56 protein-coding genes and 2 pseudogenes (2 of these 58 cut by a window edge) are annotated in these 55545 nt (G+C 61.6%); 31 read left to right on the forward strand and 27 right to left on the reverse strand.

The window, feature by feature from the left end; genetic code table 11:
- Both BSP239C_RS01270 and BSP239C_RS01275 read right to left on the reverse strand, forming a co-directional pair.
- A protein-coding gene (locus tag BSP239C_RS01270; RefSeq protein WP_101569796.1) for a sensor histidine kinase crosses the window boundary here: on the reverse strand, positions 1–352 show its beginning. Its footprint begins 785 nt before the window's first position; 352 of the gene's 1137 nt are visible here — the first part of the coding sequence; the start codon lies at positions 350–352; the stop codon falls past the left edge of the window.
- Positions 353–411: 59 nt separating this feature from the next.
- Positions 412–978: a hypothetical protein gene (locus BSP239C_RS01275; protein ID WP_101569797.1), complete on the reverse strand. Its 567-nt coding sequence runs from the start codon at positions 976–978 to the stop codon at positions 412–414.
- Positions 979–1137: 159 nt separating this feature from the next.
- Between BSP239C_RS01275 and BSP239C_RS01280 the strand changes: the two genes are divergently transcribed.
- Positions 1138–2379 carry a winged helix-turn-helix domain-containing protein gene (locus BSP239C_RS01280; RefSeq protein WP_101569798.1) on the forward strand — a complete coding sequence of 414 codons (1242 nt, stop codon included), beginning with the start codon at positions 1138–1140 and terminating at the stop codon, positions 2377–2379.
- A 54-nt stretch (positions 2380–2433) separates the two neighbouring features.
- Complete coding sequence (gene secA, locus BSP239C_RS01285; RefSeq protein ID WP_101569799.1) at positions 2434–5148, forward strand: preprotein translocase subunit SecA; 2715 nt, start codon at positions 2434–2436, stop codon at positions 5146–5148.
- 23 nt (positions 5149–5171) lie between these two features.
- Here secA and BSP239C_RS01290 read toward each other — a convergent pair whose 3' ends face one another.
- Together BSP239C_RS01290 and BSP239C_RS01295 are read right to left on the reverse strand one after the other, a co-directional pair.
- Entirely contained in the window at positions 5172–5639 is a 468-nt protein-coding gene (locus tag BSP239C_RS01290) for an Rv3235 family protein (RefSeq protein WP_101569800.1), read from the reverse strand.
- A complete protein-coding gene (locus tag BSP239C_RS01295; protein ID WP_101569801.1) occupies positions 5636–6535 on the reverse strand; it encodes a LysM peptidoglycan-binding domain-containing protein in 900 nt (299 codons plus the stop codon). The genes BSP239C_RS01290 and BSP239C_RS01295 overlap by 4 nt, the downstream gene beginning before the upstream one ends.
- A gap of 148 nt (positions 6536–6683) precedes the next feature.
- On the opposite strand from BSP239C_RS01295, the gene BSP239C_RS01300 reads away from it, so the two are divergent.
- On the forward strand, positions 6684–7199 hold the full coding sequence (locus BSP239C_RS01300) for a hypothetical protein (protein WP_101569908.1): 516 nt from the start codon (positions 6684–6686) through the stop codon (positions 7197–7199).
- Between the two features lie 67 nt (positions 7200–7266).
- Here the strand turns inward: BSP239C_RS01300 and BSP239C_RS01305 are convergent, their stop codons facing one another.
- Positions 7267–7488 carry a helix-turn-helix domain-containing protein gene (locus BSP239C_RS01305; protein WP_101569802.1) on the reverse strand — a complete coding sequence of 74 codons (222 nt, stop codon included), beginning with the start codon at positions 7486–7488 and terminating at the stop codon, positions 7267–7269.
- A gap of 140 nt (positions 7489–7628) precedes the next feature.
- Between BSP239C_RS01305 and BSP239C_RS01310 the strand changes: the two genes are divergently transcribed.
- Genes BSP239C_RS01310 through BSP239C_RS01320 form a run of 3 tightly spaced genes read left to right on the forward strand, consistent with a single transcriptional unit; the run spans position 7629 to position 9958 of the window.
- Positions 7629–8279, forward strand: a complete 651-nt coding sequence (locus tag BSP239C_RS01310; RefSeq protein WP_101569803.1) for an SAF domain-containing protein — start codon at positions 7629–7631, stop codon at positions 8277–8279.
- A complete protein-coding gene (locus tag BSP239C_RS01315; protein WP_101569804.1) occupies positions 8276–9496 on the forward strand; it encodes a chromosome partitioning protein in 1221 nt (406 codons plus the stop codon). Before BSP239C_RS01310 ends, BSP239C_RS01315 begins: the two co-directional genes overlap by 4 nt.
- Positions 9497–9505: 9 nt before the next feature.
- The gene (locus BSP239C_RS01320) at positions 9506–9958 is read left to right on the forward strand and encodes a DUF6912 family protein (RefSeq protein ID WP_101569805.1); all 453 of its coding nucleotides are present in this window, start codon (positions 9506–9508) and stop codon (positions 9956–9958) included.
- Between the two features lie 6 nt (positions 9959–9964).
- Here BSP239C_RS01320 and BSP239C_RS01325 read toward each other — a convergent pair whose 3' ends face one another.
- Positions 9965–10429, reverse strand: a complete 465-nt coding sequence (locus BSP239C_RS01325) for a DUF2505 domain-containing protein (RefSeq protein WP_101569806.1) — start codon at positions 10427–10429, stop codon at positions 9965–9967.
- 139 nt (positions 10430–10568) lie between these two features.
- Here BSP239C_RS01325 and BSP239C_RS01330 point away from each other — a divergent pair, with 139 nt between their 5' ends.
- Both BSP239C_RS01330 and BSP239C_RS01335 read left to right on the forward strand, forming a co-directional pair.
- Positions 10569–15458, forward strand: a complete 4890-nt coding sequence (locus BSP239C_RS01330) for an NAD-glutamate dehydrogenase (protein ID WP_101569807.1) — start codon at positions 10569–10571, stop codon at positions 15456–15458.
- 142 nt (positions 15459–15600) lie between these two features.
- On the forward strand, positions 15601–17115 hold the full coding sequence (locus tag BSP239C_RS01335; protein WP_101569808.1) for a sensor histidine kinase: 1515 nt from the start codon (positions 15601–15603) through the stop codon (positions 17113–17115).
- Between the two features lie 323 nt (positions 17116–17438).
- Here BSP239C_RS01335 and BSP239C_RS01340 read toward each other — a convergent pair whose 3' ends face one another.
- Positions 17439–17687 (reverse strand): WhiB family transcriptional regulator, encoded by a 249-nt coding sequence (locus BSP239C_RS01340; RefSeq protein ID WP_009884680.1) that lies wholly within the window; start codon positions 17685–17687, stop codon positions 17439–17441.
- Positions 17688–18057: 370 nt separating this feature from the next.
- Here BSP239C_RS01340 and BSP239C_RS01345 point away from each other — a divergent pair, with 370 nt between their 5' ends.
- The 4 genes from BSP239C_RS01345 (at position 18058) to BSP239C_RS01360 (ending at position 21953) form a co-directional block, all read left to right on the forward strand.
- A complete protein-coding gene (locus tag BSP239C_RS01345) occupies positions 18058–18612 on the forward strand; it encodes a gamma carbonic anhydrase family protein (RefSeq protein WP_101569809.1) in 555 nt (184 codons plus the stop codon).
- Positions 18613–18757: 145 nt separating this feature from the next.
- Positions 18758–20176 carry an NAD(P)H-quinone dehydrogenase gene (locus tag BSP239C_RS01350; RefSeq protein WP_101569810.1) on the forward strand — a complete coding sequence of 473 codons (1419 nt, stop codon included), beginning with the start codon at positions 18758–18760 and terminating at the stop codon, positions 20174–20176.
- A gap of 119 nt (positions 20177–20295) precedes the next feature.
- Positions 20296–20637: a YciI family protein gene (locus BSP239C_RS01355; protein ID WP_101569811.1), complete on the forward strand. Its 342-nt coding sequence runs from the start codon at positions 20296–20298 to the stop codon at positions 20635–20637.
- The gene (locus BSP239C_RS01360) at positions 20637–21953 is read left to right on the forward strand and encodes an RNA polymerase sigma factor (RefSeq protein WP_101569812.1); all 1317 of its coding nucleotides are present in this window, start codon (positions 20637–20639) and stop codon (positions 21951–21953) included. Before BSP239C_RS01355 ends, BSP239C_RS01360 begins: the two co-directional genes overlap by 1 nt.
- Here BSP239C_RS01360 and BSP239C_RS01365 read toward each other — a convergent pair.
- The 3 genes from BSP239C_RS01365 to BSP239C_RS01375 all read right to left on the reverse strand — a co-directional run bounded on the left by BSP239C_RS01365 (position 21934) and on the right by BSP239C_RS01375 (position 25511).
- The gene (locus BSP239C_RS01365; protein WP_101569813.1) at positions 21934–23742 is read right to left on the reverse strand and encodes a biotin carboxylase N-terminal domain-containing protein; all 1809 of its coding nucleotides are present in this window, start codon (positions 23740–23742) and stop codon (positions 21934–21936) included. The two genes, BSP239C_RS01360 and BSP239C_RS01365, sit on opposite strands and share 20 nt — an antisense overlap.
- A gap of 123 nt (positions 23743–23865) precedes the next feature.
- On the reverse strand, positions 23866–24534 hold the full coding sequence (locus BSP239C_RS01370; RefSeq protein WP_101569814.1) for a nucleoside triphosphate pyrophosphatase: 669 nt from the start codon (positions 24532–24534) through the stop codon (positions 23866–23868).
- A complete protein-coding gene (locus BSP239C_RS01375; protein ID WP_257929999.1) occupies positions 24531–25511 on the reverse strand; it encodes an SGNH/GDSL hydrolase family protein in 981 nt (326 codons plus the stop codon). Before BSP239C_RS01375 ends, BSP239C_RS01370 begins: the two co-directional genes overlap by 4 nt.
- Positions 25512–25576: 65 nt before the next feature.
- On the opposite strand from BSP239C_RS01375, the gene BSP239C_RS01380 reads away from it, so the two are divergent.
- Positions 25577–26935, forward strand: a complete 1359-nt coding sequence (locus BSP239C_RS01380) for an AI-2E family transporter (RefSeq protein WP_101569815.1) — start codon at positions 25577–25579, stop codon at positions 26933–26935.
- 110 nt (positions 26936–27045) lie between these two features.
- On the opposite strand, the gene greA is transcribed toward BSP239C_RS01380, so the two are convergent.
- The gene (gene greA, locus BSP239C_RS01385) at positions 27046–27540 is read right to left on the reverse strand and encodes a transcription elongation factor GreA (RefSeq protein ID WP_101569816.1); all 495 of its coding nucleotides are present in this window, start codon (positions 27538–27540) and stop codon (positions 27046–27048) included.
- 192 nt (positions 27541–27732) lie between these two features.
- Positions 27733–28158 (reverse strand): DUF4307 domain-containing protein, encoded by a 426-nt coding sequence (locus BSP239C_RS01390; RefSeq protein ID WP_257930000.1) that lies wholly within the window; start codon positions 28156–28158, stop codon positions 27733–27735.
- A gap of 124 nt (positions 28159–28282) precedes the next feature.
- Between BSP239C_RS01390 and mca the strand changes: the two genes are divergently transcribed.
- Positions 28283–29281 (forward strand): mycothiol conjugate amidase Mca, encoded by a 999-nt coding sequence (mca, locus tag BSP239C_RS01395; protein ID WP_101569817.1) that lies wholly within the window; start codon positions 28283–28285, stop codon positions 29279–29281.
- On the forward strand, positions 29278–29646 hold the full coding sequence (locus tag BSP239C_RS01400) for a hypothetical protein (RefSeq protein ID WP_101569818.1): 369 nt from the start codon (positions 29278–29280) through the stop codon (positions 29644–29646). Before mca ends, BSP239C_RS01400 begins: the two co-directional genes overlap by 4 nt.
- Before the next feature lie 11 nt (positions 29647–29657).
- On the opposite strand, the gene BSP239C_RS01405 is transcribed toward BSP239C_RS01400, so the two are convergent.
- The gene (locus tag BSP239C_RS01405) at positions 29658–30443 is read right to left on the reverse strand and encodes a hemolysin III family protein (RefSeq protein WP_101569819.1); all 786 of its coding nucleotides are present in this window, start codon (positions 30441–30443) and stop codon (positions 29658–29660) included.
- A 136-nt stretch (positions 30444–30579) separates the two neighbouring features.
- Here BSP239C_RS01405 and BSP239C_RS01410 point away from each other — a divergent pair, with 136 nt between their 5' ends.
- Positions 30580–31341 (forward strand): isoprenyl transferase, encoded by a 762-nt coding sequence (locus tag BSP239C_RS01410; protein ID WP_101569820.1) that lies wholly within the window; start codon positions 30580–30582, stop codon positions 31339–31341.
- 177 nt (positions 31342–31518) lie between these two features.
- Entirely contained in the window at positions 31519–32826 is a 1308-nt protein-coding gene (locus tag BSP239C_RS01415) for a PhoH family protein (protein WP_101569821.1), read from the forward strand.
- A 90-nt stretch (positions 32827–32916) separates the two neighbouring features.
- On the opposite strand, the gene BSP239C_RS01420 is transcribed toward BSP239C_RS01415, so the two are convergent.
- From BSP239C_RS01420 to glpX, 3 genes are all read right to left on the reverse strand, one after another.
- Entirely contained in the window at positions 32917–34320 is a 1404-nt protein-coding gene (locus tag BSP239C_RS01420) for a class II fumarate hydratase (RefSeq protein ID WP_257930001.1), read from the reverse strand.
- Between the two features lie 71 nt (positions 34321–34391).
- Positions 34392–35018, reverse strand: a complete 627-nt coding sequence (locus BSP239C_RS01425) for a carbonic anhydrase (protein ID WP_101569823.1) — start codon at positions 35016–35018, stop codon at positions 34392–34394.
- 106 nt (positions 35019–35124) lie between these two features.
- Entirely contained in the window at positions 35125–36249 is a 1125-nt protein-coding gene (gene glpX / locus BSP239C_RS01430; protein WP_180958876.1) for a class II fructose-bisphosphatase, read from the reverse strand.
- 74 nt (positions 36250–36323) lie between these two features.
- Here glpX and BSP239C_RS01435 point away from each other — a divergent pair, with 74 nt between their 5' ends.
- The gene (locus BSP239C_RS01435) at positions 36324–37028 is read left to right on the forward strand and encodes a DUF4245 domain-containing protein (protein WP_226830638.1); all 705 of its coding nucleotides are present in this window, start codon (positions 36324–36326) and stop codon (positions 37026–37028) included.
- 3 nt (positions 37029–37031) lie between these two features.
- Here BSP239C_RS01435 and BSP239C_RS01440 read toward each other — a convergent pair whose 3' ends face one another.
- Both BSP239C_RS01440 and xseA read right to left on the reverse strand, forming a co-directional pair.
- Complete coding sequence (locus tag BSP239C_RS01440) at positions 37032–37271, reverse strand: exodeoxyribonuclease VII small subunit (protein ID WP_101569825.1); 240 nt, start codon at positions 37269–37271, stop codon at positions 37032–37034.
- Between the two features lie 66 nt (positions 37272–37337).
- On the reverse strand, positions 37338–38648 hold the full coding sequence (gene xseA / locus BSP239C_RS01445; RefSeq protein WP_101569826.1) for an exodeoxyribonuclease VII large subunit: 1311 nt from the start codon (positions 38646–38648) through the stop codon (positions 37338–37340).
- A gap of 187 nt (positions 38649–38835) precedes the next feature.
- On the opposite strand from xseA, the gene BSP239C_RS01450 reads away from it, so the two are divergent.
- Positions 38836–39894 (forward strand): 4-hydroxy-3-methylbut-2-enyl diphosphate reductase, encoded by a 1059-nt coding sequence (locus BSP239C_RS01450; RefSeq protein ID WP_101569827.1) that lies wholly within the window; start codon positions 38836–38838, stop codon positions 39892–39894.
- Positions 39895–39937: 43 nt separating this feature from the next.
- On the opposite strand, the gene BSP239C_RS01455 is transcribed toward BSP239C_RS01450, so the two are convergent.
- Positions 39938–41122, reverse strand: a complete 1185-nt coding sequence (locus tag BSP239C_RS01455) for a DNA recombination protein RmuC (protein WP_101569828.1) — start codon at positions 41120–41122, stop codon at positions 39938–39940.
- Between the two features lie 73 nt (positions 41123–41195).
- Between BSP239C_RS01455 and ychF the strand changes: the two genes are divergently transcribed.
- The 7 genes and pseudogenes from ychF to BSP239C_RS01495 all read left to right on the forward strand — a co-directional run bounded on the left by ychF (position 41196) and on the right by BSP239C_RS01495 (position 47385).
- Positions 41196–42281 (forward strand): redox-regulated ATPase YchF, encoded by a 1086-nt coding sequence (ychF, locus tag BSP239C_RS01460; RefSeq protein ID WP_101569829.1) that lies wholly within the window; start codon positions 41196–41198, stop codon positions 42279–42281.
- 236 nt (positions 42282–42517) lie between these two features.
- A pseudogene (locus BSP239C_RS01465) lies at positions 42518–42700 on the forward strand (HigA family addiction module antitoxin); the annotation flags it as partial.
- A 740-nt stretch (positions 42701–43440) separates the two neighbouring features.
- Positions 43441–44670, forward strand: a complete 1230-nt coding sequence (locus tag BSP239C_RS01475) for an alpha/beta hydrolase (protein WP_101569830.1) — start codon at positions 43441–43443, stop codon at positions 44668–44670.
- A gap of 265 nt (positions 44671–44935) precedes the next feature.
- A complete protein-coding gene (locus tag BSP239C_RS21310) occupies positions 44936–45007 on the forward strand; it encodes a hypothetical protein (protein WP_374701007.1) in 72 nt (23 codons plus the stop codon).
- 25 nt (positions 45008–45032) lie between these two features.
- Positions 45033–45593 (forward strand): annotated as a pseudogene (locus BSP239C_RS21020) (WYL domain-containing protein).
- A 21-nt stretch (positions 45594–45614) separates the two neighbouring features.
- Positions 45615–46454, forward strand: a complete 840-nt coding sequence (locus BSP239C_RS01490) for an alpha/beta fold hydrolase (RefSeq protein WP_101569831.1) — start codon at positions 45615–45617, stop codon at positions 46452–46454.
- Positions 46455–46629: 175 nt separating this feature from the next.
- A complete protein-coding gene (locus BSP239C_RS01495) occupies positions 46630–47385 on the forward strand; it encodes an alpha/beta hydrolase (RefSeq protein WP_257930002.1) in 756 nt (251 codons plus the stop codon).
- Between the two features lie 15 nt (positions 47386–47400).
- Here the strand turns inward: BSP239C_RS01495 and BSP239C_RS01500 are convergent, their stop codons facing one another.
- From BSP239C_RS01500 to BSP239C_RS01525, 6 genes are all read right to left on the reverse strand, one after another.
- A complete protein-coding gene (locus tag BSP239C_RS01500; protein ID WP_101569833.1) occupies positions 47401–48621 on the reverse strand; it encodes a N(5)-(carboxyethyl)ornithine synthase in 1221 nt (406 codons plus the stop codon).
- Positions 48622–48678: 57 nt separating this feature from the next.
- A complete protein-coding gene (locus tag BSP239C_RS01505; RefSeq protein WP_101569912.1) occupies positions 48679–49200 on the reverse strand; it encodes a mycothiol transferase in 522 nt (173 codons plus the stop codon).
- A gap of 48 nt (positions 49201–49248) precedes the next feature.
- The gene (gene arfB, locus BSP239C_RS01510; RefSeq protein ID WP_101569834.1) at positions 49249–49689 is read right to left on the reverse strand and encodes an alternative ribosome rescue aminoacyl-tRNA hydrolase ArfB; all 441 of its coding nucleotides are present in this window, start codon (positions 49687–49689) and stop codon (positions 49249–49251) included.
- 4 nt (positions 49690–49693) lie between these two features.
- A complete protein-coding gene (locus BSP239C_RS01515; protein ID WP_101569835.1) occupies positions 49694–50269 on the reverse strand; it encodes a 1-acyl-sn-glycerol-3-phosphate acyltransferase in 576 nt (191 codons plus the stop codon).
- A 99-nt stretch (positions 50270–50368) separates the two neighbouring features.
- Entirely contained in the window at positions 50369–50989 is a 621-nt protein-coding gene (locus tag BSP239C_RS01520) for a M23 family metallopeptidase (RefSeq protein ID WP_308298049.1), read from the reverse strand.
- A 2-nt stretch (positions 50990–50991) separates the two neighbouring features.
- Positions 50992–51624: a GNAT family N-acetyltransferase gene (locus tag BSP239C_RS01525; protein WP_101569837.1), complete on the reverse strand. Its 633-nt coding sequence runs from the start codon at positions 51622–51624 to the stop codon at positions 50992–50994.
- Positions 51625–51737: 113 nt separating this feature from the next.
- Here BSP239C_RS01525 and BSP239C_RS01530 point away from each other — a divergent pair, with 113 nt between their 5' ends.
- Entirely contained in the window at positions 51738–52424 is a 687-nt protein-coding gene (locus BSP239C_RS01530; RefSeq protein WP_101569913.1) for an SDR family oxidoreductase, read from the forward strand.
- A gap of 33 nt (positions 52425–52457) precedes the next feature.
- Here the strand turns inward: BSP239C_RS01530 and BSP239C_RS01535 are convergent, their stop codons facing one another.
- Positions 52458–53111, reverse strand: coding sequence for a dihydrofolate reductase family protein (locus BSP239C_RS01535; RefSeq protein ID WP_101569838.1), 654 nt, complete (start codon positions 53109–53111; stop codon positions 52458–52460).
- Between the two features lie 84 nt (positions 53112–53195).
- Between BSP239C_RS01535 and BSP239C_RS01540 the strand changes: the two genes are divergently transcribed.
- Positions 53196–53699 (forward strand): helix-turn-helix domain-containing protein, encoded by a 504-nt coding sequence (locus tag BSP239C_RS01540; RefSeq protein WP_101569839.1) that lies wholly within the window; start codon positions 53196–53198, stop codon positions 53697–53699.
- A 21-nt stretch (positions 53700–53720) separates the two neighbouring features.
- Here the strand turns inward: BSP239C_RS01540 and BSP239C_RS01545 are convergent, their stop codons facing one another.
- Positions 53721–54599, reverse strand: a complete 879-nt coding sequence (locus tag BSP239C_RS01545) for a sigma-70 family RNA polymerase sigma factor (RefSeq protein ID WP_257930008.1) — start codon at positions 54597–54599, stop codon at positions 53721–53723.
- Positions 54600–54681: 82 nt separating this feature from the next.
- On the opposite strand from BSP239C_RS01545, the gene BSP239C_RS01550 reads away from it, so the two are divergent.
- From BSP239C_RS01550 to BSP239C_RS01560, 3 genes are all read left to right on the forward strand, one after another.
- Positions 54682–55065, forward strand: a complete 384-nt coding sequence (locus tag BSP239C_RS01550) for a DoxX family protein (protein WP_101569841.1) — start codon at positions 54682–54684, stop codon at positions 55063–55065.
- 100 nt (positions 55066–55165) lie between these two features.
- Positions 55166–55498, forward strand: a complete 333-nt coding sequence (locus BSP239C_RS01555) for a VOC family protein (protein WP_101569842.1) — start codon at positions 55166–55168, stop codon at positions 55496–55498.
- A gap of 19 nt (positions 55499–55517) precedes the next feature.
- Positions 55518–55545, forward strand: partial view of an SRPBCC domain-containing protein gene (locus tag BSP239C_RS01560; protein ID WP_180958877.1) — the beginning only. Its footprint extends 458 nt past the window's final position; 28 of the gene's 486 nt are visible here — the first part of the coding sequence; it begins with the start codon at positions 55518–55520; its stop codon lies off the right edge, out of view.

Below are 55545 nucleotides of genomic sequence, written 5' to 3' on the forward strand. Positions count from 1 at the left end.
TGTTGCCCACACACAGCAGGACGAGCATCAGCATCTGAGTGCGGGTGACGAACCATCGGGAGAGCATCACCACCGTCACCAGACTCAGCCACATCACGGTCAGACTCAGAGTCGAAGCGAGACCGACCGGGACGAGTGCGAGGAGCAGGGCGAGAGCGGCCAACGGCAGCAGCCTGATGCTCGGACTGCGCCCGCCCGAGGCACGGGATTGGATTCGCACCAGAATCGGCAGTGCCGTGGCCAGAGCGAACAGGTCGGCGATGACGAGCAGCAGACTCGACCCTGTCGCCAGCTCGAGCAGGAACGTCAAGGGCAGGGGGAGGAACCACAGCCACATGATCACAGTCTTCATCGTCACTCAGTCTAGTCAGGCCCGATGCTCGCCGGGAGCGTTCACGGGGTGGACTCGGATCAGGCTGCGGCCGGGCAGTCGGGGGAGTCGTACTCAAGTTCGACGACGACTCCCGCGTTCGTGACTGCTGTGCCCTTGACCGTGACGTCCTGCTTCATCTCGATCTGTCCGGTGGCCGAACCATCGGCGAACACCTGCAGTCGGTCATCGGCGACGTCGGCTGAGAAGGTGACCTTCGAACCGTTGACTTCTGCGGAGTCGGTGAATGAACCGTCTGCCCGTTCGATCGGCTCGACTTCACCGTCCGGGTGGTCGAAGGTGACGAAGCGGGTGAGACGGTCCGCGTGAGAGTCGCTGAGGCGGTGGACGAGCAGCTGATCCTTGTTCGTTCCGGCCTGCAGTGCGAGATCGACGTAGGTGAGGTCGGCGGAGTCGCGCATGGCATAGAGGATGTAGGGCCGGCCATGGACATCGATCGAAGTCGCGTCGGTATCGCAGGCGTCGAGGAAATCTTCGACCTGGGACTCCAGCGCCAGCTTCGACTGGTGTTCCCAGACGAAGAGGGCGCCGATGGCGGCAGCAATGATGCAGAGTGTGGAGACGAGCGCGATGATTGCCTTCTTCATGGTGTTTTCTGGTTCCTTCGGTGTCGGATTCGTGTTGACGTATTCGATCTTTCCGTCTTGGTCAGAGGATGACGTCGGCCAAACGGCCGATCAGGGTCGGCCGGATGGACAGACCTGCCGCAGACGTGCCGTGTCAGTGCCGTGCTCTACTGTGGATCCATGCAGAAGATGACGCTCTCAGCAGCTCGGAGAACGGCGATCGCGGCGACAGGACTCGACAGGGCACGTCCGAAGCAGGTGACGGCGAGACACCTGAAGTCGACGTTCGCCAGACTCGGACTGACCCAGATCGACTCGGTCTCTCGCGTCGTGCGTTCCCACTACCTGCCCTACTACTCGCGACTCGGACCGTATCCGCGTGAGACCCTCGACCGGCTCTTCTACTCAGCACCTCGCATGGGCGTCGAATACTGGGCCCACGCCGCGGCGTTCATCCCTCCCGAGACCTGGAGTCACTTCGAACGCACCAGAACCGAATGGTGGCGCAACGACTACGGGCAACGGCACCCCGAGAGCGGACCTGAGTTCCGGGCACTGCAGCACTCGGTCCTCGACGTGTTGGAAACCGGGCCGAATACTGCACGGGGAGTCGCCGAACTTGTCGACCATGAAATCCCCGAACGCAACCGCGATCATTGGGGGTGGAACCCCAGCCAGGTCAAGGTGGCGCTGGAAGCACTGTTCGCCGGTGGCATCATCAGCGCCGCGGGCCGCAACGACCACTTCGAACGGGTCTATGCCCTGCCGCGCGACGTCAGCCGGTCCCTGCCGGCGTCTGCGCTCTCCTACGGCCCCGCCTGCGCCCCTGAGCTCGGCCTCGATCCCGAAGCAGAACGACCCCGAGGCGTATCCGGCACAAGCAACAATGTGCTCGAACTGACCCGAATTGCGGCGCAAGCTCTCGGCATCGCCCGGCCCGACTGTCTGGCGGACTACTTCCGGCAGAGGCGCGCGCCCACAGACGAGGCCATCACCTCCCTGCTGGCCTCCGGTGAGCTCATCGAGGTCGATGTTGAGGGGACGCGGACACTGAAATGGCATGAGGCGAGAACCCCTCGTTCTGTCTCGGCCAGAGCCCTCCTCGCCCCGTTCGACCCCCTGGTCTTCTACCGGCCGCGGATCGAATGGCTCTTCGACTTCCACTACCGGATCGAGATCTACACTCCGGCCAAAGACCGAGTGCACGGGTACTACGTGATGCCGTTCCTCCTCGGCGAACGACTGGTCGGCCGCGTCGACCTGCACCGGGACCGGGCGGCCAACACGCTTCGAGCGCTGAAGGTGACGTGGGAACCCGGCGAATCCCACGAGGAGGAACTGGCGTCGGAGTTATGTGAGATGGCGAAGTGGCTCGGATTGGGTGCGGTGGATATGAGTGGTGCTCACCTGCCATTAAGCTAGGGAATATAGAGTCGTTCGAGTTGTTGTCAGGCTTTCATGCCGATTAGGAGAAAAGTGGCTAATTTCCTCGAGAAGCTTCTGCGCACCGGTGATGGACGTACGCTGAAGAAGCTCCGCCAGTACGCGGATGCGATCAATGCGCTGTCCGAGGAGTTCAGCGAAATGTCAGACGCTGAGCTGCGGGAGGAAACTGATCGCTTCAAAAAGCGTTATCAGGATGGGGAGACCCTCGATTCGCTGCTCCCGGAGGCCTTCGCCGCCGTCCGTGAGGCATCGGGCCGCACCCTGGGCATGCGCCACTTCGACGTCCAGCTCATGGGCGGGGCCGCACTGCACCTGGGCAACATCGCTGAGATGAAGACCGGTGAAGGTAAGACGCTGGTCGCCACGGCTCCGGCTTACCTCAACGCGCTCACCGGCGGGTCCGTGCACATCATCACGGTCAATGACTACCTGGCCACCTACCAGTCCGAGCTCATGGGACGCGTGTTCCGGTTCCTCGGAATGGAGACCGGCTGCATCCAGGCGAATATGTCCTCGGAGAACCGTCGCAAGCAGTATGCCGCGGACATCACCTACGGTACGAACAACGAATTCGGCTTCGACTATCTGCGCGACAACATGGCCTGGTCGGCGGAAGAGCTCGTGCAGCGCGGACACGCCTTCGCGATTGTCGACGAGGTTGACTCGATCCTCATTGACGAGGCCCGTACCCCGCTCATCATCTCCGGCCCGGCCGAAGGCGATGGCGACCGCTGGTACGAAGAATTCGCCAAGGTCGTGAAACGACTCAAGACCGACCGTGACTACGAAGTCGACGAGAAGAAGCGCACTGTGGGTGTGCTCGAACCCGGCATCGAACGCGTGGAGGATTACCTAGGCATCGGAAATCTCTACGATGCCGAGAACACTCCGCTGATCAGCTTCCTCAACAATGCGATCCGTGCGAAGGAACTCTTCAAACGGGACAAGGACTATGTGATCCTCGACGGTGAAGTCCTCATCGTCGACGAACACACTGGCCGTGTGCTCAAGGGCCGCCGCTACAACGAGGGACTGCACCAGGCCATCGAGGCCAAGGAAGGCGTCAAGGTCCAGGCCGAGAACCAGACCCTGGCGACGATTACCCTGCAGAACTTCTTCCGTCTCTACGAGAAGCTTTCCGGCATGACCGGTACCGCAGAGACCGAGGCCGCGGAATTCATGTCGACCTACAAGCTCGGTGTGGTTGCGATCCCGACGAATAAGCCGATGCAGCGCGTCGACCAGTCGGATCTCGTGTACAAGAACGAGGTGGCGAAGTTCGATGCTGTCGTCGATGACATCGCTGAGCGCCACGAGACCGGACAGCCGGTCCTCGTCGGAACCACCAGCGTGGAGAAGAGTGAGTACCTCTCCAAGCACCTGAAGAAGCGCGGCATCCGCCACGAGGTGCTCAACGCGAAGAACCACGCAGGTGAAGCATCCATCATCGCCATGGCCGGGCGGAAGAGTGCCGTGACAGTGGCCACGAACATGGCCGGTCGCGGTACCGACATCATGCTCGGCGGCAACGCCGAATTCCTTGCGGTGAGCGAGATGGAGGAGCGGGGCCTGGACCCGCAGGACGACGAAGAGCAGTACGAAGCCGAATGGCAGGACGTCCTCAGAGCTGCAGAGACGCGAGTCAAGACAGAAGCCAAGGAGGTCGTCGAGTCCGGCGGCCTGTACGTCCTCGGCACCGAGCGTCACGAATCACGGCGCATCGACAACCAGCTGCGTGGACGTTCGGGACGCCAGGGCGACCCCGGTGAGAGCCGCTTCTACCTGTCTCTGACCGATGACCTGATGCGACTCTTCGGCTCCGGTGCCGCCGAGCGGATCATGGCCACCGCCAATGTCCCTGACGACGTTCCACTGGAATCCAAGATGGTGTCCAGGGCAATTCTCTCTGCGCAATCGCAGATCGAACAGCGCAACGCCGAACAGCGCAAAAACGTCCTCAAATACGATGACGTGCTCAACCGTCAGCGCACAGTGATCTACGACGAGCGTCGCAGCGTTCTTCATGGCGCAGACCTGGAAGAACAGGTCGCGAAGTTCCGTGAAGACATCATCGACACCTATGTTGCCGAGGCTACGGCCGGGCCGGTCGAGGACTGGAAGGTCGGCGAACTCTTCGACGCACTGGGCAAGATCTATGAGCCCTCCATCACTGAAGAAGATCTGGCCGAAGAGGTCGGCGGGCTCGGTAACCTGACGAAGAACCGCCTCAACCAGGAGATTCAGTCGGACATCGAGGTGTTCTACCAGCAGCGTGAAGAGGCTCTGGGTGAAGAAGCAACCCGTGAACTCGAACGACGAGTCGTGCTCTCGGTCATCGATAAGCGGTGGCGCGAACACCTCTACGAGATGGACTACCTGAAGAACGGCATCGGTCTGCGGGCCATGGCGCAGAAGGATCCGCTGGTGGAGTACCAGCGCGAAGGCTTCGACATGTTCAAGACTATGCAGGATGGGATCAAGGAGGACGTCGTCCGCCTCACCAATACCCTGCAGGTGACCGTGAACCGGGCTGAGGACTCATCCGATGATGATTCCGAGGTTGAGGTGGACGCGGCTGAACTGCGTCACACCACGCCCAAGATGCAGCTGTCTGCTCCGGCGGAGGCAGGTTCGACCTCAATGTCCGAATCTGAGGACGACGAGTCTGGATCCGGAGCCGGAGCCGGAGCCGATCAGCCTGCCAATCGTGCAGAGCGTCGCGCGAAGAAGAAGGCCAGAAACTGACTCGCAGTCTCTGACTGTGTCTTTCACATAGTCTGCAGTGCAGTCATCGTCCACCGGGTGGTGAGCAGTTCCAAGCGGATTGCCACCGCCCGGAATCGGTTCTGCGTACGGACGATGACGGTGACCTCAGCGATTGCGCCGGTGACTCTGCAGACTCTCGCGTTGCCTGCCTGTAGGGTGCGGGCCGCACCGAGGTCTCCGGTCGCTTTTGTCGGTGCGACCTCCGCGCGCAGCTGGGCGCGGTGATCGATCTTCTCCAGCAGTGTTCGGTCGACCCAGCGGGAGATTGAATCGCTGCGCCGTATGCCGGCGAAGATCTCCAAGCACGCCACCGCCAACGATGTCGCGGTAGCGGCTATGCGACCGTCATCGTTGTCGTCTGCGACCGTATTCGGCCTGGCTCCAGGACCGGTGGCCACCGGCTTCTGCACTCTTCTGCTCAGTGGCGTCGCTGCCACTCGGGGACGTGAAAGCACCAGTGGGGTGGTCATGGCTGAATCTCCAATCGTTGTCCGGGCATGATGAGGTTCGGGTCCGCACCGATGACTTCTCGGTTGGATGAGTAGATGTTGTCGACGATGTCCTGGACAGTGCCGCTGGAGGAGGGCTGGTTCACGGCGATCGACCACAGGCTCTCGCCGACACCCACAATATGAACGGCCGAGTCGTCGTCTTCTGCTTCGGGTTCGTCGCCGTACTGGTCGCTAGGTTCGACTGTGTCTGTCGATGGGGCGCCGGGCTCGCCCGCGTTTGCGGGATGTTCGCCAGGCCGGTCTGCGTCTGCGGCGCTGCCAGGCGAACCGGCGTCTTCGGGCGGTTGGCTTCGGGACGGGGCAGGGTCAGGCTCCGCATCAGGGGACTCGGAGCCAGCAGGCGGGGATTCGGAGTCACCAGGTGGGGACTCGGGCTGAGCATCAGGGGACACCGGTTCAGCTGTCGGTGGAGCGGTGGGCCACCCGGGATCCGGCGGAAGATCGTCTGGAACAGTGGTCGGCCAGCCAGGATCGAGCGGGGCAGTCGCCGGATGAGCGGATGTGTTCGGATCGACCAGCACGAGTGTATTCACCGGAAGAGGGGAGGCCTGTGCGGAGTGGACGGCCAGGCTTGCCGACGCTGCGGCAAGCACGCTTGAGCGCAGCATCGTGGGCACGATGCGCAGCACGGACTTGGTGACGATTGTTCTCACGCGGCCGGTGGGAAGCAGTCTGATCAGAAGCGTCAGCAGCGAGACGACTCCGAGCCGGGAGGACAGCACCGTGGTCGTGCCGACGACGATGATGACAACGAGATCGGTGGTGCTGCGCGGTGTCGGGAGGTAAATCCACGTGGTGAAGAACGCACCGATCAGACAGAGCCACGAGGCCGTGCAAGCTGTCAGCAGATACATGAGAGTTGTCCTTCATTGGAAACGTATCTCAATAATGCGTTTAGATGCCATTTGATGTCAATAGATTAATAAAACTACGGGCTTGTAGTTCTGTCGATAGGTGTGAAAGCTCTTGCTTGTGGGTCTTCGCTGCGGCAGGCTTCACATCATGGACGATCGGATCGACGCTCTCCTCTCGGATGTTGAAGCGATGCACACGTCAAGGGAGGCCCATGCCAGGAGGGGCGAGTTCAGCGATGAGGTCGCGGCTCACGCGGCACAGCGCACTCTACTCGAGCGACTGCGCGGCGCGATCGGCCAGCCTGTGCAGGTGGTTCTCTCCGCTCGTGAGGTCGCAGGGACGGCTGTCTTTTTAGGCGATGGGATCTTCGTGATCGCCGGTATCGAAACGAGCGTAGTGGCGATCGATTCGATACGGGAGATTCGCATTCGGTCAAGAAGACATAGATATGAATCCGGTCCCTTGGAGCGGTTGGGGATGGCGTCGGCACTGAGGCGATTGGCCGCCAGCCATGAGGAGATCTCCCTGGAGTTGGCGGGCGACGGCGGGACTGTTCGGGGGCGCTGCGATATGGTCGCCTCCGACTATGTTGAGATTTCGGGGCGCATCATCCCACACCGTTCGATTGCGCTGGTGCAGTCCCGAGTCAATCCATTCGCTTAGATGCAGCACTTGGTTGCAGCATCTGAGTGGTTCGATGACCGGGGGAGTGGAGGAGACTGTCCCCGAGTCAGTCCTCGAACGAACCTGTCTTGATCTCGTGCTCGGTGCGTTCGTACATTCTCTGGATGTACGCCTCGATCTCGGTCTTCTCCACGCGCCACTGTCCGCGACCGCCGACCTTGATGGCGCGCAGATCTCCGGTGCGAACCAAAGCACGGGCTTGAGCGATCGAAACATTGAGCAGATCGGCCACGTCGGTGAGCGGCAGGAAGCGATTTTCGACGACCATGAGGGCCCCTTCTCATTCCAAATGACTGATTGCTTGTTGACTATTTTTGTCAAAACCATTGCTTTGACCTCGTTTGGTGTTCAATACTATCACTCAGAAACAGTTCCTGTCATGGGAAATTTTCCAAAGGTGGAGATGCAATGGAGCTCTCGAAACGAATCCGTCGGCCGAAGTGGACCGATGCCAGGCTGCTGGTCGGAGCAGTCCTCGTCGTCGTGGCCATAGTCGCGACCTATCTGCTCATCAGTGCTGCAAACGCAACGACCCGAGTGTGGGTCAGCGCGGTTCCTCTTGTCCCAGGTCAGGTGGTCAGCGCCGAGGATCTGACCGTTGCTGAGGTGAACCTGGCGAATATCGGAGACAAGTACCTGTCTGCCGATGCCGGCTTCCCTGACCAATCGAGTGTGCGAGCCGTGATCGCGGCCGGTGAGCTTCTGCCGGCCTCGGCGCTGGCACCAGTTGCAGAGCTTGAAGGACGGGTCGTAGCGATCGATGTCGCCGGTTCTGTCCCGACGGTCGTCGACACCGGCAGTCTGGTCGATGTCTGGGCTCAACCGGAATCCAAGGGGCTCGATGACGAAGGTATTGATCCGCAGCAGATCGTCACCTCGGCTCCGGTCTCCGACATCAGTCGTGAGGTGGGCAGCTTCGGTGTCGGCGATGGTGCCAGAATCGAAGTCTTCGTCGCCAGCACGGAACTCGCCGATGTCCTCGGCGCCCTCGACGGAAACAGCGTTCTCTCGGTCGTCGGAGCCCCAGCGGAGGTCAGGGCCGAGGGCGGTCAGTCATGACGCAGGTCCTGCTGGCCGTGGACTTCGAGTTCGACCTGATCCTGTTCGAACTTCTCAGCGAGGTCGACGATGTCACCATCGTCGCCCGACCTGCCGACGACGTCGAGCTTCTGGCACTGTGCCGCACCGGCAGCGCCGACGTGGTCATCGTCGGTCAATACTTCCCAGGACTGGACGCCCAGGTCGTCGCTGCGATCCTCGCAGCAGGAACTGCGGTGTTGGGCTTCGGCAACGACGCGGCAGCCTTGGCGGCACTCGGTATCGGCAGCAGTGTCGCCTCCACCGCAGATGCGGCGGCTGTGGCCCAAGCACTTGCCGACACCCGTGATTCCACTGTCGTTCCTCCCCGACCCATCACTCCGCCCGGATCGCTGAGCGGACAGGGGCGCATCGTCACAGTCTGGGGTACCGGTTCGTCTCCGGGGCGCACTCTGACAGCGGTCAACCTGGGCGATCATGGTGCCAGGCAAGGGCACCGCAGCATCGTCGTCGACGCCGATACCGTATCTGCGATGGTGGCCACGACCCTGGGGCTGACTGAGGAATCGGCGCATCTGGCCAGCCTCTGCCGACTCGAGACAGAGAAGACTCCGCCCCTGGACGTCTCCGCCGTCCCGCATGCTGCGATACGCGATGATTTCCATGCTGTCACCGGACTGACCAGGGCAGACAGATGGCCGGAGGTCCGAGCCTCGGTGCTCTCCGCCGTGCTTGCCCGCTTGGCCAAGATGTTCGACCTCGTTGTCGTCGACGTCTCCGATCGGGTGGATCCGGACGATGACTTCGCCGATCCGTTCTACGATCGACACTGCGCAACTCGGTCCGCACTCGAGGCCGCAGACACTGTGCTGGTCCTGGCCGCAGGCGACCCGATCGGGCTGCAGAGGCTCGTCAAGCTGCTGGGAACCGAAAGGGCGGAGTCGATGGGGTCCAAGATGCGCATCGGCATCACGAAGGTGCGCTCAGGAGCTGTCGGCCATCCCGCCGAGGTGCGGATTCGCGAGGTACTCGCCAGATTCGTCCGTCGGGACCCCGATTTCATCTTCAGTGATGACCGGGTGACGGTCGACGCCGCCATGCTGTCCGGGCACACTCTCCACGAGGAGAATCCGAAATCGGTGCTCAGCCAGCAGATCGCAGCCGCGGTGACCGAACTGCTTCCGGCCCGGAAGCGCACACGGAAGTCGGGTGCGGGGCGGACGGCGAAATCCCTTTAGGATTGGACCATGTCCATTCGCTGCTATATCCCGACCACACTGACCGCACTTCACGCAGAACTCGACTCCGTACACGCGGTCACTCCCGACGCCCACACTCGAGCGGCGGGCGGGGAGGAGCTCGAGGCACGGGAGTTCGACGCGCTGTGCATCGCTGCCGCACTGGCTGCCACCCAGTCGTTCGAAGCCGACGTTGTCTCACCTCGCGCAGTCGTGTCCTACGACGCACCCGACTCAAGTGCTGGTGAAGGACTGGCCGAAGGCTTCGACCTGCTGACCCTCTCCGAGGTCGACATGACATCGGTCGCCAGCATCCACCTCGACGAGCTGGAGATCTGGGAGGAAGCCGCCGACATTGCAGCCGACACGGGCCGCGAAGCAGCGGAGGACCACCTCGGCGACTCCGATCTCCTCTGGTACGACGTCACCGAGCTGCCGGAGCTGCTGCGCGAACGCGGCTGAGCAGCGTCAGGAGCGGTCGAGCTTGACCAGACGGTCGTCCAGCCGCTTCTCCAGAATGGGCACAACTGCCTGTTCGATCATCGACCCGAAGAGGGGTATCGAGGAACTGACCTCGGCACGTACCGACAGTGAGGTTCCCGAACCCTTCTGCGTGAGCGTGATGAGTGCATCGATCTCTACAGGCACTCCCGCCGCATGCGCGGTCATGCGGATCTCCGCGCTGTCACCGATGACATCGCCGGGAATCATGTAGACCTCGACGAGCTCGGCATCCGCCGGCAGATGAGTGGCCAGAGCCGAGGGCATTTCACCCTTCGGCATCGGAGTCTTCACCGTCATCTCGGTATCGGGATCGATCCGCTTCGCATGGGCTTCGGATCCCAGCGACTGCCAGGTCGAAACATCGGCCAGCCGGAGGAGGAAATCCGACAGGGAGTCCGAGTATTCATGGTTGAGTGTCAGAGTTCGCATAGCTCCAGTTTGCCAGTACATCGACGTCGCGGCACGGCATGGATGTCGGCGTGCCTTTCTCAGCATTTGAGCATAGTGTGGGTGGTGGCGGTTCGGTGTCGAATCGCAGTAAATTTTGCGCGCTGATCATAGAGGTGACATGGTGTCTCAGGTCTCATATTCGGACATTGCAGAAGAGTGGAGGAAGCAGCGGGGACAAGGTGCCCCGGAGAATTTCCTCGAGGCGTACTATCCGCGTTTCGAGCCCGGCAATTCCGAAGCAGGAACAGAGGCACTGGCCGCGGCGGCCGCCTCGCACTACGCATTGGGACTTGAGTACGACGGAAGATCACCGGCGATCTCCATCTACAATCCCGACGTCGACTCTCCCGAGTTCCGTGATAACCATACGGTCATCGCGATGGTCTTGGCCGACATGCCCCACCTCGTCTCCTCGATCGTCAGCGATCTGGCGAACAGTCGCCGCGCCATCCGCCTTGTCCACCACCCGATCATCGCCGTCGAAGGACAGGGTTCCGACCTGTCCGTGATGTCTCGGGCTGAGGCCCCAGCGGTCTCCGCCGACACCGCCGGCATCCCCCTCATCTCCCAGCCCGCCGAGGCGAGCGGGTCCGATCTTCCACAGCAACAGTCCTGGATCCGGCTCGAGATCGACCGACTTCCCGAAGAGGACCTCGCCGAGCTCGAGGACCAGCTGCGCAGCGTCCTAGACTATGTTTCTGCCGCGGCCACCGACGCCAGCGCCATGGCGATCCGAGCCAAGGACATCGCGAAGGAACTGCAGGCACAGCCTCCGCGTCCGGAACTCGCCTCGGAAGCTGAGGCAGCCGCAGAGTTGCTCAACTGGCTTGACGGCCACTTCACCTTCCTCGGATACCGCGAGTACGACTACACTCACGATGAGAGCCAGAGCAGCCTCGAACCCATCGAACACACCTCATTGGGCATCTCCGCTCTGCGCCCGCTGGTGAAGTCCCCGCTGAGCCGGGCCGTGGCAGACAAAGCGTCGGAGCCTCATGTGCTCGTGCTGACGAAGGCGAACTCACGTTCACGCGTCATCCGCAGATCTTTTATGGACTACATCGGTGTCAAGACCTTCGATTCGGCCGGTGAGATCGTCGGCGAGCGTCGCTTCGTCGGCGTATTCAAGCCCGAGTTCTACAACGACAGCGTGCTCAACATCCCGGTCATCGACCGTAAGGTGCGCAAGATCCTCTCCGCCAGCGGATTCCCCGCCGGTTCCCATTCGGCGAATGAACTCCTGGGCGTCCTCGAGACCTACCCACGTGATGACCTCCTGCACGATGAGACTGCGACGATCTTCGAGGTCGTCATGCAGATCGTCGACATGCAGGAGCGCCGCCAATCACGTGTCTTCGTCCGCCGTGACCCCTACCAGCGTTTCGTCTCCGTCATCCTCTACCTGCCCCGCGACCTCTATGACACGGCGGCTCGCATGCGGGTCCAGGAGGTCCTGCGGAAGTTCTACCAGGCTGAGAGCGTGGACTTCGATGTGCTGCTGACCGAATCCGCTTTGGCCCGCATTCACTTCGTAGCTCGCGTCGCTCGTGACGTCGAGCTGCCGCAGATCGATCCCGAGACAGTGCAGAAGCGTATCGTCGGAGCCGTGCGCTCGTGGTCCGAAGACGTCCACGCCTTCCTCGCTCCCACGGAACGCGGCGACAACGACAGCTCGGTCGCTCGCGCCAACCGCTGGTCGAAGGCATTCCCACCCAGCTACGAAGAGCATCACTCGCCAAGTGACGCCATCGCAGACGTGGCACGGTTCGAAGCACTGGAGGCCGGACACGGTCCAGCCGTGCGCCTCTACCGCCCGGAGGACTCCTCGGACGCTCCCGTGCGCCTGGCACTCTACCGCCAAGAACGTGTGGGCCTGTCTGAAGTGCTGCCGTTCCTCACCGCCTTCGGAGCAACAGTCCTCGACGAACGTCCTCATGAGCTGGACCTCCTCGATGGGTCGCACCGCTACATCTACGACTTCGGACTCACCTTCCCCGACGGTCTCGACGATGCCGACTGCGAACGGATCTCCGATGCCTTCATCGCCGGATGGGAGGGCAAGAAGGAAGCTGGAGTCTTCGACCGTCTCGTCGTCTGCGGGATGCACTGGAAGCACGTGACGATCATCCGCGCCTTGGGCAAGTACCTGCGCCAAGCCGGTTTCACCTACTCCGACGCTTACGTCGGCGAGGTCTACAGCGACAATCCGGAGATCTCACGACTGCTGGTGGACTACTTCTTCGCGAAGTTCGATCCCTCTGCTGACTCCGCCGGACGCGAAGACAGGATGAGCAAACTCAACGAGTCGGTCGAGGCAGCTCTCAGTGATGTCGCCAGCCTCGATGCGGACCGTGTCCTACGTTCGTCCCTCGAGCTGCTGCGCGCCACCCTGAGGACCAACTACTTCCTCGACGAGTCCGGCGAGCTGCCGACGGCACTTGTGCTCAAGATCCGTGCCAATGAGCTCAGCTTCGTTCCCAAGCCCAAACCGGCACTGGAGATGTGGGTGTACTCGCCTCAGGTCGAAGGCGTGCATCTGCGTTTCGGTACTGTGGCCCGTGGTGGCCTGCGGTGGTCCGATCGTCGTGACGACTTCCGCACCGAGGTTCTGGGTCTGGTCAAGGCTCAGATGGTCAAGAACGCGCTCATCGTCCCGACCGGGGCCAAGGGCGGATTCTTCCCCAAGCAGCTGCCTCCGATGAGCGACAGAGATGCGTGGATGGCCGCTGGTCAAGCCGCCTACGAAGTCTTCATCGAAAGCCTCCTCGAGATCGCTGACAACCTGGTCTACGGTGCCGACGGCACCCAGGAGGTCGTCCACCCGGACCGTGTTGTCCGCCACGACGGCGATGACTATTATCTCGTCGTCGCTGCAGACAAGGGCACCGCACGCTTCTCGGATGTGGCCAACGCCATCGCCGAAAGGCACGACTTCTGGCTCGGTGATGCCTTCGCCTCGGGTGGTTCTGTCGGCTATGACCACAAGAAGATGGCCATCACCTCCCGCGGTGCATGGAAGTCCGTGGAGCGACACTTCCGCGAACTCGGCGTCAACACCGCAGCCGATGACTTCACCGTTGTGGGCATCGGTGACATGAGCGGCGACGTCTTCGGCAACGGCATGCTGCGCAGCGAGCACATCCGGCTCGTGGCGGCCTTCGACCACCGGGATATCTTCCTCGATCCGAACCCGGATGCCGCACGCAGCTTCGTCGAACGTCAACGCCTCTTCGACCTGCCGCGATCAAGCTGGCAGGACTACGATCGGGAGCTCATCTCCACCGGCGGCGGAGTCTTCCCTCGATCGGCGAAGTCCGTGGATCTCAGCCCCGAAGCTGCAGCGGTCCTCGGCCTGGAACCCGGCAAACGCAGCCCCGCCGAGCTGATGTCACAGATCCTCAAGGCCCCGGTCGACCTCGTCTACAACGGCGGCATCGGCACCTACATCAAGTCCTCTGACGAGAGTCACGCCGATGTCGGGGACAAAGCCAATGACAGCATCCGCATCGATGGACGTGATGTGCGCAGCCGGGTCGTCGGAGAAGGCGGAAACCTCGGTGTGACTCAGCTGGGTCGCGTCGAAGCGGCACTGGGCGGCGTGGCCATCAACACCGACGCGGTTGACAACTCGGCAGGCGTGGACAGCTCCGACCATGAGGTCAACATCAAGCTGCTCCTGCGCACTCTGCTCCACAAGGGTGCCTTCGCCGCTGAGGATCGCGAACGAGTGCTGCTGTCCTTCACCGACGATGTCGCCGATCGAGTGCTGGCCAACAACTATGCCCAGAACGTCGTCCTCGGCGAGGCACGGGCACAGACCGAATCCATGTCGGGCACCTACGGCCGGATGCTCAACTACCTGGAGAAGAACGCCGACCTCGATCGCCAAGTTGAGTTCCTGCCGGATGCGCAGGAACTGACCAAGCGTGAGTTCAGCGCCTATGTCTCCCCGGAACTGGCAGTCCTGCTGGCGTACGCCAAGATGCACGCCGCCGATGAGATCCTGGGCAGCGTGGTTCCCGATGAGGAATGGATGAAGCGGGAGCTGACCTCCTACTTCCCCGACTCTCTCGTCGAGAAATACGGAGAGCTCATCCCGGAGCACCCCCTGCATCGGGAGATCGCAACGGCCAAGCTCGTCAACCGGATGATCGACCGAGGTGGACTCACCTACGTCTACCGGATGTTGGAAGAGACACCCGCCTCGGTGCCGCAGATCGCCCGTGTCTTCGTCGTCGTCTCCGAGATCTTCGGACTCGATGATTTCTTCGAAGCGGTGTGTGCACTCGATAACAAGGTGCCTACCGCAGTGCAGGTCCAGCTGCAGCACGCCTATGTGCGTCTGCTCGACCGGTCCTCTCGCTGGTTGGTCCAGCAGGCACCCGACACGCTCGACGTCGACTCTGGCATCGAGATGTATGGCAAGGTCGTCGCGGCACTGCGGGACAGGGTCCCCGACCTCGTCGACGGCTTCGATGCCGAAAGCATGCGGGCCACGGCTCAGGGGTACATCGACGAAGGCGTGCCGAGCGAACTCGCGTGGCGTGCGGCCGCCCTGCTCGACGAGTTCGTTCTCCTCGATGTCGCTCAATTGGCCAACCGGTCGAACGAATCCGCCGAGGACGTCGCTGAGGTGTACTACGCCGTCAACGACACGTTCTCCGGTTCACAGGTGCTCACTCTCATCGGAGGCCTCGACCGCAGCGATCGCTGGTCGGCACTGGCCCGCGGCTCCTTGCGCGATGACTTCTACTCGGCCATCCTCTCGGTGGCCGGAACAGTCCTCGCCGCAACGGACTCGCCGATCTCGGGAACTCCGGATGAGCGTGCTAAGCAGCGCCTGGCCGAGTGGCTCGAACGCAACGAGACCGTGGCTGCCCGCGTGCTCGACACGACCGAAACGATCCTCGGGCTCGATACCGTGACCCAGGCTCCGCTTTCTGTGCTGCTGCGCATGATGCGCGGCGTGGTCCGGTCCTCGGCATGGGAATCGGAGCACGGCGCCTGAGCCGATGATCCCAAGAGATCAGTGATAGCGTCAGTGCAAAGCTGACGTAGGCAGACTCGCCAGGCTGAGTGCCTGGCGAGTCTGCCGAGGTCTGGGCCACCATCATCGGCCTGCGCCGTTGCCCATCCGGAAGAAGAACACAGTGCTCAACGAACTCCTGGCCGCCGAAGGCATCACCGACGAGAACGACGTCGAACACATCCACCTGCTGGTGGGGGACTGGCAGCTCATCTCCGACCTGTCCTTCGCCGACCTCGTGCTGTGGGTGCCGTCGGCCAGCGGTGCCTATACAGTGGTCGCGCACTCGCGCCCGACCACCGGCGCGACTCTGTTCAACCGTGACCTCATCGGAGCTCGGGCCACCGGACTCGAGCGCGAACTCCTGGACGCGACCGTGGACTCCCGTGAGCTGGTGACGAAGGTGGCGCAGGCGAAATCGCTGGGCGTCAATGCCGGCACCGAGGACACGGACGTCTCTGCCGAGGCTGTGCCCCTTGTCCGTGGGGGAGAGACCATCGCCATCATGGTTCGGTACTCCGAAGAGATCCGTCGGCGCGGTTCTTCACGTCTTGAGAAGTTCTACCGCCAGTCTGCGATGTCGTTGCTGACAATGATCGCGCAGGGTGCTTTCCCCGACCGCGAGGCTCCCAGCGGTGCCCGGCATGGTGAACCACGCGTTGGCGACGGAATCTTCATCCTTGACCGCGATTCCCATGTCGAGTACGCGTCCCCGAACGCAGTCTCGCTCATGCACCGTCTTGGGCACCGGGGCGAGATCGAAGGGGACTACCTCGCCGAGGTGGTCTCAAGTCTGAGCACGGAGCTGCGTCAGGTCGATGAGACTCTGCCGCTCGTACTCACCGGCCGTGCCCCGTGGCGGACCGAGCTCGAAGTCGGCCGCACGAGTGTGTCGCTGCGGGCGATTCCGCTGACCGATGACGGTACGCGGACCGGCGCGATCGTCCTGGCCAGGGATGTTTCAGAGATCAGACGACGCAAGCGTGAACTGCTCTCCCGCGATGCGATGATCAAAGAGATGCACCACCGGGTCAAGAACAACCTGCAGACCGTTTCAGCACTGCTCCGCCTGCAGACACGTCGGATCGACAGCCCCGAGGCGAAGAGCGCTCTGACGGAGGCGATGCGCCGAGTCTCCATCATCGCCGTCGTCCATGATGTGCTCAGCCAGGGCGTCGAGTCGGAGGTCGATTTCGATGAGGTCGTCGACAAGGGGCTGCGTCTGACTCCCGAACTGACGAGCCCGCTGGTGCAGATCAGCCTCAATCGCTGCGGCAGCTTCGGCACGATCTCTTCGGCTGATGCCACCTCGATGGCCTTGGCGATCACCGAACTCATCACCAATGCGATCGAACACGGGTTCCCCGTTTCGGAGCAGGAGAATCTCGCCCCGGGTGAGACCCTCACCGGTCATGTGTGGGTGACTCCGGAACGCGATGGCGATCACCTGCATGTGACGATCGCCGATGACGGCGTAGGACTGGGAGAGAACCACAGTCCGGGCAACGGGTTGGGCACGCAGATCGTGAAGACCCTGGTGTCGGCAGACTTGGCGGGTTCGATCGAATGGAAGGAACGCGAGGGCGGCGGAACTATGGCCCTTCTCGACGTGCCGCTGCGCCCCGACTCCTACGACTGATGGTGCGCCGACGCTCTGAATCGCGTATCGCCTACAGGTGCTCGTAAATCAGCTTGTTGCAGACCGCCGATTCGGCACTGATGGTGCGGGGTGAGTCGGCGACAAGCTGATTTGTCACCGCGGGGGTGAATAGGACCCTGCGGCATGAATTGCATATTGCGCTATAAGAACGTCTCGTGTTCGAAGTTCGCGGGGAATGCGCCGTGGCCTGAAGCGCTCGGATATGTGCGTACACGATTGAGTCCCTTTTTCGGAATGCGAAGATCTCGTATTCCGAAAAAGGGACTCAAATTGCGACCGACAGTCGCTAGCCGCTGAAAGACTCAGCCGGCGCGACGGGCACGTGCGGCGCGACGTTTGAGCGCACGGCGCTCATCCTCGCTGAGTCCGCCCCAGACTCCAGCATCCTGTCCGGATTCCAGAGCCCACTGCAGGCAGGTCTCGACTACTTCACAGCGGCGGCATACAGTCTTGGCCTCTTCGATCTGAAGCAGGGCGGGGCCGGTGTTTCCGATCGGGAAGAACAGTTCCGGATCCTCGTTGAGGCATGCTGCACGATGTCGCCAATCCATGGTGACCTTTCGACGAATTAAGTGAACGCGGTGTACGACACCCAATTCCAGGCGCGCAACTCTCTTACCCAAGGTTCACATAACCGTTTTGGGCACACAAGGGTAATGCAGTGTGAAATTTCTGACAAATATTTTTCTCATTGTCCTGCTATGGGGGCCTTGACGCAAATTCGTCCACTATGCGTCCCCTTGCAGCACTAGGGAACGGCGGCATCATGATGCCACCGCTTCTCTGAAGTCGTGCAATTTCACGGCTAGACTGGCGATGAAACGACTGGTCACCTCGGCGGCGGTCCGAAGTTGCCGCGGTGTCAGTCGACACCGAGAATCGAATCGCACTGTGAAGCAACCGTGAACCAATGGAGGACTCATGACAACAGACAATCTGACCCATGCCCGCATCATCTCGGTCGGTGGGCACACCCCACAGGTCGACCCGGGTGCGTTCATCGCCGCCGGTGCCACGCTGGTCGGCGATGTGAGGGTGAAGAAGGGTGCCAGCGTCTTCTACGGCTGCGTGCTCCGCGCAGAGGCCGCCCCGATCACCATCGGCGAGGACTCGAACGTGCAGGACAACACGGTCATGCACACGGATGAAGGCAAGCCCGTGGTGATCGGTGCACGAGTCTCCATCGGACATCAGGCTCTTGTCCATGGGGCTGTGGTCGACGATGACGTCCTCATCGGCATGCACGCCACCGTCCTCAACGATGCCCATGTGGGTTCCGAATCGCTCGTTGCCGCAGGGGCGATCGTCCTCGAAGGCACCGATATTCCGCCCCGGTCGCTCGTGGCAGGAGTCCCGGCGAAGGTGCGCAGAGAGATGACAGATGACGGTGTTGAGAAGGTGCGCCAGAACGCGCAGTCTTATCTGCGCCTGTCCGCACTCCACCGTGATACAGCTGAAGTCGTCGACGGACTCTGAGACACTCCGGGTTCTGCATCGCCTTGATGTCTGAGAAGCTTCGGTCTCAGATGCATTCGATGGCCCCTGCGAACCAGCGCATCGGTGGTTGTCGGAACCGAAGCGTCCATTCGCCCTCTCGTCCGCTATTTGAGAGGATTGCTCTGTGAACACTGAATTTGAATCCACTGCAGATCGAGTCGTCATCATCGGTGGTGGCCCAGGCGGATACGAAGCCGCACTGGTTGCCGCCCAACTGGGTGCGGACGTGATGCTCATCGAGCGCAACCGTTGTGGTGGGGCCGCCGTCCTCACAGACGTTGTACCGTCCAAGTCGCTCATCGCCACGGCCGAGATGATGGAAGAGATCGGCCGCTCGGACAGCCTGGGCATCCGCATCTACGACAGTGAGGGCGACGATGGCGATACGGTCATCGCCGACCTCAAGGCAGTCAACAAGCGCATCCTGTCCCTGGCCGACGCTCAGGCCAACGACATCTACGAAGGTCTCACCCGCGCCGGTGTGAAGGTGATCCAAGGAACCGCGACACTGGCCGACCGCGACCATGTCGATGTCGTCGAAGAAGGCGGCACGGAGTACACGCTCGAAGCGTCGACGATCCTGCTGTCTGTGGGCTCCCACCCTCGTGAGCTCGACTCCGCCAAGCCGGATGGAGAGCGAATTCTCACCTGGACTCAGCTCTACGGCCTCGATGAGCTGCCCGAGCACCTCATCGTCGTCGGTTCCGGTGTCACCGGTGCGGAGTTCGCATCTGCCTACCGTGCACTGGGAACGAAGGTCACTCTCGTCTCCTCCCGTGAGAAGGTTCTGCCCGGTCAGGACGAGGACGCAGCCGACGTGTTGGAATTCGTGTTCCGCAATAAGGGCATGAACGTCCTCTCCCGCTCCCGTGCCGACTCGGTCACGCGGACCGAAGACGGAGTCGAGGTGGTTCTGTCCGATGGACGTCGAGTCGAAGGCTCACACTGTCTGATGGCGGTCGGTTCCATCCCCAACACCGATGATTTGGGGCTGAAGACCGCGAAGATCAAGGTCAGCGACTCCGGTCATATCAAGGTCGACGGAGTTTCGCGCACCTCCCGCGCAGGCGTCTACGCTGCCGGTGACTGCACCGGAGTGCTGCCCCTGGCCTCCGTGGCGGCAATGCAGGGTCGGATTGCGATGTTCCATGCGCTCGGCGATGCCGTGCAGCCACTGAAGATTCGTCACGTGGCATCAAACGTGTTCACAGCCCCTGAGATTGCGACCGTCGGCTTCACCCAGTCCGACTATCGCGAGAACTCGACTGACATCGATACGGCGATGCTGCCACTGGACACGAACCCTCGCGCCAAGATGCTGGGCATCAAGGACGGATTCGTCAAGCTCTTCGCCCGCCGAGGTTCGGGTTCGATTCTGGGCGGTGTCGTCGTTGGTCCCCGTGCCAGTGAGCTCATCCTGCCCATCACCATGGCCGTGGAGAACCGCCTGACAGTCGATCAGCTCTCCGCATCGTTTGCCGTGTACCCGTCGGTGAGCGGATCCCTGACCGAGGCTTCACGGCAGCTGCACCGCCATCTGTAGGAGAATTCTTTCTCTGAAGTGTCGATATCGAGGTCCTTCACCCGTCAGTATGGTGTTAGGCACCTTCGCCTGACGTGCTCAGCTCAAGGCTGGCGCACATTTGACGCAAGGAGAGAGACATGAAGTACGTACTTCTGCTCATGGGAAATGCTGGCGACGCCGAATGCGGTGCTGATGAGGGACCTGATCCCAGTGAGTTCATGGCCTTCGACGAGGAGATCAACGCCGCAGGCATCGTCGTCGGCGGATTTGCCCTCGAAGGTCCCGAGACCGGTGTGCGGGTCAGTACCCGGGCCACTGAAACAATCGTCACGTCGGGGCCTTTCGCCGAAGGCGGGGAATTCGTCGGCGGAAGCTACGTTATCGAAGTCGCCGACATCGACGAGGCGATCGCATGGGCTAAGAAGAGTCCGGGCTCCACGCTCGGTCACATCGAGATACGGCCTCTTGCCGATTACTGATGGTCTCCGCAGGCACAGCCGAGCAGCTGGCAGTCGCCCAGATCCTTCGCACCATCGATGCCGAGGATCGTGGGCGACTGCTTGCAGCTCTGGCAACACAGCTTCGTGATCTCGACCTAGCCGAGGACGTCCTCCAAGAGGCCATGGTGCGCGCATTGGAAACGTGGGCCAGCCGGGGCGTGCCGCACAATCCGCGGGCATGGCTGCTCACGGTCGCGAAGAATCAAGCACTCGACATCATACGCTCTGACGCGGTGAAGGCACGCCGACTTGCGAGTGTTCCAATCGAACACCAGGATACCGGTGGTGATCACCTGGACCATGCAGTCCGCCTCGGCGACGAATTGAGTTCTGTGAACATTCCCGACGAACGACTTGGCCTGTTCTTCACCTGCTCACACTCGACGTTGAAGGAACGGGAGAAGATTGCTCTGATCATGCGCTTCCTCGCGGGTCTGAGCACAGTCGAGGTTGCGGCAGCGTTCCTCGTGGATACAAGGACGATGCAGCAGCGGATCGTCAGAGCCAAGAAGCGTATCACCACGACGGGCATTCCCTTCGGCAGACCCAGCACGGAACAATTGCGCGAGCGCCTTCCCGGTGTGCTGCGCGTCGTCTACCTCATCTTCACTCAGGGGTACACACCAACGACCGGCAGCGCACACAGTCGAACCGATCTGCAGGAGGAAGCGATAGCACTGGCACGACTGCTGGTGACCCTGGTGCCGCACGAGACCGAGGCCAGAGGCCTGCTCTCACTGCTGTTGCTCACGGCGTCCCGAGCGCAGGCACGAACTGACTCAGCCGGTGTGCCGGTTTCCCTGGCAGAGCAAGATCGCAGATCGTGGGATTCGCAGCTCATTGCCGAAGGGCTGAGCTTGGCGCTGACGGCCGCAGGAGAGACTGAAGCCGGCCCCTACACAGTGCAGGCAACGATCGCGGCGCTTCACGCCGAAGCCGCCACCTATTCGGAGACCGACTGGGAACAGATACTCGTTCTCTACGGCATTCTCTCAAGACTGGAGCCTGGGCCTGTTGTGTCGCTGAACCGAGCCGTGGCCATGGGGAAAGCAAAGGGGCCAGAGGCCGGACTCAACGCACTCGAGGAACTGGCCGCGCATCCAGGGTTGGAAGACTATCGCCCCTTCCATATTGCGCATGCCCTCACACTCAATGAATTGGGGATGCCCGAACAGGCAGGGAGAGCCTTCAGGAAGGCACTGGGCTGTCTGGGAAATGACGCCGAATCAGACTACATCGAGACTCAGATCAGGGATCTGCTGTCCGGAAAAGCTCTCAAGCGGCGAAGCGGATGATCGGTTCGCCCGACCTCACTGCGACACCGGAGTCGACAAGCACCTCGGAGACGGTTCCGGAATGACCGGCCTTGAGCGGCTGCTCCATCTTCATCGCCTCGATCACGGCCAGAGTGTCGCCGGCCTCGACCGTGTCACCGGCAGCGACAGCCACCGACACGATCGTGCCCTGCATGGGTGCGTTGAGCGAGTTCGAATCGTCGGCCAGCTGAGCTCCCTTGCGGCTGAGGCTGCGCTTGCGGCGCGGCACAGTGGGGCTGGGGACATGCCCGAGGTCCGAGATGACGTCCTTGGGGACCGAAACGGTCATCCGACGGCCATCGACCTCGACCACAACACTGAAACTATCGGTTGCTGTGCTCATCTGTTCTCCTGTTTGCGGGTCGGCGAGCGGATTCACGAACGTGGTTTCGAGCCAATTCGTCCAGACCTCGAAGTCTTGAGCGAAGGCCTTCTCTGAGACGAGAACACGGTGGAGGGGCAGCAGAGTCGATACGCCCTCGATGCGGTATTCGTCCAAGGCGCGTCGGGCCCGCGCCAGAGCCTGGTTCCTGTCGGTTCCGGTGATGATGAGTTTGGCCAGCATCGGGTCGAAGTCCGTGCCGACGACGCTGCCTTCGCCGATGCCGGAGTCCAGGCGCACGCCCGGCCCGGCTGGAGCCCGGTGGTTCTTCACTGTTCCTGTGGCAGGGAAATACGTTGTGGGGTCTTCGGCGTTGATCCGGAACTGGATTGAGTGACCACGGACCTGTGGGAATACCTCCGGCAGGTGTTCTCCCGAGGCGATGCGCAGCTGCCACCCGACGAGGTCGACTCCTGTGACCTCTTCTGTCACGGTGTGCTCTACCTGGATGCGCGCATTGGCCTCCATGAAGATAATGGTGCCGTCTGCACCCAATAGGAACTCGCATGTGGCAGCGCCTACATAGCCGACATGGGCGAGGACTCGGATGGAGGCTTCTGTGACGAGGCGTTCCTGGTCGGAGTTGAGGAACGGCGCTGGCGCTTCCTCGACGATCTTCTGGTTCCGGCGCTGCAGAGTGCAGTCGCGGGTCGACAGCACATGCACGTTGCCATGGGCGTCGGCAAGGCACTGCGTCTCGATATGGCGCGGGCGCACGATCTGCTTCTCGATGAGACATTCGCCGCGTCCGAAGGCGCTGAGCGCTTCACGGGTGGCCGCGGTGTAGGCGGTCTCGAGATCCTCGGCTGCGGCACAGGCGCGAAAGCCGCGCCCGCCGCCGCCGTGCACGGCCTTGATGACGACGGGATAGCCGATCCGCTGGGCCACCTCGGCGGCCTCTGCGAGATCCGCGACGGCACCGTCGGAGCCGGGAGCTACCGGAGCGGAAACCGCCTCGGCGACTTCGCGAGCTCCGGACTTGTCACCCAGGAGCTCGATCGCCGACGGGGGAGGACCGATCCAGGTCAGGCCGGCATCGATCACGGCCTGGGCGAACATTGCATTCTCCGCCAGATAGCCGTAGCCGGGGTGGATCGCATCGGCGCCTGAGCGCTTGGCCAGGGCGAGGATCTTGTCGATGTCGAGGTAAGTCTCCCCGGGGCCGGATCCGTCGAGGAGCCAGGCATCGTCGGCCAGGTGCACGAAATCGGCGTCCGAGTCCGCGCGGGTGTAGACGGCGATGGCTTTGACACCGAGGTCGTGTGCCGCCCGGATGATGCGCAGTGCAATCTCACCGCGGTTGGCGATGAGGACGCGACGCACAGCAGCTGTGGGGACGCGAGTGTGCAACGGTGCAGGCGACTGTTCGGGGAGAACTGTGGTCATGGCGCTCCTTTGTATGATCACAGAACAATTTAGAGATCGGCACCAAGCGTTTGTAGGTCAGAGATAAAAACATAGGCCGAAAACTTCAATGGCTTCGGGCGTGTTCGACCGCTGTCAGCGATTCTACTCGCGTAGGGACCACAGATCAGGCCAGAACAGGCCCGCGTCGCGGACCAATTCACGGACCACGGGAAGACTGAGACCGAGGACTGTGAGATGGTCACCTGCAAGCCGTTGCACGAATGCACCGCCGTACCCGTCGATGGTCAGTGCACCGGCCACGTGGAAGGGCTCCTCGGTCGCGATGTAGGCCTCGAGCTCATCGGGTGTGGGTTCGCCGATGAGCACCGAGGTTGTCGATCGCTGCGACCGGATGTCGACGAGTTCGAAGTTCGCTGTCGCTGCGTCCGCGCGTTTGAGTACGGCCAGCGTGTGCCCCGAGTGCAGAGCGGTCCACTCTCCTGCAATGTCTGCCCACACCTGGCGTGTGCGCTCGGCCGTCCCGGGTTTCCCGATCGCCTGTCCTTCATATTCGAGCAGCGAGTCCCCGGCGATGATCACCGCGGTGTCCGCTGAATCCAGCTGTGCAGGGGGAGAGGCGAGCACACGGTCGATGACGGCACGGGCCTTCGCCTGGGACAGTGCAGTGGTGAGATCGGCAATGCTGCCTTCGAAGGTGGCCTCGATTGCGGGCTCGTCGACCTCGGAGACGATGATGATCGGGTCGATTCCCGATGCGGTGAGAACCTGCCGACGGGCCGGGGACTGTGAGGCGAGGACGACGGGGATCATGAGAAGGCCTCGGTCTCGAGCACAGGATCGACGCCTTGCTCAGGTTCCGGCTGGGGCTGTGTCTCTGTTTCTGTCTGTGCCTCTGCCTGTGGTTGAGGAGCGGGCCTGCGCGCGGCCTCGCCCTTTTCCGGGATATCGAGGCTGCGGTCGACTTCGATGGGAGCCTCGATCCGATCGGCAATCGCGGCTAGGACGGTCGAGGACAACTGGGCATAGCCCAGGGTGCTGGGAAAACGCCCGGACTCATTGAGCAGCGATTTGCGTGTGGTCCCACTCAGAGAACCTGTGGCCCGCAGCGGAGTGGCGCGAGCGGCTAGTGCGGCCAGCCACTGCGAACCGGCGAGCACGCGCGAGGTTCGGCGCAGCGAAGTCTTGAGCGGGTCACGCAGCCCGGGAAGGCCGCCGAGGTTGGGGCAGACCAAGACGAACACCGTGTACCTGCCCTCGCGCTGGAGTCGATTGATTGCTTGGGTGAGGACGGGGATGCCGATGGTGCCGTGAATCGGGTGGATGATGTCGCCTGTGCCGATGGAGATGATCGCGAATCGACGCTGCTCGGTCCAGGAATCGGAGAGCTGACGCGAGAGCCAGGCGGAGCGCAGGATCTCATCGACTTGGCGTGGCAGATCTTCGGACAGGGCTGAGGGGAGCGCAGTGGACTGGACCCGAACGGTGGTGCCGAGGATGCGGCCAAGGCCGCGAGCGATGAGATTCGGGGGAGCCGTCAGGGGGTCGTCGACGTCAATTCCGCAGAGCCAGGAATCGCCGATGATCGCCAGCGCAGCGGAATCCTCATCATCGTAATTGCGTGGTGGAGCGACAGCCTCGGCGACGGTGGAATACGTGCGCTGTGCGTCGTCGTCGAACGCCTTGCGGAGTGCGCCAGCCTGGTGGCGGAGGAGACCAACGGCCGACGCGCCGACACCTACAGCGGTCCCCGTCATGGTGGCCAAGGTGTACAACATGCGTTTTCCCACGAATTTCCCTCCTTTAACCGTCATCATTGCACTTCCCAGAGCCTGTCAACAACTATTGTTGAGTTATGTCTGACAATGAGAAGAAGCAATCCCCGAACCGGTTCCGTGGGGCATGGGACGCGTTCCGCAAAGGCCGAAACGATGGCCGATCCACACCTTCTGAACCCGCCTCTCGTGTGCAGGACGTCAGCGCCGAGGAGATCGCGCACAGCCGTATCGAAGCCGAAGCTGTTCCCTATGTGGCACCGGGCCTCAAGCTCGCAGCCGCATGGTCGTGGCGGTCGCTTGTCGTGCTCGTTGCCATCGGCGTTGCGTTCTGGCTGTTGGCGAAGATCTCGAGCGTCGTTCTGCCGGTCCTCATCGCCCTCCTGCTCACGGCCCTCTTGGCGCCGTTCACCACCTGGATGGTGAAGAAGGGGCTGCCTCGAGTCGCCGCCGCTCTCATCGCGTTCCTCGGTTTCATCATCGTCGTCTCGGGGCTCTTCACCTTGGTCGGCCAGCAGATCTACTCCGGAATGCCAGACCTCGTCGACCAGGTCATCACCGGGTTCGCCGGAATCAGCGACTGGCTGTCCACCAGACCATTCGGTCTGGACGCGTCGACGATCACCCGTTATATCAACGATTCACTCGATGCGGCCACGAACTTCTTCCAGAACAACAGTTCCCAGCTGCTCGGCGGCGCCCTGCAGGCGACGTCGTCGGTCGGCACCTTCCTCACAGGTGCCGCCGTGTGCCTGTTCGCCACCTTCTTCTTCCTCTACGACGGAGAGAAGATCTTCCGCTGGGCGATGCGCCTGCTGCCTCTGCCGGCTCAGCCCATTGCCACCGGAGCTTCGGAGCGTGGCTGGACCACCCTCGTCCAGTACGTGCGTGTGCAGGTCCTCGTGGCCGGCGTCGACGCCATCGGCATCGGCATCGGTGCGGCGTTCCTCGGAATTCCGCTGGTCATTCCGATGACAGTGCTGGTGTTCCTGGCTTCGTTCGTCCCAGTCGTCGGTGCGATTGCCTCCGGTGTTGTGGCGGTGCTTGTCGCTCTGGTCTCAAGCGGGCCGGTCAGTGCCGTCATCATGCTGGCCGTGGTCATCGCAGTGCAGCAGATCGAGAGCCAGGTTCTGCAGCCGTTCCTCATGGGCAAGGCCGTGTCCGTTCACCCCTTGGCAGTCATCCTCGCGGTGACCGGCGGTGGTTTCCTGTTCGGCATCGTCGGAGCACTGTTCGCTGTTCCCATGGTCGCCGTCCTCAACACAGTCGTGACCTACATCGTCCGAGCCAAGAATCCGAACAATCCCTCCGACGGTGAAGACGACGAGGCGACGGTCGTGCTGGAGCGGGCGAAGAACAAACTCGACACCGCCGTCCGCGAGGCTGCGGTGGAGACATCTGAGGGTGAATCGCCGAAAGGCAATGACGAGACCGAGTGATCGGGACTGTGCGGCTTGAGCCGCACGATGAATAGAGAAGTGGGCGGGTGATCATCACCCGCCCACTGCTCTATGTTGCTTTATGGCTGTCCCCGAATGGGGAGTTTCGATCAGCCGGAGAAAGGTTCGATGCTCTTGACCTCGACCTTGATCTCCTTGCCGTTAGGCGCTTCGTAACTGGTCTTTCCGCCGACGGTGATACCGAGTACAGCGGCGCCCAGTGGGGACTTCTCCGAAAACACGTCGATATCCGAATCGCCGGCGATCTCACGGCTGCCCAGCAGGAACCGCATGTCGTTTCCGGCCACCTTCGCGGTGACGACGGAACCGGGGGACACGGTCTTCCCATCGCTGCTGCTGGATCCGACCTTCGCAGACTGCAGGAGCACCTCGAGCTGGCGAATGCGTGCCTCTTGTTTGCCCTGCTCCTCGCGCGCCGCGTGGTAGCCGCCGTTCTCCTTCAAGTCACCCTCGTCGCGGGCGGCTTCGATCTTCTCAGCAATCTCTGCACGTCCCGGTCCGGAGAGGTGTTCAAGTTCCTGCGACAGGCGGTCGAAGGCTTCCTGAGTCAACCATGTTTCTTCCTGGGTGACATCCTCGGTCATGGGTTCTCCTTCTTCGGTTCGGTGCGCTGTCAGGCGCGTCAGGCAACGAAAAACCGGGCGTTGGGTACGCCCGGATGTTGAATGAAACTACAGTCTAACGCATCTGCACGCGAAAACGATGATCTCCGTCACGCGCACCTACACCTGTTGTGGACGGTGCGGCCGGGCCGGAGGTGCGGAGTCCGGACTCCGTTATTCGAACCAGCAGGAGTCGGCGTGGCCAGAGGAAGCGAGCTGCGTCGTGGCCAGATCGATGTCCATCTGCCGGGGCGAATTCGGATCGGCGGCGGGATCTGCGGGGAGAATGATCTCGGTGAAGCCGACAATGGCCTCGTACTCGTTCGTGGCCTGCACGATACAGTGCACATCCCGATCCTGATCAGGAAATATTGCCACTGTGACCTGTGTTGAAGAAGAGTCGACAACTGAATAGTTCAATGTCTTGGGAGTCGTGGGGTTGGTCTGTGGACGAAAGGCCACAAACGCAATCGCGATGATCAGGGCAAAGACGATGACGACGGCGATGATCTTGGCAGTTTTTCCGAGATGCCGTTTGGGCTCGCGGACACGGCCGTATCGATCATCATGCAGTGGTTTTTCCACTGTTACCTCAGTCATTGAATTCCTCATCTACGAACATTGCGCACTAACCTAGAGTAGTCGATCCGTCTCCTGCGATCATTTCAGCCATTGCGCAGGAAGCGGAACGTCACCAGGCTGAATCGAAAGGGACACACCAAACATGACTTCGCTTCCTTACCATGGACTGCGTCTGCTGACGGTTCATGCTCATCCTGACGACGAATCCTCGAAGGGCGCGGCGACGAGCGCGAAGTACGCCTCGCTCGGAGCCAGGGTCCTCATCGCCAGCATGACCGGTGGTGAAGCCGGAGACATCCTCAATCCCGCCTTGTTGCAGAGCCCGAAGGCCAGCCGCGACATTGCCGGCCTTCGTCGCGAAGAGATGGCCACGGCCGCAGCGGCTCTGGGGGCCGAACATGTATGGGTCGGACACGTCGACTCGGGTCTGCCCGATGGTGATTTCGACAATCAGACACCTCCCGGATGCTTCTATCGTGTTCCCGACGAAGTGGCCATGCTGCCGCTGGTGCACATCATCCGCAGCTTCCGCCCACAGGTTGTGACGACCTACGACGAACTGGGCGGATACCCTCACCCGGATCACATCAAGAACCATGCCGTGACGATGGCGGCAGTAGCGGCCGCAGCAGACCCTGAGAAGAACCCGGAACTCGGCGAGCCCTGGCAGGTTGAGAAGGTCTACTACAACCAGGATCTGTCCGCGAAGAAGTGGGTCACCATCCACGAGAAGATGACCGAGGCGGGTCTCGAGTCTCCTTTCGCCGACCACATCGAGGACTTCAAGAAGCGCGATGCCCAGCGGGTCAACTGGTTGAGCACGACGATCGACTGTGCAGAGTTCTTCCCATCCCGTGACCGGGCTCTGCTGTCCCACGCCACACAGATCGACCCTGAGGGCGGGTTCTTCTCCGCCTCACGCAAAGCCGCGCGGACGTATTGGCCGACTGAAGAGTTCGAACTGGCCATCGACAATACCGGTCGGACGCCTCTGACCCCCGGCGTTGATTTTCAAGAGACCGATCTCTTCGCCTCGGTGACCATGGATGATGGCCGCAAGGTACCGGCAGAGGGCATGCTGCCTGCATCGCCAGATCAGTACGAAGACGATTATGACGAAGCGACAGGTGAGAGCGCATGATTCTGGCAGCAACGCAGGGCGCGACCCCCAGCAGCGGCCCGGACCCCGATCTGGTCACCCCCGGCACGATCGGCTTCGTGTCGACGTTGGTGATCGTCATCGTCGTGATCTTCCTCATTCGTGATGCGCTCAAACGAGTGCGGCGAGTGCGCGCACGAGCCCATGCCGATGACGCGTATCCGATCCCGATGCGCAAGCATGCTGTGCCCAACCAGTCAAAGCTCTCCGGAGAGTCTGCACCGGCTGCAGAAGATGAGACGGCGGTCGAGGACGAGGACCGGAAATCAGAGCAGAACGACCTTGAGCCGAGCGACCCTGAGTCGAGTGACTCAGAGCAGAGTGATCCTGCCCGGTCGCAGGACTGACCGGCAGACGCTCAGTAAGCTGCCACCGCTGCGACGAGAAGCGCCGCGAGATGGCAGCCGTAGCCGGCGATCGTGAGAATGTGGAAGATCTCGTGGAAGCCCAGCCACTTCGGTGAGGGGTTGGGCTTCTTGATCCCATAGATCACGGCACCGACGATATAGCAGACGCCACCCGCTACGACGAGGATGCCCACCGCAGGGTTGGTCACCCACATCTGTGGAATGTAGCCGACTCCGGCGACACCGAAGCCCACATAGATGGGTACGAAGAGCCACCTCGGCGCGGTTGTGAAGATGGTCCGGAAGGCAACTCCCAGGATCGCTGCGCCCCAGAGGACGGACAGCAGCAGGATAGTCTGGTCAGTCCGCAGCATCAGCACCGCCAGAGGCGTGTAGGTGCCGGCGGTGATGAGGAAGATGTTCGCGTGGTCGAGTCGACGGAGGATCAGCCGGGCTCGAGTCCGCCATCGTCCCCGGTGGTAGACGGCAGAGGTCCCGAAGAGCAGCATCCCGGTGATGGCGAAGATGGAAGCCGCGATCCGAGACTCGATGGTTGGGGAGATGATGACCAGAGCCAAGCCGCCGAACATCGCCAGGGGAAACGCTCCTGCGTGGAACCAGCCGCGCAGTTTGGGTTTGACCTGACCAGCCAGTTTGTCCAACTCACGTCGCAGGGCGGAGCGTCTGCGGGCTATGTGCACAGGGTAGCCTGAGCGCGACTCCTCCGAGGGTGTGGAGTCGACTGACCTCTGACCTTCGGAGCCGGCCGAGGATGGTTCAGTGACTGGATCATTCATGACTCCAGGATATCGACCTCAGCTGTGGGATCGTTCAACGGTACCCACAGGTAACCGCTGAGAACGCGAAGCCGTTCGGGATAGTACTGTGTAAGGTGGTCGAACCGACCGCAATTCGAGTGTGAAAGAGGACAGTGTGGCGCGACCGGTGAGCCTGCTCTACCGTCTCTACGAGCGGCGGCTCCTGCGCGAGCTGGACAAATCTGTACCTGTACCGAGGCATGTCGGTGTCATCACCGACGGCAACCGCCGTTGGGCGAAGGAATTCGGTGCCACCACCGCTGACGGTCACCGTGCTGGAGCCGAGAAGATCGTCGAGTTCCTCGGCTGGTGCGATGAGATCGACGTCGATATCGTCACGCTCTACGTCCTGTCCAAGGAGAACCTCGCCAGATCCGCCGAGGAAGTCGAAGTTCTCATCGAGATCATCTCCGACCTGGTCGAGAAGATCGCAGCCCTGAACGGCGTGAGGGTGCAGTTGGTCGGGGACCTGGAGATCCTGCCACCGGGCCTGCGGGCCCGTTTGGAAGCGGCCACTTCGGCGGGGGACTGCCAGATGCGCGTGAACGTCGCTGTCGGCTACGGCGGACGGCAGGAGATCGTCAACGCGGTGAAGTCCCTGCTGCGCCTGCGCACGGACGAGGGCACTGACCTGGAGACGATCATCTCCGAACTGTCCCCACAGCAGATCAGCGAACACCTCTACACCAAGGGGCAGCCAGACCCCGATCTCATCATCCGCTCCTCCGGCGAGCAGCGCCTGTCCGGGTTCCTGATGTGGCAGAGCGCCTACTCGGAGTTCTATTTCTGCGAAGCGTACTGGCCCGATTTCCGCCGCACCGACTTCCTGCGCGCCGTCCGTGACTACGGACTGCGCCAACGCCGCTTCGGAAAATAGGCTTCGGGCCGTCGCCGGTTCATGCGAAGTTCACGACCACGACTTTCCCGAACACGCGTGCCGTTGCCTGCCTAGCCCCGAATCGGGGTTAGGTTGGCAGTAGTTGGTCGACACCAACCCGAGATCGGGGGATGTCAGGACTCGGATCTCGGCGGTACTCACGCCACAGGGGTCCTCATGACCGCACACGTCCACACTTACGTTCTCGACACCTCGGTGCTGCTTTCCGATCCGGGTGCCCTGTTGAGATTCGCAGAACACCATCTCGTCATTCCGCTGGTCGTCGTCTCCGAGTTGGAAGCCAAACGCAATCATCCGGAACTTGGTTTCACCGCTCGCAAAGCACTGCACATCCTCGATGACTTCCGGTCCGAATTCGACCGACTCGATGAGCCGATCCCGGTCGGTGATGCCGGCGGCACATTGCGTGTTGAGCTCAATCACGTCGACGCCTCGACGATGCCGATCGGCTTCGACCGGTCGGAGAATGACACTCGCATCCTCTCCGTCGCCCGGAACCTGGCAGCTGAAGGCCAGGACGTCATCGTGGTCACGAAAGACGTGCCGATGCGTGTGAAGGCCTCGGCGCTCGGGCTGCAGGCCGAAGAATATCTGGCGGAACTGGCCACCGACTCCGGGTTCACGGGGATGAGCGAGCTGTCTCTGGACGAAGACGAGATGTCGCAGTTCTATGAGCAGGGGTGGGCAACCACCGAGGCGGTCACAGATGAGGTCGTCAACACCGGCGTGGTCATCACCTCACCTCGTGGTTCCGCACTCGGCCGGGTGCGACCAGGCAACCGGGTGTCGTTGGTGCGCGGTGACCGTGACATCTTCGGAGTCCATGGACGGTCCGCCGAGCAGCGAGTGGCCATCGACATGCTCCTCGACGATGCACTGGGAATCGTGTCCTTGGGAGGTCGAGCCGGAACGGGGAAGTCCGCACTCGCACTCATGGCGGGACTGCAGAAGGTACTCGAAGAGGGCAAGCATTCGAAGATCATGGTCTTCCGCCCGATCTATGCCGTCGGCGGCCAGAGCCTCGGTTTCTTACCCGGCAGTGAGGGCGAGAAGATGAACCCGTGGGCCGAGGCGGTCTTTGACACGCTTGGTGCGCTGGTGAGCAAGAACGTGATCGAAGAGGTGATGAACCGCGACCTGCTCGAGGTTCTGCCTCTGACCCACATTCGGGGCCGATCCTTGCATGATGCGTTCGTCATCGTCGACGAGGCCCAATCGTTGGAGCGCAACGTGCTGTTGACCGTGCTCTCACGCATCGGCATGAACTCGAAGGTGGTGCTCACCCACGACGTCGCTCAGCGGGACAATCTGCGGGTGGGCCGACATGACGGTGTGGCGGCGGTGATCGAGAAGCTCAAGGGCCACGATCTCTTCGCCCATGTGACGCTGACGAGATCGGAACGCTCCGAGATCGCGGCTCTGGTCACCGATGTGCTCGAAGAGTTCGATCCCTTCCGCTCCTAGCACGCGGTGAACGCGAAGGGGCCCGGTGGCCGAACGTGATGTTCCGCCGCCGGGTCCCTTGGCCGTGTAGCTGAGGTGAAGCCGTGTGATTTACTTGTAGTTTCCGATCATCGTGGTGACATCGAGTGCCTTGTCGAGGTCGGCCTCGGTGATGGAGCCGTTGGAGACGAAGCCGAGGTCGATGGTGGCTTCCTTCACGGTCATCTTGTTCGCCACAGCGTGCTTGGCGATCTTCGCCGCCGATTCGTAGCCGATGACCTTGTTAAGAGGAGTCACGATGGAGGGGCTTGCCTCGGCGAGGAAGCGGGCACGCTCCTCGTTGGCCTGGAGTCCGTCGATCATCTTCTCGGCCATCACAGTCGAAGAGTTCGCGAGCAGACGGATGGATTCGAGCAGATTCGACGCCATCACAGGGATGCCGACGTTGAGTTCGAAGGCTCCGTTGGTCGAGGACAGTGCCACGGTGGTGTCGTTGCCGATGACCTGCGCGGCGACCTGAATGGTGGCTTCGCAGATGACCGGGTTGACCTTGCCGGGCATGATCGAGGAACCCGGCTGCAGGTCAGGAATGGCGATTTCGCCGAGGCCGGTGTTCGGGCCCGATCCCATCCACCGCAGATCGTTGCAGATCTTCATGTAGCCGTAGGCGATGGTGCGCAGCTGGCCCGAAGCCTCAATGAGTCCGTCGCGGTTGGCCTGAGCCTCGAAGTGGTTGCGTGCCTCCGTGATCGGAAGACCGGTCTCCTCAGCGAGGATCTCGACGACTCGAGCGGAGAAACCGTCCGGTGTGTTGATTCCGGTGCCCACTGCGGTGCCGCCCTGCGGAACCTCAGCGACGCGAGGCAGCGAAGCCTCGATGCGCTCGATGCCGTATCGAACCTGGGCAGCATAGCCGCCGAATTCCTGTCCCAGCGTCACTGGGGTGGCATCCATGAGGTGGGTGCGGCCCGATTTGACGATCGAAGCGAATTCCTTCGCCTTCTTCTCCAGCGAGACAGCGAGCGTCTCCATCGCTGGAATCAGCGAGTTGACCAAGGCCTGGGTTACGGCGACGTGTACCGAGGTGGGGAACACGTCGTTCGAGGACTGGGAAGCATTGACGTGATCATTGGGGTGAACGTCGATGCCCTGGGATTCGAGGGCCTTCGTCGCCAGGGAGGCCAGGACCTCGTTGGTGTTCATGTTCGAAGATGTTCCCGAACCGGTCTGGAACACGTCGATGGGGAAGTGGGCGTCGTATTCGCCGGCGATGACCGCCTCGGCGGCCTTCTGGATGGCTCCGGCCCTGTCAGCGTCAAGGACTCCGAGTTCGAGGTTGGCCTTCGCAGCCGCCTTCTTCACCTGGGCCAAAGCGGCGATATGAGCCGACTCCAGGGTCTTGCCCGAGATCGGGAAGTTCTGCACGGCGCGCTGTGTCTGTGCGCTGTACAGGGCATCTTTGGGAACCTTCACTTCTCCCATGGTGTCGTGCTCGATGCGAAATTCTTCGCTCATAGTTGTCCTTTCCGACATGATGTCTGGGCTGTTGGTCATTGTGTCTGCTGAGGCCGCGGGTGCAGCCAGGATCAGGACGCGAAGGTCGAAGTCGCGTCCTCGTCGCCTCCGTGCTGTGCGACGACCGTGGTGCGACCGTCGTGCAGCTGATAGGTCAGGCCGACGATGATGAGGCGACCTTCGTCGACTGCCCGGGAGATGATTGCAGAGAGCTGCATGATCTTCTCCACCGTGTCCATGGTGTTCTGCGTGACCGTCTCATTGACAGTCTTGCGGTTGTTCTTACGGGCCCTGGCCACAGTCGGCAGGATCCGTGCCACGACATCGGAGATGAACCCTGGGGGAGTCTCTCCGGAATCGTAGGAGTCATACGCAGCTGTGACCGCACCGCAGCTGTCGTGGCCGAGCACGACGAGCAGGGGAGTGCCGAGGATTTCGACCCCGTACTCAAGAGAGCCGAGCGTCACTGGATCGACGACCTGTCCGGCGTTGCGCACGACGAACATGTCGCCGAGACCGACATCGAAGATCATCTCAGCGGCAACTCGCGAGTCCGAGCAGCCGAAGAGCGTGACGAAGGGCATCTGATTGTTCGACAGTGCCTCACGTCGTGCGGTGTCCTGATTGGGATGTTTCGGGACGTCGTCGACGAAGCGATGATTTCCTTCGAGCAGACGTTTCCATGCTTCGTTCGGCATCGGTCAAGAACCTACTTCCGGTGGGTGAGATCAGAGGGTCGAGTCGGTGGGGTCCGGTGTCGACAGTGATGGATGGTGACGGACGATGGAGATCAGAAGCGAATGCTCAGATGAGTCCGCGTCGAGCAGCCTCTTCGGCAGCTTCGACATAGGAATGGGTCTTCGCAGCCTGATGCTCGGCGAAGACCGAACGCACGGTGCCCGATTTGGAGCGCATGACCAGAGAGTGGGTGGTGACATGTCCGCCGTCGAACTTCACACCGTCTAGCAGATCACCGTTGGTGATGCCGGTGGCGACGAAGTAGCTGTTGTCACCGGTGACGAGATCATCGGTGTTGAGTACCTGGTCGACGTCGAGCCCGGCTGCGGCCGCGGCCTCACGCTCCGAATCGTCCTGTGGCCAAAGGCGACCCTGGATGACTCCGCCCAGTGCCTTGATCGCGCATGCGGTGATGATGCCTTCAGGGGTGCCGCCGATGCCCATCAGCATGTCGACACCGGTTCCCGGGCGGCAGGCGGCAATAGCGCCGGCGACATCGCCGTCGGTGATGAGCTGGATGCGTGCTCCAGCCGCACGGATCTCATCGATCATCTTCTGGTGGCGCGGACGATCGAGGATCATCACGGTCACCGAGGCAGGATCGTTCGTTCCTTTGCCCTTGGCGACGCGACGGATGTTCTCTGCTACCGGTAGGCGCAGGTCGACCGCGTCGGCGGCAGCGGGACCTGTGACGAGCTTCTCCATGTAGAAGACAGCTGAAGGATCGTACATGGCGCCATCTTCGGTGACGGCCATGACCGAAATCGCGTTGGGCATGCCCAGGGCGGTCAGACGCGTGCCGTCGATCGGGTCGACAGCCACATCGCAGTGAGCGCCTTCGCCGTCGCCGACCTGTTCGCCGTTGAAGAGCATCGGTGCTTCGTCCTTCTCACCTTCGCCGATGACGACGCGTCCGGCCATGCGCACGGTTGAGATGACGTTGCGCATAGCGGCAACAGCGGCACCATCGGCGGCGTTCTTATCGCCGCGGCCCACCCAAGGGGCAGCTGCGATGGCAGCGGCTTCGGTGACTCTGACGAGTTCGAGAGCGAGGTTGCGGTCGGGAGCGTCGGCTCCGACCTGTGCTTTCTGGGACCAGGTATCCGTCACGGTGACGGGAGGAGCCTCGGCATCCACTCGGCCTCGGTCATGATGAGATTTCACGGCAGCAGGTTCATTGGAGTCACTCATAAGTCCAATTGTGCCACCCCGCACGTTCGGTGCCGACATCGGTACGATTTCGCGCCGTCGTTGTGGTCTCTGTCATGAATGCCCGTCCAGGATTGGCCCTGGGGACCAACCCCGAGGACAATGGCGATGTGAATGCCCAATCCAATACCTACGCTGTGGGATCGCAGGCGCCCGTGACACACGCGGATGCCGGGTCCGAGGGAGTGCCAATGGCTGACGAGTCCGGAGTGATGCTCCCGGGGTCCAGGGAAGAGATGCGCTTCCTACGGAAGAACTCGAACTGGGTCAACATGATCATTGCGATCCTGGCCTGCCTCGCAGTCGTTGCCGTGGTGCTGCTGATCGCACCGCAACCAGAGGTCGACCCGCAGCGTGTGGTCGACTACCAGACGATTGCCGAGCAGTCGGAGGACAGCGCCGAGTTCGACCTCATCGTGCCGAAAATTCCGAGCGGATGGACATCGAACGAGGCGAGCCTTGATCGTGTGGGCGATTCGGACCGCACATCCTGGTACATGTCCTTCGTCGGTACCGAGCGGCAATGGGTGAGCATCGAGCAAGCCAAAGCCACGGAGAAATGGGCCAAAAGCAAAGTCGGCGATGCAGTTGCAGCTGAGACAGTGACCGCCGGCGGCTTGGATTACCAGATCTATAGGACCGCAGACGCCAAGGAATACTGGGTGACCGGAAAGGGCGACAACTTCGTCGTCATCACCGCAATCGCGACTCCCGATTCCATCGACTTCTTCGCCAAACAGGTTTCCAAACAGCTCAAGTGAGGCTCAGCCTTCCTCGTCTGAAGATTCCTCACGCGCTTTGTCGAGACGTTCACGAGCACCATCAAGCCACCCCTGGCAACGATCGGCCAGAGCCTCGCCACGCTCCCACAGACTCAGCGAGTCCTCCAAGGGAAGATTTCCAGCCTCGAGTCGTTTGACGATTCCGACCAATTCTTCACGAGCCTGTTCGTAGCTGAGGGAATTGATGTCGGCCTGGTTCTGCCCGGTTGTTGGTTCTGTCATGATTACGTCCTCCGTGGCTTGATCGGGTGAGTTGTGAGTGTTGCGGTGTGGTTGGGCCAGGTGCTGCTATTGCTTTGAGGCGTGGTTGTCTTCGGTGTTTTCCTGCACAGCTGTCACCTCGGCGTCGAAGCGTCCGCGAGCGACACGGACGTGGACACCGGCGCCGGTGTCCACCTCGGCCGAGTCTCGGATGGCCTGACCCTCGTCGTTTTGGACGACGGCGTACCCGCGTTCGAGAGTCCGCAGTGGTGAGAGCGACCGTGCCTGTGAACGAAGATGGCTGATCTCCGTCTGTGCCTGCACGATGCGTGTCGTGGTCGCTTGGAGGCTGCGTCGACGCACCAGCCGCAGCTGCTCTTCGTGCGCGGCCACCATGGTCTGAGGCTCGGCAAGGACAGGGCGTGATCGGACTGCGGTGAGCATCTCCTGCTCCCGGTCGATGATCCGGTTGACGGCGGCATCGAGTTCAGCCCGAGCACGCAGCAGATTCATCGCTTCCTCGGCCACATCGGGAACGATGCGTTTGGCCGCATCGGTGGGCGTCGATGCTCGCATATCTGCGACCTCATCGAGGATCGGACGGTCGGCTTCGTGGCCGATTGCCGACACAACGGGAGTGTTCGCCTCAGACACGGCGCGAACGAGTGCCTCATTGGAGAATGGCAACAGGTCCTCCATGCTGCCGCCCCCGCGAGCGATGACGATGATGTCGATCTGCGGGTCGGCATCGAGTTCGGCGAGGTTCTTCATCACACCGGGAACGGCGTCGGGTCCCTGGACAGCGCAGTTGCGGATTTCGAATTCGGCGGCCGGCCAGCGCAGGGTGACGTTGCGAACGACGTCCTTCTGCGCATCGGAGTCTCTGCCGGTGATGAGGCCGATCCGATTGGGTAGGAACGGCAGACGCTTCTTCCGATTCGGGTCGAACAGGCCCTCTGCGCCGAGTTGCTTCTTCAGTCGCTCGAGCCTGGCCAGGAGCTCGCCGAGGCCGACGGCCCGGATGTCATTGGCCCGCATGGTCAGGCGACCGGTCTTGGTCCAGAAGTCTGCTTTGAGGTTGGCGACGACATGGCTGCCCTCAGACAGCGGAGCCCCAGTGCGGTCGAGTACGTTCTTCCAGATCTGGACCGGCAGCGACATTTCGACATCGGTGTCGCGCAGAGTCAGATAGCTGGCCTTGCCGCGGTGATTGAGCTCGACAACCTGTCCCTCGATCCACACGCTCGACATGCGATCAATATAGGACTTCATCTTGCTCGAGAGCAGACTCAGGGGCCATGGGTTCTCTGCCGTCGTCTCGCCTGCTGTCGCCGCCAGCTCCTGAGCGTCGACCGTTTCGCCGAGGGTCCCGGGGGTGCCGGAAATTCGTTGCGCCATGTTGTCTCCCCTTCCAATCCACCACCCTAACGAACGGTGGTGACATGACGAATCATCGCCGCGCAGGAACTCGCGCGGTTGGGGTCGTGATCCGGCTGGTAGGTGTGTGATGTGGATTGCTTCACCTTTGTAGCCGTTGTTCAGGTCCCCGGCCTAAACTGAGCTTGTGACTGCCATATCTGTACCCATGCCCATCATTCCGCGCAAGCGTCTTGCTCCGGAGGACATCCGGACGCCTGAAGGTGCTGGCCAGAAGGTGCTTCTGGCCGCCCCACGCGGATACTGCGCCGGCGTTGACCGTGCCGTGATCGCCGTCGAGCGCGCACTCGAGCACTATGGTGCTCCCGTGTACGTGCGAAAGGAGATTGTGCACAACCGCCATGTGGTCGACACTCTCTCCGAACGCGGCGCCGTCTTCGTCAACGAAACCGATGAGGTTCCGGAAGGTGCGCGCCTCGTATTCTCAGCACACGGTGTCTCTCCTGCGGTGCACGCCGAGGCAGCCGCACGTGAACTGTCCACGATTGACGCGACCTGTCCACTGGTGACGAAGGTCCACCGCGAGGCCGTGCGCTTCGCCCGCGATGGCTACCACATTCTGCTTGTCGGCCACGCCGGTCACGAAGAGGTCGAGGGTACGATGGGGGAGGCTCCCGATGACATCACTCTGATCCAGAATCCTGAAGAAGCCAAGACCGTCGAGATCGCAGACACCGAGAAACTAGTCTGGCTGTCACAGACGACGTTGAGTGTCGACGAAACGATGGCGACTGTCGATATCCTGCGTGAACGGTTCCCCCACCTGCAGGCCCCGCCGAGCGACGACATCTGCTATGCCACGTCGAACCGACAGGTGGCCGTGAAGAAGATCGCCCCGCAATCCGATCTGGTTCTGGTTGTCGGCTCAGCCAATTCGTCGAACTCCGTACGCCTGGTTGAAGTTGCTCTGGAGCATGGGGCCAAGGACGCGCATCGCGTCGACTTCGCTCGTGAGGTCGACGAAACATGGTTCCATGATGTCGCGACTGTCGGCGTGACCTCAGGAGCGAGCGTGCCGGAAGGGCTGGTCCAGGACCTTCTCAAACTGTTGGCCGAGTACGGTTTCGGCTCGGTCGAGGAGATCGTAACGGCAGAGGAAGACATAATGTTCTCGTTGCCGCGCGAACTGCGCAAGGATCTCAAAGCCGCCGGGATGAAGACATCGAATAAGCGCGACGGAGCCGACCGGGACCACGATCTGATCTGATCTGATCGGTGCCTGGTGTCGGTGCCTGGTGTCGGTGCCAGGTTTAGTCGGTACCGGTATGCCTGCGTCTCAGTTCGGTGGGATCTTGTGTCGCAAACGGATCATGTCCCGAGACGCGTGGCCGTGTGAGTTCTTCAGCGCTGACTCCCCGGGTGCGTGAGTCGAGTTCAGCAACTGTATCGAGTTCGGTCGCGACGATACCCGTTGACGGAAACTTCCGGGCCGTGACGAGGAACCGCGATTCCAGTGATGAGACGAAGCGGTTGTAGTCGTGAACCGAGCGATCGAGACTCGTCCCCATTCGCGTCACGTGGGTGACCAGGGTACCGATGCGTTCGTAGAGTTCGGTGCCGAGCTTGAGCACCTCGGCCGCCGAAGTGCTCATATCCGCTTGTCGCCAATTTAGCGCGACCGTCTTGAGGAGGACGAGCAACGTGGCTGGGGATGCGAGCACAACGTTTTTGCCGAGAGCATGGTCGATCATCTTCGGATAGGTCGATGCTGCCGCAGACAACAGCCCGTCTGTGGGAACAAAGCAGACGACGAAGTCCGGTGCGGTGTCGAAGGACTTCCAATACTCCTTGGACGCCAGGGAATCGATATGACGCAGCAACGCTCGAGCATGATCTTCATCGCTGGCCTCAACGTCCTCCATGCGTGCTGACAGCGGCGTCTTGGCATCGATGATGATTGTTCCGCCGCCGGGCAGGTTGACGGTCATATCGGGGCGGTGGCGTTTGCCATCACGCTCACTGCTGACCTGAGTCTCGAAGTCCACATGGGGGAGGAGACCTGCGTATTCGACGAGGCGTCGGAGCTGGACCTCACCCCAGTCACCGCGCTGAGTCGTCGAATTCAGCGCAGTGGCCAGTGAACCCGTCGACTCCTGCAACCGGAGATTCTGCTGACTGAGATGGCCGATCTGAGTGTTGAGGCGAGTGATCTGCTCAAGCTGAGTTCGATCCTGAGCCTGCAGATTCTCCTGCAGATGGTTGACGCTTGCGGCCAGCGGTCCGATGGCAGCGGTGATCTCACCGGCCATCTGCGCATCGGCCTCCAGATCCTCGGTCCGATTGGTGAGGATCCGGGACGTGGTCTCCGCTCTCGTGAGTCGCTCGATATAGCGAGAACGCGTGTGTGCGCGACCAAGAAGGAAGCCGAGGGCGGCACTGATGATGATCGCCAGGATGAAGACGATGATGAGTCCTGTGGTGGGGAAAGCATTCATGACTTCAGCGTGACAGACGGCACTGACGCGAGATTTAGACCCGCACCTCGGCGGCGGGATAGACTTAGCTACCGTGGCTCTAACTATCGGAATCGTGGGACTGCCCAATGTCGGCAAGTCGACCATGTTTAATGCATTGACCAAGAACCAAGTTCTCGCGGCGAACTACCCGTTCGCGACGATCGAACCGAACGTCGGCGTGGTGCCGTTGCCTGACGCGCGGCTGACCCGGTTGGCAGAGATCTTCAGTTCAGAACGAATTCTCAACGCAACGGTCGACTTCGTCGATATTGCCGGAATCGTCCGTGGTGCCTCCGAAGGTGAAGGGCTGGGCAACCAGTTCCTGGCTAACATTCGCGAAGCGGAAGCGATCTGCCAGGTCATCCGCGGGTTCGTCGATGACGACGTCATCCACGTCGAGGGCAAGATCAGTCCCGCAGATGACATCGACACCATCAACACTGAACTCATCCTGGCCGACCTGCAGACCTTGGAGAAGGCGCGACCTCGAATCGAGAAAGAGGTGAAGGGCAAGCGGGCGCCGGCACAGCAGCTGACCGTGATCGACTCCGCCGTCGAGATCCTCGAGAGCGGAAAGACCCTGTACCAGGCCATGCAGGCCGACAACTTCGACGTCACAGAGCTGCGTGAACTTCAGCTGATGACCGTTAAGCCGTTCCTCTATGTCTTCAACGTCGACGACGATGTGTTGGCCGACGAAGAGAAGAAGGCCGAGATGCGTGCGCTGGTGGCGCCCGTCGAAGCGATCTTCCTCGATGCCAAGTTCGAATCTGAGCTCGCTGAGCTCGACGAGGCGGAAGCCCTCGAGATGTTGGAATCCACAGGCCAGGAAGAGGCCGGACTCGACAAGCTGGCGCGCGTCGGTTTCGACACACTGGGTCTGCAGACCTACCTGACTGCCGGCCCCAAAGAATCCCGTGCCTGGACGATTCCGAAGGGCGCGACAGCGCCTGAAGCAGCTGGTGTCATTCACACCGACTTCCAGAAGGGCTTCATCAAGGCCGAAGTCGTTTCCTTCGACGACCTCGACTCCAACGGCTCCATGGCCGCTGCCAAATCCGCCGGCAAGGTCCGGATGGAAGGTAAGGAGTATGTGATGGTCGATGGGGACGTGGTGGAGTTCCGGTTCAATGTCTGAAGATAGTTCCGCTGTATTGACCCGTTAGGTTGGTGACGTGGCTGGCGGGTGGGAGGCCTTTCCTACCCCGAGCGAACGCGAAGACTGACTGCGCAGTCTCGTGCTGGAACAACGAGCCTATGGAGTCCGGCTCCACGTGAAAGTCACTAGCCAATGGTCTGTATACCGGCGGCTCGGGCACAGCCCGGCCGGAGTAGCGTGTTGATAGGTTATTCGGTTACGTAACTCGAGGAAGCCGCATCAATGAGATCGTTCACGGCAAGCGTGCGATAACGGCTGGCACTGCGCTTCGCCTGGGAGGCTATTTCGGTATTGATCCGCAGTTCTGGCTGAACCAGCAGACGCACTACGAGCTGGAGCTCACCGAAGATCGTGTGGCAGAGCAGCTCGCCCAGATCACACCGCTGGAAGTCGCGTGAGCCCCGTAGGAGTCGATGGGCTTCTCCTCTGTGCAGACAGCGATGAGGTTGCTGTTGTCCTCCATCACTTTCCTCGACATATCGAAGTCATAAACGCTGAAGCGGGGTGTCTTCGGTTCAACGTCGAGCCGACGAACGATCCGCTCGTGTGGGGCATCTCGGAGAGATTCGTGGATCCAGAAAGCGTTCGATGCGCGACAAGCGCGCGTTCGAGCCGGAGAGTGGGGCCAATCAACGTCTCCCATCGCGCGGAACTGCGACATTGGGGCCGTGACGGACGACTCGTGATGTTGGTTCGTGCAGCCGATGGTCGCACGTGTTGAAACGTGGGGAGTTTTCGTTTCAACACGAAGTCGAATTCCGATTCAACCGTCTAAGACGGATCGAGCTCACTTCTTACCAGTGGACGCCGGCGACGCACCAACAGGTGCGAGAACGGCCGGATGGCCCGTACTCGGGCGACGTCCGATGTATGTGTCAGCGAGTCTGAATCTGTCGGTCCCGAGCGTCAGGATGAGCGTTTTCGAACTCGAAAATGGATTCTGGCGTCGTCGATCACTTTTTTGATCAATTCCTAGTCTGACGATGCTGTGAAGATTCTCATGCGCAAGGGTGCCCGCCCACGTATGTGGTCTAGTCCCATGCGCTATAGTGACCGCTGGCGTCAGCATATGATCGCAACGATGAGATCTCATGTAGGTGGAGTGTCAACCTGGAAGATCGAAAGTTGAGGACTGAAGATGACCGAGAGCACGAACTCGTTGCCGCACTCGGAACGAGGGGGCTTCGCGAAGCTTTTCAGGGCAGTGGTGATCGCCATCGCGCTCTTGCTGGGCATGATTGTTGCAATCTTCGGACTCGCATCACTCATTCCCGGGATTGGGCCACTAAGTTCGTTTGCGGCTCGGTGGGCGCCGACCGTGGCACCGATAGTGGCTCTTGCCGGACTGATCGTGCTCCTCGTCGGAATCGTTGCTGTGCGCAGGGGGCGTCGGCGCTCAGGTGTAGTCGTGACAGTGCTCGGCGGGGTCGGCGCGGTCACGAATATCGCGGTGGTCATCGTTCTCGTCGGCGCCATCACGTCAGCCGGAGGCTCGGTCAACCTATTTACCGCCGCGTTCGGGTTGTCCGCAATGGACGCAGCATCGCCAGACCGACACGAGGTGTACGACAAGTCCAGCTCGGGGGACGACCTCTCCTTATCGATCTACGAGCCGGAGGGTGCGAAAGGCCCGGCGCCGACGATCATGGTAGTCCATGGTGGCGGCTGGATCGCGGGAGAGCCTGACGCAGTGAGTTCAGAGCTGCGCACCCTTGCTGACCACGGCTACTTGGTTGTGTCGGTCGAGTACGAACTTGCGAACAAGAACAATCCGACCTGGCAGAGTGCGCCCTCGCAGGTTGCGTGTGCTGCGTCCTGGATTCAGACCCACGCCGACACGCTTAGTGCAGATATGGATCGTCTCGCGTTCTGGGGTGAGAGCTCCGGCGGCAACTTGGTCGCCAACACCGCCGGCGCCGCGGCTCAAGGCAACGCTGAATCCACGTGCGGTGGGGAGGTTCCCGTTCCGGCAGCAGTCGTCGCCGACTACCCTGCGTTCGACGTGACCGGCCTTTACGCAAACGCCCCTGCGGGCCCAGGTGCGGGCACGGGCTCGCGCATTTTCGCGTCCAGTTACACCGGCGGTACGCCCGAGAAATTCCCGAAACGTTACGCCACGGTGAATTCCGCCGCGCACATCACTGAGACCACCCCGCAGACGCTCGTGATGACCGCGATGCGTGATGATGTCATCGCACCCGCTGACCAGCTCGCATGGGTCGACACAGCTCGAGACCGTGGAGTCGACGTCCAGGCGGTGCAGGTTCCACTCGCGAATCACGCCTACACGCAGAAAGCGAAGAACTCCCTCGGCAGCCAGGGACATATCAGCATCGCAGAAAACTACCTATCCGAACGACTTCAATAGCCACGAGGTGGAGGTTCTGCAGGCAACAGATCATCAGCTCGATCCGCGAATCAGTCGTGAGTCGCCTCCTCGATGAGCGGGGTGAAGAAGTTGATCAGATTACCGTCCAGGTCTCTGACCAGCAGTGATCAGTTACCCCATGGCGTGTCGGTGGGTTCATTGACGAAGGCCTCGACGAATTCCCGGAGGCCAGAACAGACAGCATCGACGAACTTTGCAGATTCTCGAACTGCTCCTGTCCGCTCAACTGCGAACCGTCTCCGAATTGACTGACCGCCTCGGCGTCGATGATCGTACGATTCGCAGAGACGTGGCGCGACTCAACGATCTGGGCTAGGGGAGACGCTCCTGATCCTGCCGTCATGCTGACGCTGGCTGAGGCCGTCAATCGCCATCAGGCTCTTGAACTGCGATATCTGAACAGCGCTGCAATCGCATCACGACGTCTGATCCACCCATATGGCTTGGTCGCACATTCGGATCAGTGGTATTTGCTCGCATTTGATACGGAAAAGAATGAGGAACGCACGTTCCGAGTCGACTGCATCCGCACGGTGTGAACGACATCGGCAACATTCACAGCCGCAGAGCGTCTTGACGTGAAGTCCCGACTCCTCGAACGATTCGCCGAGGCACACTATCGGTGGCATGTCATCCTGCACATCTTTGCAACCGAGGAGCATATCCGAGCACGATTGGCGGCCAGTGTTGCCCGACTGGAGCGAATGATTCCAAGAGGGGAGCTGAACTCCGTAGATGAGTCGCCGATGTATCGGGCGGAGCTCCATGTTGAAAACCTTGATTGGCTCCTGCCGGCCATTGCGACGCTGAGGTGCAAGGTGGAGATCGAACATCCTGAGGAGCTCCGCCTTCTTGTGCAGGAGGTGGCGCAGAAGATGCTTCATGCGGCCGGGCTGGACTGACTGCAGTGCTACCGTGCACATATGGCCACCATAAGAGTGAACGGCGTCGATCTCGGTGTTGAGAGTTTCGGCCGCGATGACGATCCCCTCGTGCTGCTCGTCGGTGGAACTACGATGTTGTCGTGGCCCGATTCTCTGTGCCAACGTCTGGCCGAAGCCGGGCGCAGAGTCGTTCGCTACGACCTCCGAGACTCGGGTGCTTCATCCACGTTGGACCCGGAAAACCCGACGTACGACCTGCGTGATCTTGCCGATGATGCCGCGGACCTCGTCACAGCCCTCGGTGCGAAGTCCGCCCACCTAGCTGGCATCGGTGTCGGAGGCATGGTCGCCCAGGTTGCGGCACTTGATCACCCGGAGAATATTTCGGCACTGACACTGGTGAGCACTCGCCCGGTTGCTCCGGGCCCTGTCGATGACGACCTGCCCGATCATGATCAGACCGTGATGTCGGCGGTGTTCTCTCGTCCTCAACCCGATTGGACCGACCGTCGAGCCGTGGCCGAATTCGCAGCCGAAGGCGCCGCACTGTTGGGTAATGACGCGGAGCAGGCCCGAGCAGCTGCCGCTCGAATCTGGGACCGAACCCCGACATCGGATACGTCAGTCCACCAGGCGAATCAGCTGGGCATGGTCTTCTCCAGACTTGACTGCTCACCACGCTGGCGAGAACGCCTTCGCAACCTGCGAATACCGAGCCTGATCGTCCACGGTCGAGCCGACCCCTTCTTTCCCGTCGGCAATGCTGAAGTACTTGCCGCAGAGATCACTGAAGCACAGCCGCTGATCTTCGAGGATATGGGAACACAGATACCTGAGTGGGCGACCGAAGACATCGCGACTGCCATGCTTCGTCTCTGAGCGCGAAAGGAATCCGTTGCGCCTCCTGCTTCCCGAATCGATCGTCCCTATCTATCTCAAAGCGACACGGGCAAATCGGCCGTTCGTAACCGAGGAAGGAGCGCACCGACGCATCGATGAGCGTTTTGTCCGACCCGCCTCCTACGCTCCGCCCTCACGATTAGAAGGCGTGAGTGTGAACCGCCGACTGTCGGGTCCGAGCGCATGGCCGGTCTATGACGTTGAACCATCGACACCTATTTCCAGCTGGACTCGGCCTAAGGCTGTCGTGGTCTACGTCCACGGTGGCGGCTGGGTCAACGAAATCGTTCCTCAGCATTGGAAGCTCATTGCCCGCATCGCTCGAAAGACGAACCAGCGCGTCATCGTGCCGATCTATCCGTTGCTGCCCTTCGGCACGGCACGTGAAGCCCGCGATGGCGTCGTCGACCTGATTCGCGCCGAGCTCGACTCCGATCATCAGGTACGTCTTGCCGGGGATTCCGCCGGCGGTCAGATCGCTCTGTCTGCAGCACTGCACCTGCGCGACCAAGGTACACAGCTGCCGGGCACAACTCTGCTGTCGCCGGCGCTGGATCTGACGTGGAAGAACCCGCAGATCGACGCGGTACAGCCCTTCGACCCGTGGCTGGGCCGTTCCGGAGGTCGCCTCCTGGCCCAGAGATGGCGCGGTGACGATGAAATTGAGGATCCGATAGTCAGCCCCCTATTCGGTGACATGAGCGGGCTTGGACCGCTGACCATCCTCACCGGGACTCGGGACGTGCTCAACCCGGACGCCAATCTGTTCGGCACTAAGGCACGAGGAGCAGGAGTCTCAGTGACGTGGCACGAAGGCGAAGGCCAACTGCACGTCTATGCCCTCCTGCCGACGAAGGCAGGGGAACAGGGGGCGAGCATCCTCGTGGAGAGCCTGCGACCGACCATGTGACGTCCTGCTGCGAACTCAGCTCATATCGACGGTCCTGGGGTACGGGTACTCAGGTCCTCGCTCCTGAAAGCTCAAGATACTCGGGTTCTTGATCTCTCCATTGTCGATTTCGATCGCTCGGGAGATCGTGGGAACCTGTGACCACGCATCTGGTCCTTCCATGACTGTGCGGAGATAGGGCATGATCGCTTCGCTGATCTCCCACGTCGCGGAGTTCCACAGGTACGACGGAGTGTGGTCGACGGCGTAGTAGTTGACTCCTTGCCCGACGGTGAACATCGGATTGTCGAAGCCGGTGGGCTTCGCCCACTCGAAGCCCATTCCCTCATCGCAGGAAACGTCGATGATCAGACTGCCCGGGGCGAACTCCTTCAGATCTTCCGTGCGCAGATAGGTAATCGGCGAGGAGACATCCTGGAGCGTGCAGTTGAGCACGATGTTGTGCGATGCGAGGAATGTCGGGAGCAGGACATCGCCAGCGTCGGTGACCACCGTGCTGAGGTGGACAGGTCCATCGCCGGTGTTGAGTTGGGTGATGTGTGCGCTGTGGATCGGCGACCCGACGGCTGCGACCCCTCGCTGCGTGAGTACCTGGATGTCGTGGATCCCCTGGGCCTTCAGCGCGGTCACAGCACCTCGCGCTGTTGCTCCGAACCCGATGACGACGGCACTGAGTCGCGGACCATAGTCACCGGTGGAGCCGGTCAGGCTCAACGCGTGCTGGACAGAGCAGTAGCCGGCCAGTTCGTTGTTCTGGTGGAACACGTGCAGGCTGAAATCTCCCTTCGGGGTCCAATGGTTCATCGCTTCGAAGGCGATGAGAGTCAGCCGACGATCTATCGCAGTCTGCGCCATCGCCACATCCTGCACGCAGTGCGGCCAGCCCCACAGCACGCGGTTTTCGGGAATCGCCTCCACGTCTGCGGCCTGGGGCTTCGGCAGAAGCAGCACATCGGCTGATTCGATCACTTCGGAGCGTTCGGCCACGCGTCCGACACGAGACTCGATGTAGCCAGGCGAGAGCTGGAAGTCTTCGGCATAGCCTCGTTCGACGATCATCCGTGCCCGGATATCGGGGTCGATGCGGTCGAGGTGGTGAGGGTGGAGCGGGAGGCGCCGTTCGTTCTCCATCGAGGAGCCAGCGAGCAGGCCAAGGGTGAGTAGGCCGGTACCAGGTGTCCCATCGGACGCCGAGGCGGTGGTGGCGGCAGTGGTCGGTTGTGCGGTGCCGGTCATCCGGCCTCCCATCGTCGGGGAACCAGAGTCAGCTCCACCTTCGACTATACGCTGAGCTCACCTACCTCCAGCATCGTGCTGCTTTGCGGTCAGGGAACCTGCGGCGTAGGCGGCTTGGCCGACATGCACGGCGGCGTCATCGATGATCGAAGCTAGGCGCACTCCGCGTGTGACCGGGGGAGTCCAGCTCTCGTCAATGACGTCGTCCAGGTCTGCTTCGGACAGTTCGCTGATGTAGCGGCCCAGCGCTGTCAGCGTGGCCCCCAGATGGTCGACAAGCAGCTGCTGGTCCTCGACCCGAATCGCCGCGGCCTGCTCAGCGGTGTGTCCGAGGCCGACGGAGTCACCGAGTTCTCCCAGTGCGAAACGATCCCGGAACTTCTCCCACACCTGCTCGTCACCGGTCAGGTCGGAGAGTTGGACATCAACTTCGCGCCCGGTGTGCCACAGCAGCCAGGCAATCGAATTGGGATGCTCGCCGGGGTGGGCGTTGAGCTGCTCGGCGGTGAGCGTCGGCAGACGCTTGGCTGCATCGACAGGTCGTTGGGCCAAGTCGGTGAGAATCTCGATGCTGTTCATATGGTCCATTGTGCTCTTCGTCGCCACTCATGTCATTCGGTGGGAAGGTCAGTCGAGCCTGGGCCGTCTGCGATTGCGTTTGATCTCCGAGCGTCGACCCTCTGCTCGCGCCCGCCGTCGGCGCGAGTTCCGCGACGGTTTCGTGGCCCGACGTTCAACGGGTGGAGCGAGCGCTTCTCTCAAGAGCTCGGTCAGTCGATCCCGTGCTGCAGTGCGATTGCGCAGCTGCGAGCGCTGGTGTTCGGAATTGACGGTGAGGACTGTTCCGGAGAGCTTGGGCGAGAGAATATGCAGGACACGCTCGCGTTGCTCGTCCGTCAGCACCGTGGTCGATCCGAGGTCGAGGCTCAGTTGCACGCGTGTGTCTGAAGTGTTCACGTGTTGTCCGCCAGGACCGGACGACCGCGAAAACTGTTCGCTCAGCTCGGATCCGGGCACCATGAGGCCGTGAGGTATCCCGGGTCCGGCGGGCACGCGCAGATCATCCATGTGCTCAGTCTGTTTCGAATTCCTCGCGCAGTCGTGGTTCGACGCGATGTTTGGGACGAATGCCTGCCTTGTCGGCGTAGAACTCACGGATCCGGTCCATGTCTGCAGCCACGTCCCCGGTCAGTTCGATCGTCGGCCCCAGCCCGGTGGTCATCGTTGTCCGGTCGACGAAGCCGAGCGTCACAGGCATCCCGGTCTTCATGGCTATCCGATAGAAGCCTGATTTCCAGTGGGTGTGCCCTTTGCGGGTGCCGTCGGGGGTGACGACCAGCCCGAAGACCTCTCCGGAACGGACACGGTCGATCACCTCGGCGACGACGCGTTTGGGATCGGATCGATCGACAGGAATGCCGCCGAGTCCGCGCATGATCGGTCCACGCCAGCTTGTGAACAGGCTCGTTTTGCCCATCCAGTGCACATCGATGCCCAGGCGCCAGGCGATGGCGAGCATGACGGGGAAGTCCCAGTTGGAGGTGTGAGGGGCGCCGATGAGGACGGTGGGTTGGTTCGGGGCGGGCTCGGTGACCAGTTTCCAAGGGCCTAGGAACCAGAACGCGCGGGCGGCAAGGCGTCGAAGCATGGTCACCAGGTTAGAGCACCTGCTCCTTCTCGACTCTCAGGACTCGCTTTGCCGTAGCCATCAGGGCAACTGAGCACCGTGCGTGGCAGTGCTCGTCATTCACATCTTCAGGACTGTGCCGTTACGCGGCAGGACTCCGTCGAAGGCTATCGGGACGGGGTGAGCTCGCTGCGGGTCCCTGCCGTCCATGGCTTGCAGATGAACATGGGGTTCGGTGCTGTTGCCTGAATTCCCGCACCGACCCAGCACCTCCCCTGCTCCGACTCGTTGCCCTGCCCGGACGCTGATGCTGCCCTGTTGCAGGTGACACACCGCCACGACGATCCCGCCGGACTCGAGCAGCACATGATTTCCCGCGGCTGACATCCATCCGCCGGCGACGCGTCCACGCTGACTCGCCGCGTACCCGATGGACGGCAGGCCCCGGTGTGCCAGATGATCGATTTCGGAGTGAACAGTGGACACGACCGTTCCGTCGAGCGGTGCCAGAACAGGTCTTCCGAATCCGGGGAAAGTCTCAGGAGCTTCCGAACGGAAGAATGACGCCACAGTGTAGGGTGCAGACTTTCCGGTCTCGTCGACGGGAACGAAGTCAATGGCGAATGCAGAGGCGAACATCGTCGTCCCGTGGCTGGGCACCCGATCAGCGGGACTGTTCTGTACCAGCCAACGGCCCGTGAACGGATAACTGAGATCGATCGAAGGTGCCTTCGGGTCCATGATCATCCACACCTGCGCCGCGTCGTCCACGACCGCGTCGCGTCGTCAGATCGGAGTAGCCGCATGACGGGACGGCTGCGATAGGTCCGACCGACCTCGGCGAATCCCGCCGCCTGGAACATCGACACCGTTCCGGTGAATACAGCTGAGGGTGCGGGGGCGCCGCTGAGGGCTGAGATATCAACCGGATGACCGTCGACACACGTTGCACCGTGGTCAAAGGCCCAGTCAGCAGCTCGGCGCAGAAGAGCCGTGCCGATTCCTTTGCCCCGATGTTCACGTCTGATGACGAAACACGAGACCCACCAGGCATCAGCTGAATCGTCCAACAGCCGCGCAAGTGCCCGATTCTCCATAATTCCGGGAAGAGATGAGCGGGGGACGATCCGCGTCCATCCCACGGCCTCGTCATCGATGAAGGCCAGCAGGCCGATCGGCAGAGTCGAATCTTCGATCTCACGCCGCAGTGCAGTCCGGTTGTCTACAGCGGCGTGCCGCTGGAACCGTTGGCACCAGCACGAGTCGGGATTCTTTTCGCGAGGACCGTAGACACGGCCCACCCGGGGCCAGAGATCGGGCGTTGCCGGCACAACCTCAACCTCGCCATTGATGAGTCGATTCGCCACCGAATTCATATCCCAACGGTACAGGGATGTCGCTGATCGGTGACGTCTGTGGGAATAATCTGCTGGCATTTGTGGCTGTCCTGAGAGCAGGAACCACCAGCACACCGACGAAGGAGAGATACATGTCTGATGCAGACCGCGTAGTGATTCTCGGAGGACACGGCAAGATCGCCCTCATGGCCGCACCGAAGCTCAAAGAAGCCGGATACTCGGTGGATTCCGTCATCCGCAACCCGGATCAGACCGCCGATGTGGAGGCCGCGGGCGCGAATGCCGTCGTCCTCGACATCGAGTCGGCAGATACGGACAAACTCGCCGAACTCTTCACCGGGGCAAAGGCGGTTGTGTTCTCCGCCGGTGCCGGTGGTGGTAACCCCGAGCGGACCCGAGCGGTCGACTTCGAAGCAGCCAAGAGATCGATTGACGCAAGCGCGAAGGCTGGAGTCGACCGCTACGTCATCGTGTCCTATGCGACCGCCGGAATCGACCTCGACCGCGTTGACCCGGACAACTCGTTCTACCCCTACGTGGAGGCGAAGCACGGAGCGGACGAACACCTGCGGGCAAGTTCGCTTGACTACACCGTGCTCGGCCCCGGCGGACTCACCCTGGAACCGTCCAAGGGCGCCCTGACGTTGGCCGACGCGTCCGGAGACGTCGAGGGGCAGACGCCCAGCGATGACACGCGGGTCACCTCACGCGAGCTCGTCGCCGACGTCATCACGCACGTCATCTCCCAGAAAGCAGCGGTCCGTGAGACCGTGAACTTCTATGACGGTGACACTCCGATCGCCGAGGCTGTGAAGTAGCAGCGGGCTTCATCGAGCAGAGACCGGGCGGGTTCAGGACGAACCGGCCCGGTCTTTTCTGTTCCACAACTGATGAGTCAGGCCGCTTAAGGAACCGATCGTTTCGATGGTGAAACGGTCTTCGACTCCGCCCAGCCCTTCCCACAGCGAGGTTCCGTGGCCCAGTGTGATCGGAACGATTGCCACACTCATGAAGTCCACGAGGTCTGCGGCGAGGAACTGGCGGATGGTCGAGGGCCCACCGCCGATGCGCACGTCGAGACCATTGGCTGCTTCCTTTGCCTGTTTCAGAGCCTGTTCCGCGGTGGCATCGATGAAGTGAAAGCTTGTTCCATTGGGAAAGTGCATTGCCTCATGGGGATGGTGAGTGAGCACGAAGCACGGAGTCTTGAACGGCGGTTCCTCGCCCCACCAGCCGCGCCATCCATCGTAGGGCCACGGCCCTTCCTGGGGCCCGAACTTCTGGCGTCCCATGATCTCGGCGCCGATGCCCTGCCCCCACATCGCGAAGAGCGCGCGGTCCAAGGTCACAGGTGCATCGATGTCGCCGATGCCCTCGATTCCTTGACCGTCGAACCAGCCGAAGAGCCTTTGCGCATCTCCGATGGGTTTGTCGAACGTAACGTAGTCACCGGCGGAATAGCCGTCGAGTGAAACGAATTGGCTGTGTACTCGAGCACGAAACATGATCACTCCGGTGTGATTGTCAGCGAGAATTGCTCCCAGCGTAGAATGCTGTGATTGTAGAACGCAACCAGTTGGGAGAATGAATTGCGAAGCGAACCGCGATCTGGCTGTGCGATCAATGCTGCGGTCGAGGTCCTGGGTGATTCGTGGAGTCTGATCGTGCTCCGGGACATCGTCTTCGGCGGTCGACGGTATTTCCGTGAACTGCTGACTCTCAACGATGAAGGCATCGCCTCGAACATGTTGGCCGACCGTCTGCGCAAGCTCGTCGATGAAGGCCTGCTCACCCGTGCCGATGCCGCCAGGGGGCAGCGGGTGGCCTATTCCCTCACCGAGGCCGGCATCCAGGTTGTGCCAGTGATGGTCGCCCTCGGGAGCTGGGGAATGAATCATCGCGCCACAACACCGGAATTGACGGTACGGGCTCGCATTCTCGCGGACTCACCCGAGCTGGTCGACGACCTCATGGGAGAACTGAGGGAAATCCACCTCGGAGTGCCGCGAACGAATCCAGACCGACCGAAGGCTTCGGAGCGGCTGCAGGCCGAGTACGACGCGACGCTTGCTAGGACTCATAGCTGTTCATGACATGCCGTGAGCCTCGGATCCTCAGCGGTCCGAAGGGCCGCGCAGAAAGGGTATCTCCATGTGCCCCAGTCGCTTGGGGTCGATGATCGAGACGATATCGACCATTTTGCCCTCGGCAACCGTGCACGACATCAAGCCCAGAGGCTGACCGCCTGTCGTTGAAACGAAGATTCCCGGCTCGCCGTTGACACTGATGCGTCGGGCCTCGATCTTGCCAGGATCGCCGCGCCTGACTGCAGCAAGAACCTCGTTTGCCCCGAGTTCCACGGTGTGTCCGCGCATTGAGCAGCGGTGCCAAGTGACGTTCGGATCGAGCACATGCAACAAGGCATCAAAGTCACCATCCCGCGCGGCACTGAGGAATGCGTCGACGACCTCGCGTCTCTCGGTGAGATCGCCCGTAGGTACCGGGACGTCGCGTACTTTGCGCCGGGCCCGACTGGCAGCCATCTTCGCTGCCTCGCTCGAGCGGCCGATGATCGCGGCGATCTCAGAAAAGGGCACGGCGAAGAGGTCGTGGAGGACGAACGCGAATCGTTCCTCGGGGCGCAGAGAATCGAGCACGATCAGCAGGGCCAGTCCAAGGGAATCCGACTGGGTGGCGGCCTCTTCTGGGCCAGGGTGGTCGTCGGTGAGGACGACATCAGCCTCCCAGATATCAAGCGCCGTCTCTCCGCGTGATGTCCGTCTGCGCAGAACGTCGAGGCAGATGCGCCCGACCACCCGAGTCAGCCAACCGCCGAGGTTTTCGATGTCTTCTGCGCCCCACCTGTCCAGTCGGATCCATGCCTCCTGTACGACATCCTCGGCGTCGGTGCGCGTGCCGAAGATCTGCGTCGCCACTGCGGTGAGGTGGGGTCTCTGCTCTTCGAATTCCGAGCTCGGAAGAAGTTTTCTGATGGCTGTTACCTTTTCGTGCCGCGCTTCGTCATGAAGGTGAAGGCCCGAACGGACCTCCAAACCAGAGAGAGAGAACTTGCTGATGAATATCGTACTGTGGATTCTCACCGGCCTGCTGGCCATCGCCTTCGGGGTCGGTGGGGCCACCCAGCTGATCCTCACCAAGGAGCGCTACCGGTCCCTGGCGAACAGCCAGCACTGGGTCGATGATTTCGGTGCCGCTCACGTCAAAGCCATCGGTACGATCAAGATCATCGGTGTGATCGGTCTGGTGGTTCCACCTCTGATTGGGCTTCTTCCCCTTCTGTCTCCACTTGCTGCCTGCGGTCTCATGTTGGTGATGACGGGAGCGGCAACGACTCGTTTCCGTCGCAGCGAATGGGCGCTGATGGCCGGCGACGTTACGTATCTGCTGGCGTTCGCCTTTCTCGCCTGGGGCCGCTTCTCGTTGGCGCCGTTCGGCTGAATGGCCTCAAATGCTTGTAGAAGCCGGGCATCTGTGTTTGCATGGTAGAAGTGATTGCAAAACGCAATTGCCTGCGTTATGCGATCTCGAAGGAGCGATCATGTTCACCGGAGTCATGGCCAACGCCACCGTGAAGGATCCGAAGCGCGCACAGGATTGGTACACGAAGCTGTTCGCCCGAGAACCCGACGCCGCACCGATGAGTGGGTTGCTCGAATGGCACCTGGCACCCGGAGCCGGCGTCCAGATCAGGGCCGAGCCCGATCGAGCCGGACGCTCGAGCATCGTCATCCAGGAGACCAGCTTCGATGCTCTGGCCGATCGACTCAGCGCAGCCGGCATCGATCACGGTGGCCCGCAGTCAGGCGGAGGTCAGCGGATCCTGCAGGTGGGGGACCCTGGCAGCAATCGCATCGTCCTCTCCGGAGAATGAGGTGCCCACGATGCATCCGATGACCGAGACTCTGTATCTGAGCACTG

This window comes from Brevibacterium sp. 239c, from assembly GCF_900169365.1.
Lineage (GTDB): Bacteria > Actinomycetota > Actinomycetes > Actinomycetales > Brevibacteriaceae > Brevibacterium.

What these genes read in the sequence shown, in the direction of transcription:
- BSP239C_RS01310 (WP_101569803.1), top strand. Translation starts at nt 7,629, where the DNA reads ATGGAGCTCTCGAAACGAATCCGTCGGCCGAAGTGGACCGATGCCAGG.
- BSP239C_RS01435 (WP_226830638.1), top strand. Translation starts at nt 36,324, where the DNA reads ATGAATGCCCGTCCAGGATTGGCCCTGGGGACCAACCCCGAGGACAAT.
- BSP239C_RS01380 (WP_101569815.1), top strand. Translation starts at nt 25,577, where the DNA reads ATGTCTGACAATGAGAAGAAGCAATCCCCGAACCGGTTCCGTGGGGCA.
- BSP239C_RS01295 (WP_101569801.1), bottom strand. Translation starts at nt 6,535, where the DNA reads ATGTATCTGCTGACAGCTTGCACGGCCTCGTGGCTCTGTCTGATCGGT.
- BSP239C_RS01360 (WP_101569812.1), top strand. Translation starts at nt 20,637, where the DNA reads ATGGTCTCCGCAGGCACAGCCGAGCAGCTGGCAGTCGCCCAGATCCTT.
- BSP239C_RS01290 (WP_101569800.1), bottom strand. Translation starts at nt 5,639, where the DNA reads ATGACCACCCCACTGGTGCTTTCACGTCCCCGAGTGGCAGCGACGCCA.
- glpX (WP_180958876.1), bottom strand. Translation starts at nt 36,249, where the DNA reads ATGAGTGACTCCAATGAACCTGCTGCCGTGAAATCTCATCATGACCGA.
- BSP239C_RS01515 (WP_101569835.1), bottom strand. Translation starts at nt 50,269, where the DNA reads ATGCTTCGACGCCTTGCCGCCCGCGCGTTCTGGTTCCTAGGCCCTTGG.
- BSP239C_RS01425 (WP_101569823.1), bottom strand. Translation starts at nt 35,018, where the DNA reads ATGCCGAACGAAGCATGGAAACGTCTGCTCGAAGGAAATCATCGCTTC.
- BSP239C_RS01500 (WP_101569833.1), bottom strand. Translation starts at nt 48,621, where the DNA reads ATGACCGGCACCGCACAACCGACCACTGCCGCCACCACCGCCTCGGCG.
- BSP239C_RS01300 (WP_101569908.1), top strand. Translation starts at nt 6,684, where the DNA reads ATGGACGATCGGATCGACGCTCTCCTCTCGGATGTTGAAGCGATGCAC.
- BSP239C_RS01440 (WP_101569825.1), bottom strand. Translation starts at nt 37,271, where the DNA reads ATGACAGAACCAACAACCGGGCAGAACCAGGCCGACATCAATTCCCTC.
- BSP239C_RS01405 (WP_101569819.1), bottom strand. Translation starts at nt 30,443, where the DNA reads ATGAATGATCCAGTCACTGAACCATCCTCGGCCGGCTCCGAAGGTCAG.
- BSP239C_RS01525 (WP_101569837.1), bottom strand. Translation starts at nt 51,624, where the DNA reads ATGAATTCGGTGGCGAATCGACTCATCAATGGCGAGGTTGAGGTTGTG.
- BSP239C_RS01415 (WP_101569821.1), top strand. Translation starts at nt 31,519, where the DNA reads ATGACCGCACACGTCCACACTTACGTTCTCGACACCTCGGTGCTGCTT.
- greA (WP_101569816.1), bottom strand. Translation starts at nt 27,540, where the DNA reads ATGACCGAGGATGTCACCCAGGAAGAAACATGGTTGACTCAGGAAGCC.
- BSP239C_RS01420 (WP_257930001.1), bottom strand. Translation starts at nt 34,320, where the DNA reads ATGAGCGAAGAATTTCGCATCGAGCACGACACCATGGGAGAAGTGAAG.
- BSP239C_RS01450 (WP_101569827.1), top strand. Translation starts at nt 38,836, where the DNA reads ATGCCCATCATTCCGCGCAAGCGTCTTGCTCCGGAGGACATCCGGACG.
- BSP239C_RS01370 (WP_101569814.1), bottom strand. Translation starts at nt 24,534, where the DNA reads ATGATCCCCGTCGTCCTCGCCTCACAGTCCCCGGCCCGTCGGCAGGTT.
- BSP239C_RS01305 (WP_101569802.1), bottom strand. Translation starts at nt 7,488, where the DNA reads ATGGTCGTCGAAAATCGCTTCCTGCCGCTCACCGACGTGGCCGATCTG.
- BSP239C_RS01355 (WP_101569811.1), top strand. Translation starts at nt 20,296, where the DNA reads ATGAAGTACGTACTTCTGCTCATGGGAAATGCTGGCGACGCCGAATGC.
- BSP239C_RS01330 (WP_101569807.1), top strand. Translation starts at nt 10,569, where the DNA reads ATGGTGTCTCAGGTCTCATATTCGGACATTGCAGAAGAGTGGAGGAAG.
- arfB (WP_101569834.1), bottom strand. Translation starts at nt 49,689, where the DNA reads ATGGATGATCTGCGCGTGCCCGCCGGACCCGGGATACCTCACGGCCTC.
- BSP239C_RS01530 (WP_101569913.1), top strand. Translation starts at nt 51,738, where the DNA reads ATGTCTGATGCAGACCGCGTAGTGATTCTCGGAGGACACGGCAAGATC.
- BSP239C_RS01365 (WP_101569813.1), bottom strand. Translation starts at nt 23,742, where the DNA reads ATGACCACAGTTCTCCCCGAACAGTCGCCTGCACCGTTGCACACTCGC.
- BSP239C_RS01325 (WP_101569806.1), bottom strand. Translation starts at nt 10,429, where the DNA reads ATGCGAACTCTGACACTCAACCATGAATACTCGGACTCCCTGTCGGAT.
- BSP239C_RS01280 (WP_101569798.1), top strand. Translation starts at nt 1,138, where the DNA reads ATGCAGAAGATGACGCTCTCAGCAGCTCGGAGAACGGCGATCGCGGCG.
- BSP239C_RS01555 (WP_101569842.1), top strand. Translation starts at nt 55,166, where the DNA reads ATGTTCACCGGAGTCATGGCCAACGCCACCGTGAAGGATCCGAAGCGC.
- BSP239C_RS01505 (WP_101569912.1), bottom strand. Translation starts at nt 49,200, where the DNA reads ATGAACAGCATCGAGATTCTCACCGACTTGGCCCAACGACCTGTCGAT.
- BSP239C_RS01345 (WP_101569809.1), top strand. Translation starts at nt 18,058, where the DNA reads ATGACAACAGACAATCTGACCCATGCCCGCATCATCTCGGTCGGTGGG.
- BSP239C_RS01520 (WP_308298049.1), bottom strand. Translation starts at nt 50,989, where the DNA reads ATGGACCCGAAGGCACCTTCGATCGATCTCAGTTATCCGTTCACGGGC.
- BSP239C_RS01390 (WP_257930000.1), bottom strand. Translation starts at nt 28,158, where the DNA reads ATGACTGAGGTAACAGTGGAAAAACCACTGCATGATGATCGATACGGC.
- BSP239C_RS01475 (WP_101569830.1), top strand. Translation starts at nt 43,441, where the DNA reads ATGACCGAGAGCACGAACTCGTTGCCGCACTCGGAACGAGGGGGCTTC.
- BSP239C_RS01455 (WP_101569828.1), bottom strand. Translation starts at nt 41,122, where the DNA reads ATGAATGCTTTCCCCACCACAGGACTCATCATCGTCTTCATCCTGGCG.
- xseA (WP_101569826.1), bottom strand. Translation starts at nt 38,648, where the DNA reads ATGGCGCAACGAATTTCCGGCACCCCCGGGACCCTCGGCGAAACGGTC.
- BSP239C_RS01535 (WP_101569838.1), bottom strand. Translation starts at nt 53,111, where the DNA reads ATGTTTCGTGCTCGAGTACACAGCCAATTCGTTTCACTCGACGGCTAT.
- BSP239C_RS01275 (WP_101569797.1), bottom strand. Translation starts at nt 978, where the DNA reads ATGAAGAAGGCAATCATCGCGCTCGTCTCCACACTCTGCATCATTGCT.
- mca (WP_101569817.1), top strand. Translation starts at nt 28,283, where the DNA reads ATGACTTCGCTTCCTTACCATGGACTGCGTCTGCTGACGGTTCATGCT.
- BSP239C_RS01320 (WP_101569805.1), top strand. Translation starts at nt 9,506, where the DNA reads ATGTCCATTCGCTGCTATATCCCGACCACACTGACCGCACTTCACGCA.
- BSP239C_RS01490 (WP_101569831.1), top strand. Translation starts at nt 45,615, where the DNA reads ATGGCCACCATAAGAGTGAACGGCGTCGATCTCGGTGTTGAGAGTTTC.
- BSP239C_RS01315 (WP_101569804.1), top strand. Translation starts at nt 8,276, where the DNA reads ATGACGCAGGTCCTGCTGGCCGTGGACTTCGAGTTCGACCTGATCCTG.
- BSP239C_RS01550 (WP_101569841.1), top strand. Translation starts at nt 54,682, where the DNA reads ATGAATATCGTACTGTGGATTCTCACCGGCCTGCTGGCCATCGCCTTC.
- BSP239C_RS01340 (WP_009884680.1), bottom strand. Translation starts at nt 17,687, where the DNA reads ATGGATTGGCGACATCGTGCAGCATGCCTCAACGAGGATCCGGAACTG.
- BSP239C_RS01400 (WP_101569818.1), top strand. Translation starts at nt 29,278, where the DNA reads ATGATTCTGGCAGCAACGCAGGGCGCGACCCCCAGCAGCGGCCCGGAC.